Origin of the sequence: Novosphingobium sp. GV079, from assembly GCF_003058045.1 — a bacterium.
Classification (GTDB): domain Bacteria; phylum Pseudomonadota; class Alphaproteobacteria; order Sphingomonadales; family Sphingomonadaceae; genus Novosphingobium; species Novosphingobium capsulatum.
In genome coordinates this window covers 1-57,671 of record NZ_QBUE01000001.1, presented here as the reverse complement: position 1 = coordinate 57,671, position 57,671 = coordinate 1, and the positions used below count along the sequence as shown (strand labels likewise).

The window sequence follows — 57,671 nt, the reverse complement described above, 5'->3', positions numbered from 1 at the left end:
GGCCTGCTGTGTCTATGGCCTGACGTTCACCTCGCACTTTTACGGCGCGCGGCGGACGGTGGGCTATGTCCCGTTCAATTCCGAAACGCTCGTCACCGGCAAGCTGTTCGAGGATATCAAGGACGCGGTGGAAGGGCTGGCCGATCCGGCGCTCTATGATGCCATCGTGGTGACCAACCTGTGCGTGCCCACGGCCAGCGGTGTGCCGCTCCGCCTGCTGAAAAAGCAGATCAACGGCGTGCGCATCATCGGCATCGACGTGCCCGGCTTTGGCATTCCCACCCATGCCGAGGCGAAGGACGTGCTCGCCGGCGCGATGCTCGCCTATGCCCGGGCAGAGGCCGAGCAAGGCCCGGTGGCGGCGCCGCGCGTCAAGCCCGATCGCCCGACGGTAACTTTGCTGGGCGAGATGTTCCCGGCCGATCCGGTGGGCATCGGCATGATGCTGGAACCGCTGGGCCTGGCCGCCGGGCCGGTGGTGCCCACGCGCGAATGGCGCGAGCTGTATGCCGCGCTCGATTGCGCGGCAGTGGCGGCGATCCATCCGTTCTACACCGCCAGCATGCGCGAATTTTCCGCCGCCGGGCGCGGCATCGTCGGCTCTGCCCCGGTCGGGGTGGAAGGCACGGCCAGTTGGCTCGATGCCATCGGCGCGGCCTGCGGCGTGGCGCAGGATCGCATCGATGCGGCCAAGAACCGTTTCCTGCCCGCGATCGGCGGCGCGCTGGCGGCCAATCCGATCAAGGGGCGTATCACCGTGACCGGCTATGAAGGCTCGGAACTGCTGGTGGCGCGGCTGTTGATCGAAAGCGGCGCCGATGTGCCCTATGTCGGCACGGCCTGCCCGGCGACGCAGGCGGGTGAGGCTGACCGCGCCTGGCTGGAGGCGCGCGGCGTGCGCGTGAACTATCGCGCCAGTCTTGAGCAGGATATTGCCGCGGTCGAGGAATTTGGCCCCGACCTGGCGATCGGCACCACGCCGGTGGTGCAGCATGCCAAGCAGCGCGCGATCCCCGCGCTCTATTTCACCAACCTGATTTCCGCCCGCCCGCTGATGGGCGTGGCCGGCGCGGGCAGCCTGGCGCAGGTGGTCAACGCGGCGATGGCCAACAAGCCACGGTTCGATCGCATGCGCGCCTTTTTCGATGGGGTGGGCAGCGGGCCGGGCGCGGGCGTGTGGGAAGATACCCCGCAGGACCGGCCGCAGTTCAAGAAGAAATATGCCGCCCTGAACGAAGCTGCGCGCAAGGCGGCCGAGGCGGTGGGGTCATGACTCTGGTTCTCGATCACGATCGCGCCGGCGGCTATTGGGGGGCGGTCTATGTCTTTACCGCGGTCAAGGGCCTGCAGGTGATCATCGACGGTCCGGTGGGATGCGAAAACCTGCCGGTGACATCGGTGCTGCACTATACCGATGGCCTGCCGCCGCACGAACTGCCGATCGTGGTGACCGGCCTGGGCGAAGAGGAGCTGGGCAAGACCGGCACCGAAGGCGCGATGAAGCGGGCGTGGAAGACGCTCGATCCCGATCTGCCGGCCGTGGTTGTCACCGGCTCCATCGCCGAGATGATCGGCGGCGGGGTGACGCCCGAAGGCACCAATATCAAGCGCTTCCTCCCGCGCACCATCGACGAGGACCAGTGGCAGAGCGCCGATCGCGCGCTGGGCTGGCTGTGGAAGGAATTTGGCCCCAAGGGTATGCCCGCCGCGCGGCCGCTGCGCGAGGGGGAAAAGCCCCGCGTCAACATCATCGGCCCGTCTTACGGCATGTTCAACATGGCGAGCGACCTGCACGAGGTGCGCCGCCTGATCGAAGGGATCGGCGCGCAGGTCAACGTGGTGTTCCCGCTGGGGTGCCATCTGGCCGATATTCGCAAGCTGGCCGACGCGCAGGCCAACGTGTGCCTCTATCGCGAATTTGGCCGGGGCCTGTGCGAAACGCTGGAGCGGCCCTATTTCCAGGCGCCGATCGGGCTGGACAGCACCACCTTGTTCCTGCGCGCGCTTGGTGCGGAACTGGGGCTTGATCCCGAACCGTTCATCGAGCGGGAAAAGCATACCACGATCAAGCCGCTGTGGGATCTGTGGCGCTCGGTAACGCAGGATTTCTTTGCCACCGCCAGCTTTGGCATCGTGGCCAACGAAACCTATGCCCGTGGCATCCGGCGGTTCCTGGAAGACGACATGGGCCTGCCGTGCAACTTTGCCTTTGCGCGCAGTGCCGGGGTCAAGCCGCGCAACGAGGACGTGCGCGCGGCGATCCATGCCAATCCGCCGCTGGTGCTTTTCGGTAGCTATAACGAGCGCATGTACAACGCCGAGCGCGGTGGGCGCGGGATCTATATCCCGGCCAGTTTCCCCGGCGCGGCGATCCGGCGCCACACCGGCACGCCGTTCATGGGCTATTCCGGCGCGACCTATCTGGTGCAGGAAGTGTGCAACGCGCTGTTCGACGCGCTTTTCCACATCCTGCCGCTGGCGACCGAAATGGACAAGGTAGAGCCCACGCCCGCGCGCGGGGTCGGCGAAGCGGCGTGGCGCGAATTGCCGTGGGATGACGATGCCAAGACGCGGCTGGACGAGGTGGTGGCAGCACAGCCCGTGCTGATCCGCATTTCGGCGGCCAAGCGGCTGCGCGATGGCGCCGAGCGCGCCGCCCGCCGCCATGGCGAAGATCGCGTATCGGCCGATCGGCTGGCCGATGCCCTGCTTGAGGCGCAGGTCGCATGACCCGCGCCCGTTCCATCCGCCCGGAAGCCTGCCGCGCGCAGCCCGGCCCAGCCATTCTCACGGTGCATTCGGGCGCCGCGAGGATACCCGAAGAGGTCGTTTCGCCTCTCGCACACCACCAACGAAAGGAGATTGGGCTATGAGTGATCGTGACGATCGCTTTGGGCTGAGAACGTATCTCACGCCCGAGGAAGCCAAGGAGTTCCACAAGCTGTTCATGAGCAGCTTCCTGGGCTTCACCGGCGTGGCCGTGGTTGCACACGTCCTGGTCTGGATGTGGAAGCCCTGGCTGTAAGCCGCCCACTCCCTCGCGATATCGGGCCAAGGGGGCCTGATGAGGCGAGGGCCAACACTCTTGCACAAGGATAAAACCCATGTGGAGACTTTGGCTGATTTTCGATCCGCGCAGGACATTGGTTGCCCTGTTCGGCTTTCTGCTCGTGCTGGCGCTGATCATTCACTTCATCCTGCTCAGCACCGACACCTACAACTGGCTCGACGGCCCCAACTCGGCGCAGGGCGCCGCGCATGCCGCCGCAGCCGCAAAACCGGCCAGCTGACGCAAGCCCGTGCGAGAGGCGGCGGCGATCCCGACCGCCGCCTCATGGGCGCTGACGCCTGAAAAAACTGGCATCTGAACACAACAGCCGCCGCATCCAGGCGGAGAGGGGGATGGCCATGGCACTCCTGAGTTTCGAACGAAAATATCGCGTGCGCGGTGGCACCTTAATTGGTGGCGACCTGTTCGATTTCTGGGTGGGCCCGTTCTACGTCGGCTTTTTCGGCGTGGTAACGGCGATCTTCGCCTCGCTGGGCACGGCACTTATTTTCTATTCCGCATCGCAAGGCCCGACCTGGAATCCCTGGTTGATTTCGATCGCGCCGCCCGATCTCAAATATGGCCTGGCGCTGGCGCCGCTCAAGGAAGGCGGCTTCTGGCAGATCATCACGGTCTGCGCGCTGGTCTCGTTCGTGTCATGGGCGCTGCGCGAGGTGGAAATCTGCCGCAAGCTGGGCATGGGCTATCATGTGCCGGTGGCCTTTGGCATGGCGATCTTTGCCTATTTCACGCTGGTGGTGATCCGTCCGGTCCTGCTCGGTGCGTGGCACTGGGGCTTTCCCTACGGCATTTTCAGCCACCTCGATTGGGTGTCGAACACCGGGTACCAGTACCTGCACTTCCATTATAACCCGGCGCATATGCTCGCGGTGTCGTTCTTCTTCACCACCACCCTGGCGCTGGCCCTGCATGGCGCGCTGGTGCTGTCGGCGGTGAACCCGCCCAAGGGTGGTGAGGTCAAGTCACCGGAATACGAAGACACCTTCTTCCGCGATCTTATCGGCTATTCGATCGGCACGCTGGGCATTCACCGCCTGGGCCTGTTGCTGGCGCTGAACGCCGGGTTCTGGAGCGCGGTGTGCATAGTCATCAGCGGCCCATTGTGGACGCGCGGTTGGCCCGAGTGGTGGACCTGGTGGCTCAACCTGCCGATCTGGTCGTGAAGGAGCACCGTGCGATGACGACCTACCAGAACATATTCACCCAAGTGCAATTGCGCGGCGAACCGGAAATGGGCGTGGCCCTGCCACCGGGCAGCGAAGAGCGCATCGGGCAGGGCAGCTTCGTCCACCTGCTTGGCCTGGTTGGCCAGGCGCAGATCGGCCCGATCTATCTGGGCTGGACCGGCATTTTCGCGCTGATCTTCGGGTTTACCGCGTTCGAGATCATCGGTCTCAACATGCTGGCCTCGGTCAACTGGAACCCGATCCAGTTCGTGCGCCTGCTGCCGTGGCTGTCGCTGGAACCGCCTGGCCCGCAATACGGCTTTACCCCGTTCGTGCCGCTGGCCAAGGGCGGGTGGTGGATCATCGCCGGTTTTTGCCTGACCACCTCGGTCATGCTGTGGTGGGTGCGCACCTATACCCGCGCCCGCGCGCTCGGCATGGGTACGCATGTCGCCTGGGCCTTCCTCAGCGCGATCTGGCTGTTCCTGGTGCTGGGCTTTATCCGCCCGTTCTTTATGGGCAGCTGGGCCGAAAGCGTGCCGTTCGGCATCTTTCCGCACCTCGATTGGACCGCTGCGTTCTCGATCCGCTATGGAAACCTGTTCTACAACCCGTTCCACTGCTTCTCGATCGCGTTCCTCTATGGCTCCACCCTGCTGTTTGCCATGCACGGCGCGACGATCCTGGCTGTCGGCCGCTATGGTGGCGAGCGCGAGATCGAGCAGATCACCGATCGCGGCACCGCATCGGAACGCGCCGCGCTGTTCTGGCGCTGGACCATGGGTTTCAACGCCACGATGGAATCGATCCATCGCTGGGCCTGGTGGTTTGCCGTGCTGACCACGCTGACCGGGGGCATCGGCATCCTGCTGACCGGCACCGTGGTGGACAACTGGTATCTGTGGGCCCAGCAGCACGGCTATGCGCCGCACTATCCCGCAACCGGGGTGATTGACCCCGCCACCTTGGGGAGCACGGGGAAATGAGACGGATCACCGCTATTGCCCTGGCGGCGCTTGCCGCGCTGTCCCTGGGGGGCTGCGAACTTTCCCACAAGGTTTCGGGCCAGAACGGCTATCGCGGCACCGGCATGGACCAGGTCACGGTCAAGAAAGTGGCCATGGCCAAGGACGAGGTGCCGCCGCCGCCCTATGACCCGCCATCCACCGACGGGCCGCGCGCCAAGGAGCAGTTCCAGAACCTGCAGGTGCTGGGCGATGAATCCGCCGAGCAGCTGAGCTATACCATGGCCGCGATGACCGCCTGGGTGGCGCCCAAGGAAGGCTGCAACTATTGCCACAATCCCAACAACATGGCCTCTGACGAACTCTATACCAAGGTGGTCGCGCGGCGCATGCTGCAGATGACGCGCAACATCAACCACAACTGGCAATCGCACGTGGCCCAGACCGGGGTGACCTGCTGGACCTGCCACCGTGGCCAGGCCGTGCCGACCAACCACTGGACCATGCCGCCCGCGCCGCCCAGCGGCATCATCGGCAACCGCCATGGCCAGGACGACCCGATCGCCGCCACGGGATTTTCGTCGCTGCCCGATGCCTCGCTGGCGCTCTATCTGACCGGCGACCCGAAAAAGGACCAGAATATCCGCGTCCAAGCCACGGCCGCGCATCCTTCGCCGGCTGACAAGACCAGCGTGATGCAGACCGAAAATTCCTATGCCGTGATGATCCACGTGTCCAAGGCGCTGGGGGTAAACTGCACGTTCTGCCACAATGCCCAGGCGTTTGGTGCCTGGCCGATCAGCACGCCCAAGCGGGCCAAGGCCTGGTACGGCATCCGCATGGTGCGCGAAACCAACGGGCAGTATATCGGCTCGCTCACCAGTGCCTTCCCGGCCTATCGCAAGGGGCCGATGGGCGATCCGTTCAAGGTCAGCTGCGCTACCTGCCACCAGGGCAAGAACAAGCCGATGGGTGGCTATCCCATGGCAAAGGATTACCACGCCCTGTGGGGTGCGCCGGGCAATGCAACGGTGCCCGCCACGTTCCCCACGCCGTTGCAGGCGCCAACGCCCACCCAGCCCGTCGCCTCGGCTGCTCCGGCGCGTGGGGCGGCCACACCGCAGGGGTAGGCGCGATGCCGCAAAACAGCCATCCGCCGTAATGCGCAACGCGATGGAGCATTCGGGAACGGTTCGGGGGGTCAGCCGTTACCGCGCCAGGGAAGTATTGGAAAATGCGGGACGATTGGCACGGACTGCCTGCTGTTGCCGCACCCTGGCTTAGGTATGTTTTCGCCCTAACGGCCGTATTGCGTGGCACTATCGGACACGTTCTAGTTTCCCGCCGTCCCGTGTGACGCGCAGCCTCATAAAACATAACGGAGGATGCAGATGATATCCAAGGTCCACACTCTTGCATTGGGCACCGCCACGCTTTTGCTTGCCGCGTGCGGCGGTGGTGGCAGCAAATCGGCGGCGGAACAGACGCCTGCCGCCAGCGAAACCACCACGGCGGCCGCAGCCACCGCCTCGATGACCCCGGCAGCCGCAGCCAGCACGCCCGCGCCGGCGGCTGATTCCACCGATACGCTCGATCATACCACGCTCGCCTCGTTCACGGCCGATCCCGTGCACGGCAAGCAGATCTTTGCGCAGTGCCAGGCCTGCCACTCGGCCGAACCGGGCAAGAACATGATCGGCCCCTCGCTCGCGGGCGTGGTGGGTCGCAAGGCTGGCTCGATCGCCGGGTTTGCCTATTCCAACGCCAACAAGAGCAGCGGCATCACCTGGACGGCAGAAAAGCTGTTCCAGTACCTGGAAAAGCCGCAGCGCGTGGTGCCGGGCACCAAGATGACGTTCCCCGGCCTGCCCAAGGGCCAGGACCGCGCCGACGTGATCGCCTATTTGAAGAACCCGACCTGATCACAGACGCTATTGCGATTTGTACAAAGGCGCGAAGGCACTGCGGTGTTCTTCGCGTCTTTGTGTGTGGGGAGGCCAGCATGCTACCCTGCACTGCAAGGTGCGGCACTGCGCCCCTCCGTCAGCCCTGCAGGCTGCCACCTCCCCGCTGGGCGGGGAGGATCGTGTTCAGGGCGCCGGGGTGGTGACCGGGGGGAGCAGCATGGTCATGCCCAGGCGCGCGATGCGCCAGGTGCCCTCGTGCCGGGCAAGGTCGAAGGCGTAGCGGGCCTTCACCTCGAGCAGGGTGCCATCGGTGCCCAGGCTGAAGGCGTGGCCATAGGCCGTGACCTGCGCGGTGCCGGCGGCGGCGTCATAGGCGCCGAGTGCCACGTTGCCGACAAAGTGGGCGTTGCTGGCCATGGTGGCAAAGGCGGCTTCGAAGAACCCCTGGATGCCTGCACGCCCGACGATCCGGTCCATGCCCAGGCTGGTCAGGTCATAGCAGCCATCGGGCGCGAACAGCGCGGCAACGCCGGCGGCATTGCCGATATCGTCCACCGCCATGGCATAGGCGGTGACCAGATCGGCAAGGGCCTGGCGCACGTCTGCGGGGCAGGGCGGCGGGGGATAGGTCATGCCGGCTGCACCGGGCCCTTGCCGGCCACGTAATCGTTGAGCAGTTCGTGGAAGCGCTGGATGCGCTTTTCCTGGCCGGGCAGGATGCAGCCCTTGAAGCCGCGTGAATTGAGGCCTTGTTGCTGCGTGGTGCCGATCGAGAGATCCTGATCGGCGACAAAGCCCAGCGACACGCCATCGCCATAGCGGCTGTGCCGTGCCACTGCATCGTGGCGCAACGGCACGGTGCCGATCGGGGTGACCACCTCTTTCATGCCCTTGACCGGGGGATAGAGGCACCAATGCTGGAACACGCATTTTTCCGGGTCGGTGGGATGCGGCTCGGTGCGCAGCACCTGCATCTGTTCGGGCGACATGGTGAGGGTGAGATTGGGAAACAGCGTGCAGTGGAAATAGTCCACCAGCTGCTGGTCGGTCATGTCTTCGTACATGGTATAGCCGCGCTCTGGCCCCAGCTTGCGCTTCGCGGCGATCACGGCGGCGCGGATTTCGCCGGTGCGGCCCTGGTAATCGGCCGGATCGATGCCCCAGGCGCGGGCGATATCATCCAGCGGGGCAGGCACTTCGGCGCTGTGATAGTCCACCCGCGTGGTGGCCTGGTGGCCGATCATCCACATCGCGTTGTGGCCGCTGGGATACATCTCGAACACCGTCGTGGGCAGGCCGTCGTTGATGAACGTGGCCAGTTCGGGATGGATCGTGGGGAGGTGGTAGCTTTCGTTGAAATTGTCGCGGATCACCTTCCAGTTGAATTCCGCGTCGCACGACAGCTTGAGCACGCGCACCCAGTTATCCAGGCCATAGTTGGCGAGGCGTTCCTGCAAGGGCGCCATCCACTGCGCCAGTGGCGGCACGTCATCATCCATGCACCAGAACACGAACGGGCCCCAGGTTTCGCAGCGCAATTCCGACAGGTGCACTTTGCCGCAGGGGTTGCCGCCGGCAAAATCATCCGGGTCCTGCACTTTGGCGAGCAGGCCATCGGGAGTGAACTGCCAGCCGTGATAGCCGCAGGTGATGCGCGGCAGCGAGCCGGCATCGCCCAGCACCAGGCGGTTTCCGCGATGCGGGCAGCTGTTGTAGAACGCGCGCACGCTGCCATCGGCCTGGGCGATCATCAGGATCGAATCCTTGCCGAAATCGTGGCGGATGAAGTCGCCTTCCTCCTCCAGTTCGGCCAGCATTCCGCCCAGGTGCCACACCTTGGGCCACAGATTCTGCCCTTCCTTGTCCATCCAGTCGCGCGAGATATAGCGATCGGCGGTGATCGTGTCGCCGCGCACCGGCATGTCGAAATCCGGCGAATAGCGCGATTTGTTGTCCTGGACTGTCATGCTCGCCGCCCTCTCACATCACCGGCTTGGGCAGGGTGGCATCATCCTGCAGATACCAGTTGAGCCATTCGTGGAAATACTGGTTGCCGCGTTCGTTGCGGCCGAACACCAGGTTGTCGTGCGCGCCGCTTTCCAGCCCTTTCTGGATTTCCAATCCGATCACATAGTCTTCCTGATAGGTCACATCGCGGAAGAAGTTGATCATCTGCTCCACCGCGGCGCGGTCGGCCTCGTCGCGGATCGGCTCGCGCCGCAGATAGTGCAGCACGGTGCGGTTGCGATCGGGCGTCGGCCCGGGGAACAGCTGTGCCACCTGGGTAATTTCGGGCGCGAGGAACGCCGAGACATTGGGGAACAGGATGCGCACGAAATCAAAGCCGTTGTTTTCCTGGTCGCCCCAATCCTCGCGTGGCACGTCTTTCAGCGCCTCGGCAATGCGGTGCTGGGGAAAGCCGATGCGCATCGAGGGGCCGAAGCCTTCGTAGAACATGCGGTTCGATGGCGTGCGCGGCTCGATCGTGGCGGGGTGCAGCGAGGCGAAGTGATAGCCTTCGAGATAGCCGTCGAACGCGATCTTCCAGTTGGCGCCCTCGATCGTGCGGCTGCCGAGATAGGCCCAATCGGCAAAGCCGACATTGTCGAAATCCTCGAGAAAGCCCTGGAAATAGTCATCGAGATCGAGCGGGGCATTGGGCGTGAGCGCCACGAAGATCATCCCCGCGCGCTCCTCGCACGGCAGCGCGCGCAGGGCGAGGCCCGCCTTGTCGACATCACCGAAATTGGCGCTTTCCGACACGCCCAGCAGCTTGCCGTCCTGACCATAGGTCCAGCCGTGGTACTTGCAGGTGAAGCGGGCGCACTTGCCGTGCCCTTCGGAAGCGACCGGCGCGCCGCGATGCGAGCAGACGTTGAGGAACGCACGCACCTCTCCCGCCTTGTCGCGCACGATCAGCACGGGCAGGCCCATCGCGTCCATCGCCTTGTAATTGCCTGGTTCGGGCAGCTCGGCAGTGAAGGCCAGCATCAGCGGCACGCGGCGGAACACCAGTTCCATCTCGGCCTTCCACTGATCGGGATCGGTATAGGTGGCCGTGCGCACACGCGCCACCTGCTGGGCCTGGTAGGTGCTGTTGTGCTCGACGTAATCCAGCATGATCTCGGCAATATCGCCGATCCGCTGGCGCCGCTCGGCCCGTTCATTGCTCATTTGCGGCCTCTCCTGCCTGTTTTGCTTGTGTCGCTAATGGCCAAAGCTGCCGCAGGCAGATCGCCTTGCCAAGCTGGGACAGGTGACAGGTTCCTCGCATTTTGGCCAAGTGGACAGGCGCCCGCTTTGCAGCGAACAAGCGGAAAACGGGCAAGGCGACGAGGATGATGAACGACAGCGGCGAATCAGCGCGTGAACCTGCCCAGCCTTGGCCTGTGGTTCCGGCCGCACACCAGGCGCCGTTCGTGCGCGAGGGGCTGTGGCCGCACCAGACGATTGCCGATCGCGCCGCCGATCTGGCGCGCATCCGGCCCGATGATCCCTGCATCATTGATGATGGCGGCGCGCTGACATTTGCCGCCTTGTGGGCCGATGCCCAGGCACTGGCCGCGTCGCTGCGCGCGCGCGGCTTGGTGCCGGGCGATGTCGTGGCGTTCCAGTTGCCCAACTGGCGCGAGGCGGCGGTGCTGAACCTCGCCTGCGTGATCGCCGGGCTGGTGGTCAACCCGATCGTGCCGATCTATCGCGACGCCGAAATGCGCATGATGCTGGGCGATGGCGCGGCCCGCGCGCTGTTCGTGCCCACGGTGTTCCGCAAGGTGGACCATGCCGCCATGGCCGCCCGGGTGCAGGCCGATCTGCCCGCGCTGACGCATGTGTTCACCGTGCGCGGCGATGGGCCTGATGATCTTGCCAGCCTGGTGGCGGCCGGGCGCGGCCTGCCCGATGCGCGGGTGCCGGTCGATCCCATGGCGGTGAAGATGGTGCTCTATACCTCGGGCACCACCGGGCGGCCCAAGGGCGTGCTGCACAGCCACGCCACGCTGGGCCGGGTAATCGGCCAGAGCGGGGCGTTCTGGGGGCTGAAACCGGGCGAGGCGGTGCTGATGCCATCGCCGGTCACGCATGTGTCGGGCTTTGCCAATGGCCTGGAAATGCCGCTGGTGATGGGCACCTGCACGGTGCTGATGGAAAGCTGGAACGCGCAGGAGGCGCTCGTCCTGATCGCGCGGCATGGCGTGGTTGGCACGGTGGCGGCCACGCCGTTCCTGGTGGAACTGGCCGCTGCCGCGCGCGCGGCGGGGGAAACCCTGCCAACGTTCCGTTTCTTTGCTTGTGGCGGCGCGGCCGTCGCGCCCGAGGTGATCCGTGAGGCGCGATCAGCCTTTGCCCGCTGCGCGCCGTTTCGCGTGTTCGGCAGTTCCGAAGTGCCGCTGGTCAGCTTTGGCTGGCCCGATGACCCTGCGCGTGCGGCGCAGACTGACGGGCGCATCGTCGACTATGCCGTGCGCATCGTCGATGAAGCCGGCCACGATCTGCCCGATGGGAGCGAGGGCGAAATCCTGGCGCGCGGGCCGGCGATGATGATCGGCTATACTGATCCTGCCGAAACCGCCAAGGCAATCGACGCACAGGGCTTTTTCCGCACCGGAGACCTGGGCGTGCGCGACGCCGCCGGCGCCATCACCGTTACCGGGCGCAAGAAAGACCTGATCATTCGCGGCGGCGAAAACATTTCCGCGACCGAGATCGAGCAGGTGCTGGCCACGCACCCGGCCGTGGCCGATTGCGCGGTGGTGGCCATGCCCCATGCCCGGCTGGGCGAGGGGGTCTGCGCGTTCATCGTGGCGCGGGGCGCTGTGGCGGCGGCCGATCTGGCCGCGCATGTGGCGGCCAGTGGCCTTGCCCGGCAGAAGATTCCCGAACGCTTTGAAACGATCGCGGCCCTGCCGCGCACGGCGGCGGGCAAGGTGCGCAAGGATCAGCTGCGCGCGCAGATCGCGCAGATCATTGCGGCAGAGACGCTTCCGGCGCCGGGTTGAGCGGGCCCTGGTGCGCGCCCACCCATTCGCGCCACAGCAGCATCAGCACGGCAACCAGCGCCGGCCCGATCACCAGCCCGATCAGGCCCCAGGTTTCGATCCCGCCCAGGATGGCGAGGAGCACCCACAGGAACGGCAGCCGCGTGGCCCCGCCGATGAACACCGGGCGCACGAAGTGATCGGCCACGAAGATCACCACGCTGCCAAAGACCAGCACGATTACCGCCGCCGCCGCCTTGCCGGCCGCGGCGAGCAGGGCAGCGGCTAGGACGACCGCCGCCACCGCGCCCAGGGGAATGGCCGACAGCAGCGCGGTGAGCAGGCCGAGCAGCGCGGCATGGTCCACCCCGGCAAAGCCATAGGCCAGGCCCATCAATACGCCCTCGCCAAAGCCGATGATGATCAGGCCATTGACCGTGCCGCGCACCGCCAGCACCGCCTGATCGGCCACGCGCAGGCCCAGTTCGCCAAAGGCGCGGCGCGTGCCGATGCGCAAGGCATGGGCCACCCGCGCGCCATCGCGCATCAGGAAGAACAGCGTCAGCAGCATGAAGCTGACCAGCAGCACGCGATGCGCGATCAGGCCGAGGATCTTTTCGCCTGAGGTGAAGTGCAGCTTGTGCGCCTGCATCGACAGCCGGTCGATCGCCTCGGGCGTGGCCAGGGTCTGCTGCCACCAGGCGACCAGATGATCGCCATAGGGCAGGTGCGCCACGAAATCGGGCACCGGCACGCCCTGGGCATGGGCCTGCGCCAGCCACTGCGTCACGGCCATGCTGTCGTGCGCCACGGCGGCGGCGACCATGACCAGCGGGATGACAAACACCAGCAGCACCAGCAGGGTGAACACCGCAGGCAAGACCAGCTTCTGCCCGCGTGGCCAGCGCTGCGCCGCGGCCACATGCAGCGGCCAGAGCGAAACTGCCAGGATGACGCCCCAGCCCAGCGCGGGCAGAAACATCCGCAAGGTCCACAGGCCAGCCAGCGCCAGCAGCACGATGGCAACGACACCGGTTATCCGTTGCGCCCGCGTGGCGTGGTTGCTGCCTTGCGCGGTCCAGGTTCCCGGCGCGTCGTCATCATGGCTTGCTTGCATGCCGCCTGCCTAGCGCAGCACACCGAGCGAAACCAGATGGCAGCGGGCGGTCTTTTTCAGCCGCCCTTGGCCATGGCCGCGGCCATTTCCGCGCGGGTGGGGTTGCGCCGCAAGGTAAGGCCGCCGTTTACCTGGAGGTTTTCCCCGGTCATGAAGCATTCGTCGCTGGCCAGGAACACGGCGGCGGCGGCAATATCGTCGCTCGTGCCGATGCGGCCCAGCGGATAGCCCGCCAGGAAGCTGTCGAACAGGCCGGGCACGGCCTTGGCCTGCGCGGTCATCGGCGTTTCGGTGAGGCCCGGCGAGATCGAATTGGCACGGATGCCTTCCTCGCCAAATTCGTGTGCCACGCAGCGCACCACATGGTCGGTGCCGGCCTTGGTGCCCATGTAGGCGGCGTGATCGTTGAGCATGATCGTGGCTGTGGCGCTGCTGATCTGGATCAGGCTGCCGCCGGTGCCGCCCATGCTGCGCGCCATCTTGCGGATCATCGCCTGGTAGAACTGGAACGGGCCGATGTATTGCAGCGCGGTGATGGTATCGAGTTCATCGCGCGTAGTATCGAGGAACGGCTTGAGCAGGCCCCAGCCGGTGGCGTTGACGGCAATATCCACCCCGCCCATCGCGCCAACCGCCGCATCGGCCATCGCGGCAAGGCTTTCCGGGCTGGTGATGTCGCACGCCGCCCAGTGGCACGCATGGGCACTGGCAAAATCGGCGAGCACGCTTTCCTTGCGCCCGGCGACCAGAACCTGTGCGCCTTCGTCCAGAAAACGGCGCGCGATGTGCTGGCCCATGTTGCCTTCGCTGCTCGCGCCCAGAACCACGGCGCGCTTGCCGTCCAACCTGCCCATCGCTCTCTCCCGCATGACGTTTGCCCGCTTGCTAACACAGGCACGCGCAGGCCATTCCTCTCCAAAAGGGCAGTGGAGCGCGGCCAGGGCGATGCGCCAGTCTGATCCTGCTATCATGGCGCGGCGTGCGCGTCCGAAAGGAACGAGAACATGGATCTGGGACTCAAGGGGAAAAAGGTGATCCTCACCGGCGGCAGCCGGGGCATCGGACGCGCCACGGTAGAGCTGTTCGCCGCCGAAGGCGCCGATGTCGCGTTCTGTTCGCGCAATGCCGAACAGGTGGCCGAAACCGCCGCCGCGCTGGCCGTGCATGGCGGCAAGGTATTTGGCAGCGCATTCGACATGGAAAGCGGCCACGATGCCTATCGCGCTTGGCTGGCGCAGGCGCGCGACGCGCTGGGCGGATGCGATATCTTCGTGCCGATGATCTCCACCAGCGGCGCGGGCGCGACGGGCGATTGGCAGAAAAGCCTGGATTACGACATTATGGGCCTGGTCATCGGGGTGGAGGTGCTGGAAGAGGCGCTGGCCGCCTCGGGCGAGGGCAGCATCGTGGTCACGGCCAGCACGGCCGGCGTGGAAACCTTCATCGTGCCGCAGGGCTATAACGCGCTCAAGGGCGCGCTGCTGGTGCATGCCGGGCAGTTGAGCCAGGCGCTGGGCGCCAAGGGCATTCGCGTCAACAGCGTGTCACCGGGCCCGATCCGTTTTCCCGGCGGCAACTGGGAAGCGATCGAGGGCGTCATGCCCGAACTCTATGCCGCAACGCAGGCGCAGTTCGTGCTGGGCCGCTGGGGCGGGCCCGAAGAAGTGGCGCGCACCGTGGTGTTCCTGGCTAGCCCGGCATCGTCTTTCACCACGGGAACCAATGTGGTGATCGATGGCGGCTATACCAAGCGCGTGCAGTTCTGAGGTTTTGGGGATTGTGCATTTGGGGGGTGAAGCGATTTCTCCCCTCCTCTTCAGAGGAGGGGTCGGGGGTGGTGCGAAGCCTTGCACTACCTTTCCACCACCCCCCGACCCCCTCCTCTGAAGAGGAGGGGGAGAGAGTTTACGCCCCTCACTCCACCGCCAGCACCAGCTTGCCGGTATTGGCGCCAGTGAACAGGCGCATGAATGCGTCATAGGCGTTTTCCAGGCCGTGCTGGATATCCTCGTCCACGCGCAGGCGCCCTTCGCCGATCCATTGCGCCACGGCCGCGCCGCCTTCGGCAAAGCGGGGGACATAGCCGGCAATCAGGAAGCCCTTGATCGTCGCCTGTTTCACGATCACCTGCCACAGGTTGCGAATGCCGATCTTTTCCGGGGCGTTGTATTCGCTGATCAACCCGCACAGCACCACGCGGGCGTGCAGCGCCAGGTTCATCAGCACCGCATCCATCACATCGCCGCCGACGTTTTCGAACAGAATATCCACCCCCTGAGGCGCGGCAGCGGCGATTTCGGCTGAGAGGGCGTCGACCGGCTTGGCCCCGTGCGCGTCCTTGTAGTCGATTGCCATGTCAAAGCCGTAGTCCTGCACCAGGCGGCGGCACTTTTCCGCGCCGCCGGCAATGCCGATGACCCTAAGGCCCAGGATCTTGCCGATCTGGCCCACCATCGATCCCACTGCTCCAGCTGCACCGGTAACCAGAAGGGTTTCTCCAGCGCGCGGGGACGCTGCATCGGTCAGGCCGAAGTAGGCAGTCAGGCCCACCGCGCCCACGGCCGAGAGATAGCGCGAGGGGCTATCGACGATCGACACGTCGATCTTGCTGGTAAAGCCGCCGGGGGTGACCACCGAGTAATCCTCGATCGCGTTAAGGCCCAGCACCCAGTCGCCCACCGCGAAATCGGGATTGCGCGACTCGTGCACCCGACCCACCGTGGTGGCGCGCACGGCATCGCCCAGCGCGATCGGCGGCATATAGCTGGGCGCATCGTCCATCCATCCGCGCTGCGCCGGATCGAGCGAGATGAAATGGTTGCGCACTACCATGCCGCCTTGCGGGGCAGCTGGCACGGCGCCGGTTTCCAGGTGGAAGTCATCGCGCTGTGGTGTGCCGTGTGGGCGCCGTTGCAACAGGAAACGGCGATTTTCCAGGGGGTTCATCATTGCTCTCCCAATCCGGCGGGGCTGCCTTGGCCAGCCCCGATCATGTGCTTGCAGCTTGGCCCAAACCCCGGGGCAAGCACCTATGATTTGTTGCAGTAGGTGTGCGTGCCCTCCCCGGCATAGGTTCCCATCATCAAGGGGCAAGAACCCTGCGGGATAAAGATACTGGGGGAGTGAGAGGATGAAAGGCTGCTTTGCCAATCGTGCTGCGTGCGTGCTTCTGGCCGGGGTCAGCGTGCCGCTGTTCCCTGGGCTGGCCCTGGCCGAAGGGGCGCCTGCGCCGCAAGCGCCGGCGGCCGATGCTGCCCCGCAGGCCGATAGCGCCGTCTCGCAAGACACCAACGCCATCATCGTGACCGCCCGCCGCCGCGCGGAATCGCTGCAGACCACGCCAGTGGCGATCACCGCGGTCAATGCCGCGATGCTGGAAAACAAGGCCGCGGTGAATATCGGCGATCTGCAGGGCGCGGCGCCCGGCTTGCTCATCACCCAGCAGAATTCCGGTGCCCAGGCAGCCAACCTGTCGATCCGCGGGCTGACCTATGCCGATATCGAAAAGAGCCAGACACCAACGGTCGGCGTGGTCGTCGATGGCGTGACCATCGGCACCAATACCGGCCAGTTGCAGGACGCGTTCGATATTGCCCAGATCGAAGTGCTGCGCGGGCCGCAGGGCACGCTGTTTGGCGCCAATACCATCGGCGGCGTGGTCAATATCACGCGCAGCAAGCCGACCATGACCGCCGGCATGAAGGCCGAGTTCACCTATGGCCGCTGGAATACCTGGTCGGGCAAGGCGATCGGCAATTTCGGCAATGGCGAAACCCTGGGCCTCAAGCTGTGGTACTTCCACAACCAGAGCGATGGTTTCTATCACAACGCCACCTACAACCGTTCTGACGGCGCGGCCAAGGGTGACAGCTTTGGCGGCACGATCCTGTTCAAGCCGGCCGATTCCGATTTTACCGCGCAGTTCACTATCGAGAACGTGATCCAGTCGTTCGTGCCGGTGGTGAGCAACCTGGCCAAGACCGGCGAAGTGTTCTGCGCGTTCGAGCCGGCGCAAGAATGCAACCGCAACACCACCACCGATCTCTATACCACGTTCGGCCAGCCGGCGCTCAGCACCTATCACGCCCCCGATGCCACGCTGGAAATGAACTATAACCTGGGCAGCGTTAAGTTGACCTCGATCACCGGCTGGCGCCACAGCGCCGAGCGGCAGACCCAGGATTTCGACGGTTCGTCCACCGATCTCTATTACGTCGATCGCATCCAGAACTACACGCAGTGGAGCCAGGAACTGCGCGCCGCCGGCAACCTGATCCAGGGTTTGGACTATGTGATCGGCGGGTTCTATTTCAACAGCAAGTACGATTTCAAGCAGTGCTCGCGCGTGTTCGGCTTTTCGCCCAACACCCCGCCGTGCACGTTTGACGCCGCGCCGCAGATCGAAAACGCCAAGTCGGAAAGCTATGCCGCCTTTGCCGATTTCAACTGGGCGATCATCGACAAGGTACGCCTGTCGTTCGGCGGGCGCTGGTCGCACGATTACAAGTACCTGGCCAATGGCTTCCTGGGGGCGCCATTCCCGCCCGGTTCGGCCAACTTCTCCAAGTTCACACCCAAGGTCGGCATCGACTATCGCCCCAATTCCGATGCGATGTTCTATGCCAGCTGGTCGCGCGGGTATCGTTCCGGCGGGTTCAGCCCGCGCGCGGGCGACGCGAACTATGCCACCCGGCCGTTCCAGCCCGAAACGCTGGATTCCTATGAAGTGGGCGCCAAGCTCGATCTGTTCGATCACCGCCTGAACATCAACCTGGCCGGCTATATCTCTGATTACAAGAACATGCAGCAGAACACGACGATCCCGTGCGCCTGCTCCACCGGCAACCAGACGATCACCAGCAACGTGCCGGGTGGCGCGCTGATCAAGGGGATCGAGTTCGACGGCTCGCTGCGCGTCAGCTCCAACTTCAAGATCACGGCCTCGGCCGCGCTGATGCAGTCGCACTTCCGCCGCTTCGTGGTGGGCGGCCTGGTCGGTACCACGATCACGCCGTTCGATTATACCGCCAACCGCCTGATCTATGCGCCCACGTTCTCGGGCTCGATCAGCGGCGACTATACCGTCCCCACCGATTTCGGCAGCGTGGTCAGCTCGCTGTCGTGGCGGCACATCAGCCCCTATGACGAGCAGATCTCGATCGCATCGAGCGCGGCGGGCACCACGGCGCTCGGCACGCCCGGCCAGATCGTGAGCGGCAACGATGCGCGCGTGCGTACGGTGACCCAGGATCTGGTCGATGCCAGCCTGACGCTCAATTTCAAGATCAACAAGACTGATGCCTATCTGCGCGTGTTCGGGCGCAACCTTGCCGATATCCGCACCACCACCCATGCCTTTACCGTGGCGGGGCTGTGGTCATTCGGCATGGCGCTCGAACCGCGCACCTATGGCGGCACGATCGGTTTCAAGTTCTGATGGCCGGTCGGGATCGGGCCGCGCCTGGTCCCGGCCCCCGCCAGGGTCGCACAAGAAAGGAAACAGCATGAAGCGCTTGGAAGGCAAGATCGCCCTCGTTACCGGCGGGGCATCGGTGCCCGGGCTGGGCAGTGCCACGGCCATCCGCTTTGCCCAGGAAGGTGCGCGGGTCTATGTCACTGATCGCGATCTGACCGGCGCGGAACAGGTGGCGCAATCGATCTGCGATGCCGGCGGGGTGGCCACCGCGCTCGCGCATGACGTGACCTCGGAAGCCGATTGGGACCGGGTGATCGCCGCGATCGATGCCGCCGATGGGGCGCTCGACATTATCGTCAACAATGCCGGCATCGCCGTGCTGGGCGAATTCGACAAGGTGACCACGGCCGATTGGCTGCGGCAGAACGACGTGAACCTCAACAGCGTGTTCCAGGGCACGCAGCGCGCGTTCGTGATGATGCGCCGTCCGGGCGCCGATGGCCGCGCGCGCGGCGGATCGATCATCAACATTTCGTCGGTGGCCGGGCTGATCGGCGTGCCGGGCTGCGCCGCCTATGCCGCCAGCAAGGGCGGGGTGCGGCTGTTTTCCAAGGTTGTCGCACTGGAAGGGGCCACCGACGGCATCCGCTGCAACACGGTGCATCCGGGCATGATCGCCACCAATATCCAGGGCGTGGCGCTGGAAGACAATGCCGCCAACTATGACGCGGTGATGGGCCTGGTGCCGATGGGCTATATGGGCGCGCCCGAAGATATCGCTAACATGAACCTGTTCCTCGCGTCGGACGAGGCACGCTATATCACCGGCGCAGAGTTCGTGGTGGACGGCGGGATGACCGCGCGCTGAGGGCATACGGGGCAGCAGCTGAGGCTCTTTCTCACCACTGTCCCCCCGGGCCAAGTCCGGGGTGACGTAGTATATTGGCTTAACGCAGGTCTTGGTGCGCCACCCAGCGCATCGCGTTTTCCAGCAAGGCGCGATAGGGCGCGCTGTTCCATGCGCCGGGGCCATCGCCGGGCTGGAGATAGACCAGCCGGCTGGCCAGCGCCTGCTTGGCCCAGCCGATCAGCGGTGGCGCGAGCGGATGGTCCCAGCCGTGGTTGGCAAACATCGCGCCGCGCACCGCAAGGTCTGCCGACCAGAAGTGATCGCGCGTGAACGGCGCATCGCAGGTGAGCAGCGGCACCACCTCATCGGCAAAGACCTGCGCCAGGTAAAGCTCGTCCACCACAGGAAATTCCGTGGGGATTCCGTGGGTAACGGGATGAGCATGGGTCTGGGCGGTATAGGCCACATCGTGGCGATAGCCGCTGTCGGGCGCAAGTTGGCCGCGCACCATGGCCGGCCGGTACAGGAACTGACCGCCCAGCCATTCATGATAGTCGGCCCAGGTGGGCCAGGCCGCCAGCGCATGGTGCAGCGCCACCACGCCCTTGCCCTGTTCCAGCAGCGCGCGAAAGCCGGCCTGCAACTGCGGCGAGGGTGCTAGCATGGCGGGCGGCTCGGCCGCTTCGAAATCGAGGCCGGGCATGTCGTAGAGCACGAGCACGTCGAATTCGGCCATGCCGTCGGGGTTCATCAGCAGGGCGGCGGCGGGCTGGTCCACCATCGTCGCGCTGACGCCGTCCATCGCCTGGAACATGGCATCAAAGCCGGTGCGATCAAACGGATGGCCACGCACCGCCACCAGCGCACGCAGCCCGGCATGATGGCGAATGATAGGCATTACAACCCCTTGGGCGCGATCTGCCGGTGGATGTTGCGGAACGTGCGCGCCTTGAAATACCAGCGGCCATCGATGCGGATGCATTCATCGTCATACTGCCCGCGATCGCGGTGCACGCCATCGGGCCAGTCATAGACCTCGGCGGTGTAGGACCGCAGCGTGGCGCGATCGCCATCGACCACGATGCTGCCGGGCCAGGCTTCGAACATGATGCTGGGATAATGCTTCATCGCTTCCACCCACATCGCCACGATCGCGGCGCGGCCACAGGTGGTGCCGATTTCGGGATAATCGGGCAGCGACCATTGCGCATCCTCGGCCCAGGTTTCCCCCCAGGCCTGCGCATCGCAGCGCGTCACCGCATCGGCATAGGTTTCAAGCAGTTCGCGCAAGGCCAGGCGATCTTCGGCGGGGCCGGCAAAGGGCATGGGGGTCTCTCCCGTTATGGCTTTGGCCCCGACCATAGCCGTGGGGCAGGGCCACGGCGCCTAGCCGATTGCACAGGCGGTGCACGGCCGGTGAGCGCGCGGCAATCGATTTTGTCAAACACAGGCATTGTCAGCAGGGGCAATGATAGCGTAACCATTGCCGAGAATACGGGGGTTCGAGCCCGATTGGCAGCAGCCCTGGCATTGGCCCTGGCGGCCTGATCTGGTGCAGTGATCCGCACACTTTCGCGCCAGAACACAACCAAGCCAGAACACTATCAAGGAAGAGGACAGCATGAGCAGAATCAGTCGTCGCGATCTGGGCCGTGGGTTGGGCGTGGCCGCCCTGGGCGCATCGATCGGCGGGACGCACCCCGTGCTGGCACAAACCGCAACTGCGGCCGGCACCGCGGCTGGCGCGGGCGATGACCTGGCATTCCCGGCCGATTTTGCCTGGGGCTGCGCCACCGCAGCCTATCAGATCGAAGGCGCGGTGAAGGAAGACGGCCGAGGGCCCACCAACTGGGACATCTTTTCCCACACTCCGGGCAAGGTTGCCCACGGCGATACCGGCGATGTGGCGTGTGACAGCTATCACCGCTATCCCGAGGATATTGCCCTGCTCAAGGCACTGGGCGTCAAGGCCTATCGCTTTTCGGTGGCATGGTCGCGCATCTTCCCGGAAGGGAAGGGCAAGCCCAATGCCAAGGGGCTGGATTACTACAACCGCCTGGTCGATGGCCTGCTGGCCGCCGGCATCACCCCGCATGTCACGCTGTTTCACTGGGATCTGCCCGCCGCGCTGCCCGGCGGCTGGCAGAACCGCGATACTGCGCTGGCCTTTGCCGACTATGCCGGGTTCATGGCCGGCAAGCTGACCGACCGCGTCAAGCATGTCATGACGGTCAACGAACTGCGCTGCTTTACCGACCTGAGCTATATGACCGGGGGCAAGGCGCCCGGCCTCAAGCTGCCGATGGGCGAGGTTAACCAGGTGCGCCACCATGGCGTGCTGGCCCATGGCCTGGGCGTGCAGGCGATCCGCGCCCATGCCCGCCCCGGCACGCAGGTGGGCCTGGCGGACAACGCGACGATCTTTGTGCCTGCGCTGGAAACGCCCGAGCATATCGACGCGGTCAAGCGCGCGGTGCGCGAGGAAAACGCCATGTTCCTCACCGCCATCATGGAAGGCCGCTATATCGACAGCTACCTGGCCGCGCAGGGCAAGGACGCGCCCAAGGTGCAGGCCGGCGACATGGCCGCGATCGGCAGCCCGCTCGATTTCGTCTCGGTCAACATCTACACCGGCAACACCGTGCGCGCCGATGCCAGCAAGCCTGGCGGCTATGAGATCCTGCCGCACCTGCCGCAGTCGCCGCGCATGGCCTCGCCCTGGCTCTATGTCACGCCCGAGGTGATGTATTGGGGGCTGCGCACCATCAACGAGCTGTGGAAGCCCAAGGCGCTGTACATTTCCGAAAACGGCTGTTCGGCCGATGATGCCGTGGCGGCCGATGGCAAGGTCTATGACGCCGATCGCGTGATGTACCTGCGCAACTACCTCACCCACCTGCAGCGCGCCACGCGCGAGGGGCTGCCGGTGAAGGGCTATTTCCTGTGGAGCCTGATGGACAATTTCGAATGGGAGGATGGCTATACCAAGCTGTTCGGCATCCACCACGTCGATTTTGCCACGCAGAAGCGCACCCCCAAGATGAGCGCGGACTGGTATCGCGAAGTCATCCGCACCAATCGTCTGGTCTGAGCGAAAGGACCGACCGATGACGACCACGATCGCGCCCTCGCGCCGCGCCCTGCTGGGTGGCCTCGCCACGCTCGGCGCCCTCGCCGCCGCCAGCCCCAAGGCGAGCGCCGGTCCCACGGCGATCCACTATGGCGGCCCCTCAATTCCGCTGTGGCCCGGTGCCGCGCCGGGCGCGCCGGCTACCTTGCCCAAGCGCCGGATCGAGCAGCGCAGCCAGAGCGCAGCGTTCGACGATCGCTGGCTCTATGGCGTGGCCACGCCCACGATCGAGGTGCGCCGGCCGGCCTATCAGGATGGCTCGGCCGTGATCCTGGTGCCGGGCGGCGGCTATGGCTTCCTGTCGATCGACAACGAGGGGGAAGAGCAGGCCAACTGGCTGACCCAGCGCGGGGTGACCTGCTTTATCCTCTATTACCGCCTGCCGGGCGAAGGCTGGGGCGATCGTGGCCTGGTGCCCTTGCAGGATATGCAGCGCGCCATCCGCCTGGTGCGCCATCGCGCCGGCGAATTCGGCATCGATCCGGCGCGGGTGGCAGTGCTGGGCTTTTCGGCCGGCGGGCACCTGGCCGGCAGCCTGGCGACGCGCTTTGCCGAGAAGACCTATGCCCCGCGCGACGCGGCCGACGCGCTTTCGGCGCGGCCTGACCTCGCCGGGCTGATCTATCCGGTGATCACCTTGAGCGAGACGTTCGTCCACGCCGGTTCGCGCGACAACCTGCTGGGCCCCGGCGCCACGACGGCGGCGGCGCGGGCAGGCTCGGTGGAACAGCGGGTGGGCGCAGACACGCCGCCCACGTTCCTGACCGCCGCCTCCGACGATGGCCTGGTGCCGATCCAGAACAGCCTGGCGATGTATCAGGCGCTGCTGGCCAAAGCGCGGCCCTGCGAATTCCACGGCTTCGACCAAGGCGGCCACGGCTTTGGCGCGCGCCTGCCGCAAACCGTGCCGGCCCATGGCTGGCCCGATCTGTTCCACGCCTTTGGCCGGCGGCACGGGGTGTTCAAGGGCTGATCGCGAGGGCTTAGGGTTTCGGCGACCAGCCGAAGCCCTCAATGATCGACCGGCATTTCATCCATGCCGGGCGGGGTGGCGGGCACGGCGACTTCCACCACGCCATCGCTTTCGCGCACCGGGAAGCGGCGCAGGGATGGATAGGCGCCGCCGATGCAGTGGCCGTCAGCCAGGTCGAAGCGCGCGCCGTGGAGCGGGCACATCAGCGCGCCGCGGCGGATGCGGCCGGTGGAAAGGCGCGCGGCGGCATGGGTGCAGCGGTCGTTGACCGCCACGATCGTGTCTTCATGGCGCGTCAGCAGCACCTGCCAGCCGCCGACTGCGTGCACGCTGGCTTGGCCTTCGGCAATATGGTCTGCGCTGCCGATCGGGTGCCAGACTTGCTCTTCCACGGCGCGTTGCTCCTTGTCGGTGGTCGGTTGGTCAGATTTCCACCAGCGTCTTGCCGGTGGTTTGCCCCTGCATCAAGGCGATGAATGCGTCCGGCAGGCTTTCGAAGCCGTGGTGGACGTTTTCGAGCGGCACCAGTTCGCCCCGGCCGTGCAGATCATCGAGCATGGCCTGCGCCTCGGCCAGGCGATCGGCGTGGTCATAGGTCAGGAAACCGCGCAAGGTCAGCCGCTTGACCACCAGTTGCCATAGCTGCGTCACGCCGTGGGGATGATCGGCATCATTGTATTGCGCGATCATGCCGCACAGCGCGATGCGCCCGCCTTCGCGCATGCGCGGCAGGACCAGATCGAGCAGCGGGCCGCCGACATTGTCGAAATAGACATCGATGCCCTGCGGCGCGGCGGCATCGAGCGCGGCGGCCAGCGCATCTGGCGCCACGCGGTGGTCGATCGCTGCGTCTGCGCCCAGGCGCCCCACCAGCGCGGCCTTGTCTGCCCCGCCAGCCAGGCCCACTACGCGGCAGCCCATCGCGCGCGCCAGTTGCACCACCGTGCTGCCGGTGGCGCCGGCTGCGGCGCTGACCAGCACGGTATCGCCCGGCCGCGCCTGGCCCACCGCGACAAGGCCCACCCAGGCCGTCAGCCCCACTGGCCCCAGCGCGCCCATATAGGCACGCAGCGGCACGCCCGGTTGCGGTGTAACGCGTTCCAGCCCCAGCGCATCGGGCGTGATGACATAGTGTTCCGACCAGGTGCCGAGCACGCGCACCAGCGTGCCCACCGGCCAATCGAGATGGCGGCTGGCGACAACCTCGCCCAGCGACATACCGGTGACCGGCGCATCGATCGCCACCGGCGGCAGGTAGGATGGACGATCATCGAGGAAGCCGCGGATCGCCGGATCGACCGAGCCGACGCGCATGCGCACCAGCATCTGGCCATCGTCCAGCACCGGCATGGGGGTTTCCACCAGGGCAAAGCAATCGGGCGTGGGCACGCCCACCGGCCGGCGGCGCAAGACGATGTGGCGCACGGTGGCGGGCAGGGCAGCAGCGGTGGGCGCAGCAGGGGGCGTCTGATCGGGCATCCGTCTTCCAGCGTTGTGTTCTTGTCTATCCATGCCTGATAGGCGCTTGGCCCGCCGTGGCGCTCTAGCTTTTTCGCTAGGTGGCGTGGCGCTGGGGCGGGGCGATGATGGCGCAATACCCAGCGGGAAGAGGAACGCCGGCCATGACGCCAGCCGAAATGATCGCCTTTGTCGATGAACTGTATGACCTGACTGCCACCGGGCAATGGGATGCCGTGGCCGCGCGGCTGACCGACGATTTCGTGGTGGTGGAGGCCGATGGCCTGCCCATGGCTGGCACCTATCGCGGGGTGCAGGGCCTGCAGGACCTGTTCACCAAAGTGATGGGATTGATGGATGTGGTGGCGATGGACCGGGTGGAAACCACCGCCGGCGCCAATCACGCGGTGACGATCCTGTCGCTGCGCTTTGCCGATCCCGCCCTGGCGCCGGCCGAGCTGTGCGAGCTGTTCCGTTTTCGCGATGGCAAGGCCTGCGCGATCATTCCCTATTACTTCGATCCGGCGCCAGTGCTGGCCGCCACTGCTGCCAAGCGCGCCGCGCTGGCCTGACCTCCAAGGACCATCACGACCATGACCAACAAGCCCGACGACATCATGATCCTTGGCCCGGTGCGCACCGCTATCGGGGATTTCGGCGGCGCGCTGAAAAGCTTTGCCGCGGCCGAGCTGGGCGCGCGCGTGATGGCCGAGGCTGTGCGCCGCGCCGGGCTGACGCCGCAGCACATGGAGCACGTGGTGATGGGGCAGGTGATCCCGTCGAGCGGCAGGGACGCTTATCTGGCGCGCGCTGCTGCGCTCAAGGCCGGGGTGCCGGTGGAGGTGCCGGCCTTGACGGTCAACCGCCTGTGCGGATCGGGGCTGCAGGCCGTGATCTCGGCCGCGCAGATGATGCAACTGGGCGAGGCGGACATCACCCTGGCGGGTGGCGCGGAAAGCATGTCGAACACGCCCTATCACGATCACGGCCAGCGTTGGGGCCGCAAGATGGGCGATGCCACGCTGATCGATGCGCTGGTGGAAACGCTGTCCGATCCGCTCGATGGCTGCCACATGGGGATCACGGCGGAAAATATTGCCGCGCGCCACGATATTTCGCGCGCCGATCAGGATGCGCTGGCAGCGCAAGGCCATGCCCGCGCCCTGCGCGCGATTGCCGAAGGGCGCTTTGCCGAGCAGATTCTGCCGATCGAGCTGGTCACGCGCAAGGGCACCACGGTGTTCGATACCGACGAGCACCCGCGCGCCGGAACCACGGCCGAGGCGCTGGCTGGCATGAAGCCGGCATTCCGCAAGGATGGTACCGTCACCGCGGCCAATGCCAGCGGCATCAACGACGGCGCGGCGGCCATGGTCCTGGCGCGGCGTAGCGTGGCGGAGCAGCGCAGCCTGGCGCCGATCGCGCGCATCGTCAGCTGGGGCCACGCCGGGGTGGAGCCGGCCTATATGGGCATGGGCCCGGTCAAGGCCGTGCCGATTGCCCTGGCCCGCGCCGGGCTGACCCTGGCCGATATCGACGTGATCGAGGCGAATGAGGCCTTTGCCGCGCAGGCGCTGGCGGTCTCGCGCACGCTCGGGTTCGATAGCGAGCGCGTCAATCCCAACGGCAGCGGTATTGCCCTGGGCCATCCGGTGGGGGCAACCGGCGCGATCCTGGTGGTCAAGGCTGCGCACGAATTGCGCCGCACGGGCGGCCGGCGTGCGCTGGTCACGATGTGCATCGGTGGCGGACAGGGTATCGCCATGGTCATCGAAGCGGCCTGATCATATGCAAGATTATTGAAAACGCCTTATTGCGTATGCGGTGGTGCGATTAAATGCGGTAGTGTATATCTCAGGGCCGGATATCGGCCTTGGGAGAATCACGCGCCATGCCGCTCGACCGATCGCGCCTTGCCCGCGACATTCTCGAAAGCCTGTTTCAACGCTGGCGCCGGCCGGCCGCCACCAAGGGTGCGCCGGACGTGGCTGCGGTGCCAGCCGATGCGCCGCTCATCGATCGTGCCGCGGCACTGCTGGAAGAGCGCAGCCAGTCTTCGGGCGTGCATCTGGCGGCTGGCATCCTTGCCGATTATGCCGCGTGCGACGATGCCGGGCGCCACGCGTTCCTGCGCGCCCTCGCCACGCGCTTTGCCCCCGATCCGCAGGCCATTCGTGCGGCGCTCGATGCGCATGATGCCGATCCCGGCCCGGCGCGCCTGTCGGCAGTGACCCGGGCGGCAGAGGCGCCGCGCCAGGAGGTCTTGCGCCGGCTGAACCAGGCGCCGGCCGGCACGGCGGCGCTGGTGGCGATGCGGGCCGATCTGCTGCGCCACTTGCCGCAAGACCCGATGCTGGCGCCGCTGGAAGACGATCTCGTGCATCTGTTGCGCTCGTGGTTCAACCGCGGATTCCTGGTGCTGCGGCGCATCGACTGGAGCAGCCCGGCCGATCTGCTGGAGCGGATCATCCGCTATGAGGCGGTGCATTCCATCGCCACCTGGGACGATCTGCGCGCCCGCCTGCTGCCGGCTGATCGGCGCTGCTATGGCTTTTTTCATCCCGCGCTTGGCGACGAGCCGCTGATCTTCGTGGAGGTGGCGCTGTGCGCGCAAGTGCCGGATTCGATTGGCGCGCTGTTGGCGCAAGACCGCGCCGTGCTCGATCCGCAAGCGGCGCGCGTGGCGGTGTTCTATTCGATATCCAACTGCCAGGCGGGCCTGGCCGGGATCAGCTTTGGCCAGTTCCTGATCAAGCAGGTGGTCGAGGATCTCGGCGCCGAATTTCCTGGTCTGGAAACCTATGTGACGCTTTCGCCGATCCCCGGCTTTGCCCGCTGGCTGCGGGATGCGGCGGCCAAGGGCGATGCGGCGGCCGGGCAGGCCCTGGCACAAGGCGCGCCCGATGCCGGCTGGGCAGGGGATGATCCCCGCCGCCACGCGCTGATGCGGCTGGGCGCGCGCTATCTGCTGGCCGAGCGCGATGGGCGCGGGCGGCTGCGCGATCCGGTGGCGCGTTTCCATGTCGGCAATGGCGCGCGGGTAGAGCGGCTGTGCTGGCTGGCCGACACCAGCCCGCGCGGGATGAAGCAATCGCTGGGGCTGATGGTCAACTACCTCTACGATCTTGCCAGCGTGGAGGCCAACCACAACGCCTATGCCCGCCACCGCGTGGTCAATGCCAGCGGCGCGATGCACGCACTCTTGGCGCTGGAGCGACACACGCATGCCAAATTGGTATTGCCAGCTGCCTGACCTGTTTTGCTGCTCTGTTAAGCCAGATGGTGGGCGCAACACGGCGTCTTGCCCGATCGCGCGCGGCATATGCTGCATTCTCGCCACATATTCGGCTTTGACTGCGGCGTGGCAACGCCGACTTTGACGCCTTTGCATGCATGAAACAGATGAATAACGATAAAATGAATTGATTTCCGTTCTTTCTAAAACCAAGCCAAGGATATTGGTAAGGCCAAAATGTGTGGCCAAATGAATGAGGGAGGAACCTGTGCGCACACTTACCATCGCGGCTTTGCTGTCGGCATCGATGCTGGCCGCACCAGCTGCCCTGGCCCAGGCCGCGGGCGCTGCCGACGCAGGTGGCGATGCCGTGCAGAACGGCGAGATCATCGTTACCGCGCAGCGCCGCAGCGAAAGCCTGCAGCGCGTGCCGGTCAGCGTTATGGCGCTGACCAAGGATGCGCTGGCGTCGCAGAACCTCAACGATCTGACCCAGATTGCCCGCGCCGCGCCCTCGCTGCAGGTGGGCGTGGACAATTCGTTTGCCGTGCGCGGCATCGGCACGCTGGCCTTTGCCGGTACGATCGACAGCAGCGTGGCTATCGCCATCGACGACGTGAACCTGGGCCGCCCCGTGCTCAACAGCCCGCTGCTCAACGATCTGGCGCGCGTCGAAGTGCTCAACGGGCCGCAAGGCCTGCTGTTCGGCAAGAATGCCTCGGCCGGCCTGCTCAACATCGTCACCGCGCGGCCCAAGCTGGGTGACTATTCCAGCTCGGCCAACCTCGAACTGCTCAGCCGCGACAAGCCCTCTGAATCGGGCAATGCCTTTGGCGTTATCGCGCGCGAGACGCTGAACATCCCGGTGACCGCCAATTCGGCGCTGCGGTTGAGCGGCCTTTATTCCTATCAGGAGCCGGCCACCACCCATGTCGGCGCCTATGCGCCCGGCTCGCGGCACGATCTCAATGCCACCAGCTTTTCCTTCAAGGGCAAATACCTGGCCGAGCTGACCGACCAGCTCTCGTTCTATGCCATTGGCGATTACAACGAAAACCACGGCATCGCCGGGATCTTCGACAACACTTATCGCCAGGTCGACGTAGCCAGCGTCAACCTGCCGTCGCTCAACTCTGTCGGGATCACGCCGGGCAGCCGCAATTTCCTGTTCGGGGGCGAAGCCAGCCAGTTCCGCGACATCAAGACCGGCGGCGCGCAGGGCCAGCTGTCTTATCGCATGGCTTCGGGCATCGAGATCAGCAATCTGTTTGCCTGGCGGTTCTATACCCAGAACCAGGCGGTTGACGGCGATTACCTGCCTGGCAACGGCTTGAACACCAATGCCTCGCAATCGCGCTATGACCAATATTCCAACGAATTGCGCGTGGCGCTTCCGGCCGAGAACCGCTTGAGCGGCCAGGTCGGTCTCTATTGGTTCAAGTCGAAGCTCGATCTGGCGCGCCAACTGGCCGGCAACAGCTACCTGCCGGATGCTGCCGTGCGCGGCTATCCCTTCTGCGTGGGTGCGGTTGCCGTTCCCGGCGCCAACCCGCCGACGTGTTCGCGGTCCAACGTGGCGCAGCTGGGCAGCGATCGCAACTATGTGCAGAACACGCAAAGCTATGCCGGCTTCGGCCAGTTGACCTACAAGGTGGTCGATGGGCTGCAACTGATCGCCGGTGGCCGCGTCACGCACGACAAGATCGACCTGGTCCTGTCGCAGAACCAGCTGAACTATTTCCAGGCGCTGGGCGGCCCGCGTGGCGTATTCTCGTCCAGCTACGCCAACACCGATTTCAGCTGGAAGGCCGGGGCGCAGTTCCAGGCGACGCCCACGATCATGGTCTATGGTTTCTATGGTCGCGGCTACAAGGGGCCGGGCTTCAACGATACGTTCCCCACCGCGACCGCCAATGTGGTGGTGCGCCCGGAAACCTCGCGCACGGCCGAAATCGGTGTGAAATCCAGCTTCTTCAACCGCAAGCTGACAGTCAACCTGTCGGCGTTCCACACCAAGTTCGACGATTTCCAGGTGCAGTCGTTCGACGCCACCCTGGCGACCTTCCAGGTGCAGAACGCCGCCAGCGTCACCTCGAAGGGGATCGAGGCCATGGTCATCGTGGCGCCGTTCACCGGCTTCACGCTGACGAGTTCGGCCTCGCTGCTGTCTTCCAAGTTCGACAGCTTTCCCGGGGCGCAATGCTATCCCACGCAAACGACCTATGGGTGCTCTGCCACCCAATCCACCTTCAATGCATCAGGCCTGACCTTGCCGGCCGCGCCGCGCTTCACCTCCAGCATGCTGGCGCGCTATGAAGTGCCGCTGGAAGGAACGGTCAAGCCGTTCATCCAGGGCAACTGGTATCACCGCTCGTCGATCAACTACACCGTCAACCAGGCGCCCGGCGCCACGGTCGGCCCGATCGACGTGTTCGGTGCCAGCATCGGTGCGAAGCTGTCCAACCGCGTGGAAATCTCGGTGTTCTGCAAGAACTGCACGAACGCGATCAACCCGACCTCGATCGGCGTCGATTCGGGTGATTCCAACGCCCGCAACGCGCGCGGCCAGGCGACGCCGAAGCTGTCCTACACCCAGCAGTTCGGGCTGGATTCGGTGCGATCGTTCGGCCTCAACCTTGCCATGAACTTTTAAGCCATTATCCGGTAAAGGCCCCTGCAGCGCCATCGCGGCGCTGCAGGTTGGTATTATTCCCCCCAGATTTTCCGTTCCACGCCATCGGGATCGCTCACCAGGGCCGGCACCTGGTCCAGCACCATGGTGGCGTGTGCCCTGGCGTCATAGCCGTGCCAGGCGGGAAGCCCTGGACCGGCCGGTGCCTGTCCCTGCACAAAGCGCACCATCGCCCCGTGCATGCCATCGGCGAGCGGCTGCTCGGCGGCCGAAAGGCCAAAGAACTGCGCCATGCCCGGCGATGTCAGGTGATCGAACGTGAACGGCAGATCGAGCACGTGGGGGCTGTGGCCCTTGAACGGTCCACCCGGCGCCGGAAACGCCAGGCGATAGCGCCACACTGGCGCGCCGCTCTGGGCATGGGCCAGCGCCAGGCGCAGGCACGGCATGCCGTATTCCTCGGCCGTGATCAGGCGCCAGTGGCGCTCTGCCGTGGAAAGATCGGGAAAAGCCTGGGCATAGGCGGCGTCGCGCGCCACCATCTCTGCGACCGTGGCATTGGACAGCGCCTGGGGCTGGATCGGGCCGGCGGCCTGTTCGGCGTTGAGGAACAGGCGGCTTTCATCGGCATTGCTGCCGATCAGGAGCGGCACGCGCGGCGCCTTGCCGGCGCGCAGACGCGCGAGCGGCACCAGCGGCAGCGCTTGGCCATCGACCACCGGGCGGAACGGGAAATTCCGCGGCCAAGCCGATCGCGCCGCGGCCTGCGCGGCTAGCAACTGGTCGGTCGTGGCGGTCAGCAGGCGATCCGCGCCGCCGAGCTTGGCCACGAACAGGCGGGCAAATTCCTGCGCTTCGGCCAAGGTGTGCAGGGTCTGGCCGCCGCCGCTGAAGATCGCGGCGCGGGCATAGAGGCCATCGGCCATGGGCATGCCCATCAGCGTGCCGACGTTCTTGCCACCGGCGGATTCGCCCGCGATCGTCACGCGCGCCGGATCGCCGCCGAACGCGGCGATATTGGCTCTGATCCAGCGCAGCGCCAGCACCAGATCGCGCATGCCGTTGTTGCCGCTGCCGGCATAGGCATGGCCCAGGGCTTCCCCGGTTTCCAGGAAACCAAGCGCACCAACGCGATAGTTGACCGTCACCGCCACGACGCCATCGGCGGCAAAGCGATCACCTGCTGTCAACGCCTCGCCGCTCCAGCCGCCTTCGTTGCCGCCGCCGTGGATATAGACCAGCACGGGATGGCGCCCGGGCGTGGCCGGCGCCCAAATGTTGAGCGCCAGACAATCCTCGGTCATCGCGCCGGCAAACGGCGTCATGCCCGGCTTTTGCGGGCAGACCGGCGCGGGCGCGGTGGCATCGCGCACCCCGGCCCAGCGCGGCGCCGGGCGCGGCGCGGCAAAGCGGGCGGCCTGGCCATAGGGAATGCCGGTGAACACCCGCACGCCGCCGGCCAGCTTTCCGCGCACCAGGCCATTGCCGGTGGCGATGGTCAGCCCATCGTGGGCCAGGGGAGCGCGGGCGAGGGCGGGCGCAAAGGGCGGCGCGAGCAGCGCACCCGCGCCGATCAGGCCCAGCGCCTGGCGGCGATCGATCGTGGTGGCGCGCATGGTTCAGTTCACCTTGGCGGCAAAGAGGGTGGCATAGGTTTCGCGCAGGGCCTTTTTCTGGATCTTGCCCATGGTGTTGCGCGGCAGTTCGGGCACGAACACCACGCGGCGCGGCTGCTTGAAGCGGGCCAGCTGCCCCTGCAAGGCGCCCAGCACGGCGGCTTCGTCGAGCGCGGCATCGCGCGCCTGGACCACCGCCACCACGCCTTCGCCCATGTCGGGGTGGGGCACGCCGATCACCGCGCTTTCGGCGATGCCGGGGATGGCATCGATCAGCGCCTCCACTTCGGCCGGATAGACGTTGAACCCGCCGCAGATGATCAGATCCTTGGCCCGGCCGACGATCGCAACATAGCCAGCCGGATCGATCACGCCCATGTCGCCGGTGATGAAGAAGCCATCGGGGCGCAGTTCCTCGGCGGTCTTTTCGGGCATCTGCCAATAGCCCTTGAACACGTTGGGGCCGCGCACCTCGATCCCGCCGACCGCGCCCTGGGGCAGGACAGCGCCGGTTTCAGGATCGGTGATGCGCAGTTCCACGCCGGGCAGCGGCAGGCCGACACTGCCGGGAATGCGCGGCCCGTCATAGGGGTTGGACGTGTTCATATTGGTTTCGGTCATGCCATAGCGTTCGAGGATGGCATGGCCGGTGCGCGCAGAAAATTCCTTGTGCGTTTCGGCCGATAGCGGCGCCGAGCCGGACACGAACAGGCGCATGTGCGCCACCAGATCGTGGGTGAACGCCGGCTCTGCCAGCAGGCGCGAATAGAACGTGGGCACCCCCATCAGCACGCTGGCGCGCGGCATCAGGCGGATCAGTTCGGCCACGTCGAACCGGGGGCACAGGATCATCGCGCTGCCCGCCGCGATCGTGATGTTGGTGGCCACGAACAGGCCGTGGGTGTGGAAGATCGGCAGGGCATGCAGCAGCACGTCGCCTGCGCCAAAGCGCCAGTAATCCTTGAGCGTGAAGGCATTGGAGGCAAGGTTGGCGCGCGTGAGCATCGCCCCTTTCGAACGCCCGGTGGTGCCCGAGGTGTAGAGGATCGCGGCAAGATCGCCTGGGCTGGCGGCATATGGGGCCAGATCGGGCGCGTAATCATTGAGGCCAGCAGCCAGCGTGCCTTGCTCATCGGCGCCCAAGGTCAGCCGCGCGGGCACGCCGATGTCGGCGCACAGCGCGGCCATCGCGGCATCGTCCTGCGGGCGGTGGATGAACAGCGCCGGGCGCGCATCGGCCAGGAAATAGCGCACTTCTGCGGCGGTATAGGCGGTGTTGAGCGGCAGATAGACCGCGCCGATCGCCTGCGCGGCCAGATAGGTGAGCAGGGCCGTGGGGCTCTTTTCCACCTGCACGGCCAGCCGGTCACCCGGCTGCACCCCGGCGGCGCGGAACAGGCCCGCCATCTGTCCACAACGCGCCAGTGCGGCGCCATAGGTGATCGTCGAAAGATCGGGCAGGATCAGGAATGGCGTATCGGGGGCATCCAGCGCACGGGCCTGGAAAGTGGTGAAAAGGTCCTGCTCCATGCTCATCCCTTTGTGTGTCCGCGATATCGGCGCCGCGGCCGGTTCATATCCCGGCGGGGGCTCGGTGTGCTGTGTGGCACATACATGATGGTTGAATAGGCTTCTAGTGTATGCAAGATGTGTTGTGGAGAAAATTTGCGCATGCAGGATAATCCAATGAACCCCGTCGAGGAAGCGCCCGGCCTGCTCCTTTCCGAGCGGATCCGCATTGCCCTGGCTGACGAGATCACCGCTGGCAGCCTGGTGCCCGGCGCCACGCTGGATGAACAGCAGATCGGCGATCGCTTTGGCGCGTCGCGCACACCGGTGCGCGAGGCGATCCGCCAGCTGTCGGCCGTGGGCCTGGTGGAAATGCGGCCCCGGCGCGGCGCGGTGGTCTCGGGCTTTACCACGCAGCGCATCATCGACATGTTCGAGATGAGCGCCGAGATCGAGGCCATGTGCGTGCGCCTGGCGGCCTATCGCATGAACCCGATGGAGCGCAGCCGCCTGGCCCAGCTGCACGAGGATTCGCTGGCGATGGTGGAGGCGGGCGATCTCGATGCCTACGACCGCCTGAACTGGTCGTTCCACCAGGTGATCTATGAAGGCACGCACAATGCCTTCATCGCCGAACAGGCCATGGCCCTACGCGATCGCATGGCCGCGTTCCGCCGTACCCAGCTGCGCGAAACCGGCCGCCCGGTGCGCTCGCGCGCAGAGCATGGCGATGTGGTGGCCGCGATCATGCGCGGCGATGGCGAGGAAGCCGCGCGCTGCATGCGCGCGCACATGTTCAACGCTTCGATCGCGCTGGAGCGCTTTACCGCCAAGCGCGAGGAACTGGGCGGGGGCTGACGACACACAAGCCGCTGTTTTTCAAAAACGGTAATCGGGAGAGGGCAAGGCGATGGCAATTTATGGAACGGCGCTTCTGGCGCTGTGCACGCTCCTGGGGGCGGCGCTGGGGGAATTGCTGGGCCATGTCCTGCATGTGAAGGCCAATGTCGGCGGGGTGGGGCTGGCCATGTTGCTGCTGATCGCGGCCAAGGCCTGGCTGGCGCGCCGTGGCAAGTTGACGCCGGGCCTGCGCCTGGGCGTGGAATTCTGGGGCCTGATGTATATCCCCATCGTGGTGGCCATGGCCGCGCAGCAGAATGTGCTGGCGGCGCTGGAAGGCGGGCCGATGGTGGTGATCGCCGGGATCAGCGCGGTCACGCTGTGCTTTGCCCTGGTGGCCGTGCTGGGCCGGGTGATGGGCGGCCGCCATGGGTGATATCGTGCAAAAGATCCTGGCCGATCAGGGCTTGGTCTTGGCCTTTGCCGTGGTCGGCGGGCTGATGCTGGCCAGCGTGGCGGTGTCGCGCCATCTCACCGGCGGGCGCATCCACGCCAGTGCCATCGCCATCCTGGCCGCGCTGGCTCTGGCCTGGTGGGGCGGGGTCTTGACCGGCGGCAAGAAGGGCCTGGCCGATGTGCCGGGCCTGGCTGGGCTGGCGCTGATGGGCGGCGCGATGCTGCGCGATTTTGCCATCGTTGCCACCGCGTTCGAGGTTGACGTGATCGAGGCGCGCAAGGCCGGCTTGATGGGCGTGATCGCGTTGGCGCTGGGCACGATCGTGCCCTTTGCCGTGGGCGTAGGCGTGGCCTGGAGCTTTGGCTATCGCGATGCCGTGTCGCTCACCACGCTGGGCGCGGGTACGGTTACCTATATCGTCGGCCCGGTGACCGGCGCGGCGCTGGGCGCTTCGTCTCCGGTGATCGCCCTGTCGATCGCCACCGGCGTGCTCAAGGCCGTGTTGGTGATGACGTTCACGCCGATGGTCGCGCGCCTGATCGGGCTCGACAACCCGCGCAGTGCCATGGCCTTTGGCGGGCTGATGGGCACGGTCAGTGGCGTGGCGGGTGGCCTGGCCGCCACCGATGCGCGGCTGGTGCCCTATGGCGCGCTGACCGCCACGTTCCACACCGGCATCGGCTGCCTGGTGTGCCCCTCGATCTTTTTCCTGATCGTTCGCGCACTGGCCTAACTGCGTATACAGCGCGGCATGGCTGGGTCGCCCGCCAGGCGTTTGACGCGCCGGGCAGGGCATGGCGCGCGCACTGTGTGCACATAAATGCCACATCGCCCAAAACTGGCATACACTATGCCGATCAGGGTTTGACAACGCCGTCAGCGTGAAATACAAAATTACGAAATAGCCGTATTCGGTATGCCCAATCGTGCAGCGAGGCACGAATCAGCATACAGAGCTTGCGCGGTGAACCGGGTTGAGGGTGTGATGGGGGCAAAATCTGCCGGGGCCGAAGGCTGCCCGGCCGGCGCGTGCGCCTCCCTCATGCCAGACATAGAAAAATGCCTGATGGGAGCAGACGCATGACAACCACCTTCGCCATGCCCACCGTATGTGGGCCGAAAATTTCCTCAGCGATTTCGCTGGGCGCCTTGGCGCTGGCCTTGGCCATGCCGGGCGCGGCACTTGCTGCTGCCCCGGCCGCTGCGCCAGCCGCGCCGGCTGCCCCTGCGGCTGACACGCCGCCCGCCGGCGTGACCGATATCGTCGTCACCGCGCAAAAGCGCAGCGAGCGCCTGCAGGATGTTCCGGTGGCGGTCAGCTCGGTCAGCGGTGACATGCTCAAGGCGGCAAACCTTACCAATATCACCGATATCCGCTTCCTGGCCCCCAGCGTGCAGTTTGCCGAATCCAACAGCGTGCGCGGCGAAGGCTTTGCCATTCGTGGCGTGGGCACCTTTGCCTTTGCCGATGGCACGGAACAGAGCGTGAGCGTGGTGGTCGATGGCGTGGTGCTCGGCCGGCCGGGCATGGGCACGGGCGATCTTGCCGATGTGGCGCAGGTTGACGTGCTGCGTGGCCCGCAGGGCATGCTGTTCGGCAAGGGCGGTTCGGCCGGCGTGGTGTCGATCTCCACCCGAAATCCCACCCAGAATTTCGAAGGCAGCGCGCGCGCGTCTTACGGCACCGACAACGAGACCAAGCTGGAAGGCGTGCTCAACGTGCCGCTGACCGACAATCTCGCCTGGCGCACCACCGGTTATTTCAACCACCGCGATGGCTTCATCAACAATGTATACACGGGCCAGACGCTCGGCGGGCAGAGCGAGGGCGGTTTCCGCACCAAGCTGCTGTTCAAGCCTGACAGCGACCTGTCGGTGCTGGCCTCGTTCGATTGGGGCCACCATTCCTCGGCCTGCTGCCAATCGGTGATTGTCGGCACGGTGGGCGCGGCGCCCAACAACTATGTGGTGCAGCGCCTGGCCGCCTACAATATCGTGCCCAGCCTGGATAACCGCGAAACCAATGTCGGCGGTCCGGTCTATCTGAACATGACGCAGTGGGGCGGCTCGCTGCAGATCGACAAGTCGATCGGCGATTATACGCTCACCTCGATCACCGCGTTCCGCCGCTGGGTGCTGCATGACAACACCGACACCGGCTTTACCGACACGCCGTTCTTCCCGATCAACGGCGCGGATGAAGCGCAGCAGCAGTTGACCCAGGAACTGCGCCTGGCATCGCCCAAGCGCGGGCTGGTCGATTATGTCGTCGGGCTCTATTACTTCAACCAAAACCTCAAGGCCGCCTATCCGCAGCAGGGGCAACTGGGTCTGCCGGCGTCCACAGCGGTCTATAGCCGCAAGGCCCAGCCCGATATCCAGACGCTGAACTATGCCGTGTTCGGCCAGGGCAACATCAACCTGACGCCGCAGTGGAAGCTGATCGTGGGCGGGCGCTATACTCACGATGACCTGACCATGATCCGCTACAACCGCACGCTGGTCAGCCCCACCGACAATGCGTTCCCCGGCGCGCCGCCGCTGGCGTTTGACCAGACCACCTATCCCAGCAATCGCAAGGCCGACAATTTCAGCTACAAGCTGGGCACCGAATACAAGATCACCCCCGATGTGATGACCTATTTCACCTATTCGCGCGGCTACAAGGGGCCGGGCATCGGGCTGGTCAGTGGCTATCTGCTGGGCCAGCCGCTGTTTTCCAACCCGGAAATTCCCACCAACTATGAAATTGGCCTGAAAACCGCGTGGTTCAACCGCCGCCTGGTGTTCAACATTGATGCCTACACCACCGACATCAAGGATTTCCAGACGCAGATTTCCACGCCGTTCATCTTCAACGGCACCAACCTGGCGATCCTGCAGATTGCCAATGCCGGCAAGGTGCGCTCGCGCGGGATCGAAATGGACTTTTCCGCGCGGCCGACCGACCGGCTGACGATCAGCGGGAACGCCGCCTATATCGATGCCAAGTTTGCCTATTTCCCCAACGGCACCTGCAACTATCCCACGCAGCCCGGCTGCTTTGTCAGCACCACGATCCCCGGCACCACCACCACGGTTCCCGCCACGCGGTTCTTCAACAACACCGGCAACGTGCTGCCCAACAGCCCCAAGTTCACCTATTCGCTCAACGCCAATTACGACGTGCCGGTGACCAGCGAAATCACCGGCTTCATCAAGGCGAACTACAACTATCGCAGTTCGGTGAACTTCAGTGCCAATGGCGATCCGCTGACCTATCAGCGCGGCTATGGCATTGCCGGTGGCCAGATCGGCGTGCGCGATGCCGATGGGCGCTGGAACGTGGCGGTGTTTGCCCGCAACCTGTTCAACACCCGCTTCGTCACCGCGATCAGCAACAACGGCAGCTATCAGACCGCCTGGCTCACCACGCAGGCCATGCGCACCATCGGCGTGCTGGGCGACGTGAAGTTCTAAGCGGCCGGCCGCGCGCGGGTTCCGTGGAGCCGCGCGCGGCGGCCCTTGGCTCAGGCGGTGTGCTGGCCGGGCTGCACATCGCCGCTGGGCAGGATCGCGTCGGCCTCGCCGGCTTCCTCGTATTCGTGGGGGAAGCGCCGCTTGTGGCGGATCGAGGCATAGAGTGAGGCACCGATGATCACCGCGCCGATCAGGCCGGTGACGATCTCGGGCACGTGCACGCGGATGCTGATCAGCATGATCACCGCAAGCGCGACGATGGCATAGAACGCGCCGGGTTCGAGAAAGCGAAACTCGCTCAAGTGCCCGCCGCGCACCAGGGCCACGGTCATCGAGCGCACGAACATCGCGCCGATGCCCAGGCCCAGTGCGATCAGCAGGATATCGTTGGTGATGGCAAAGGCGCCGATCACGCCGTCGAACGAGAACGAGGCATCGAGAAATTCGAGATAGACGAACGCCGCCGCACCCGAGCGGACGATCTTGCCGGTGGTGGCATCTTCTTCGCCGCCCATCAGGTCACCGAATTTCTGCACCGCGAAATAGGTTGCCACGCCGGCGAGGCCCGCAATCAGGAACGTCTTCTGTTCGCCGGGGTGCAACCAGAACGAGATGGCGCCAACCACGATCGCGGTGACCAGATAGGGCGCCAGGGGCAGCCGCGCGAAAGCGGCCAGCGGGCGTTCGATCAGGCCGATCCAGTGATGCTCGCGGTCGGTATCGAAGAAGAACGACAGCCCCACCAGCATCAGGAACGCGCCGCCAAAGCCGGAAATGCCCACATGCGCGCCGGTCACGATCGCTTCGTAGCGGGCATGATCGGCAATCGCGATGCGCGCCGCTTCCCATGGAGAGACAAGCGCGGCGACCGAGACGATCAGGATCGGGAAGACGATGCGCATGCCGAACACGGCGATGATGATCCCCCAGGTCAGGAAGCGGCGTTGCCACAGCGGGTCCATGTCCTTGAGAATGGACGCGTTGACCACGGCGTTGTCGAGGCTGAGCGAGGTTTCCATCACGCCGAGCACGCCGGCAATGAACACCATCGAGAGCGCCGGGCCAATCAACCCGGTCTCGACATAGCCGAGCACGCCGGCGAGGATCAGGCAGACGACCGTGAAGATCATCGAGCCGCGAAAGGCTTGCATGGGAATGACGCTTTCTTGTTGCACTATTGGGTCCCGCGCCGGGCGGGCCGGCACGCGTGCTGCGTTAACGGATCGCCGGCGCGGCGCCAACCAACGCTTCACCATGAAAAAAGGCGCGGGTGCCGAATTGTCCGGCACCCGCGCCTCACGCGGTCCTGCTGATCGCGCGCGGTGCGCTGATCAGAAGTTCTTGGTCAGCGAAATCTGCACCGTTCGGGGCAGCGCGCCAAAGCCCATGAGATCGGCATGCAGCGCATTGGCCGTGCCGGTGCCGCTGCCGGTGAGCGGCGCATCGACACCGCCGTTGATATATTGCTTGTTGGTCAAGTTCTTGCCGATGATCGCCACCTGCCAGTTATCGTCGCTTGCGCCCAGGCGCACGCCCACGTCGAGCACGGCATAGGCGGGATTGCGCGAGAACTGTTCGCCAAAGCCCGAGACGAGATACGACGCGCTGTAGCGCGTATCGATGTTGAGCCCGGCCTTGAGGCCATTGCCAATCGGCGTTTCATAGTTCGCGCCCAGCGTGCCGGTCCAGTGCGGGGCCATGCCCAGCGGCTGGCCGGTCAGGTTCTGGCGCGCGCCGGTGCCACCTGCGGCGATCGGGGTGCCGGCGGTGGTCAGGTTGCAGCCTTCGGCAATGCTCTGCCCGCCAAAGCACGGCGCGACGGGGAAGTTGCTGTATTTGGCATCGTTGTAGTTCATGCTGCCATGCAGGTTGAGGCCCGACACGGCGCGCGGGGCAAATTCGAACTCCAGTTCGACCCCCTTGGTCGTGGCATCGGCCGTCAGCGTCTGGAACGCCACCTTGACCGAGTCGAAATAGTCGGTCTGCAGGTTCTTGTATTTATAGGAATATAGGTTGAGGTTGAGGCGCAGCTGGTGATCGGCCAGCGTGCTCTTGATGCCGCCTTCAAAGCCCTGCACGGTTTCGGGATTGAACACGAAATCCGCCGCCGGGTTGGTCGAGGCGAGCGAATAGATCCCGCCGTTGGAGAACCCGCCCGACTTGTAGCCCGTCTTGTACGAGGCATAGACCATCACGTCTTGCAGCGGCTTGTAGGTCAACGAGAAATCGGGCGACCAGTTGTTGAACACCTGATGCGCGGTAACCTGCGAGCCGGCCCCCATCGGCCACACGCCGATGAACGTGGGGCTGGTATAGGGCTGGATGAAGAAGCTGTCCTTGGTTTCGTGGGTATAGCGCACGCCGGCATCGAATTCGACCTGGGGCACGATCTTCCAGATCGCCTGGGCAAAGCCGGAAATGGTCTGCCCGCGGGTATAGCTCGATTTGGTGCCGTCCTGGTACTGGTTGATGCCCTGGCTCGGGATATTGTTGTAGCTGTAGCTGACGAACTGCGCGAAATCGCGGCGGGTCTTTTGATAGAGCACGCCGGCCATCAGGTTGACCGGGCTGTCATAATGCGTGAGCGCGCGCAGCTCGTTGGAAAAGGCCTGCCAGCTGGAATTTTCCGTGGCCCAGACCGAGCTGGCGCTGGAATTGAATTCGCACGCGCATAGCCACTGGTTGTTGTTCCAGTTGTAGTTGGTCACGTTGGTGATCGTGACCTTGTCGAGATCATAGTTGAAATTGTTGGTGACGGCTGCGGATTTGTAGCGGTTGTAGAGGCTGCCATCGCCGGCATAGGGAAAATTCTTGGCCACTTCGCTCGGCAGGTTGTTCTGGTGCGTCACGAAGTTGTAGCCGCAGGTATAGCCGTTGATCTGCGTCTTTCCGGTGGGGCAGTTATAGGCCACATAGTTATAGCTGGAATTGTTGGCCTTGTTGTAATCGAACGAGGCTTTGAGCGTGTCGGTCAAGGCGCTGCTGGGTTCGTATTTCAGCGTTACGCGGCCGAGGAATTCGCGGTTGCCCGGCTGGTTGCTGCTCGTGGGATACGAGGTGTAGGTCGGGCTGGGCGTGGGCGAGAGCGGATAGGTGATGGCAAAGGGCTGCGACACGTTGTCATAGTATCCGCCCCAGGCCTTGGTGCCGCGCACCGCCACGCGCAGGCCCAGGTCATCGGTCAGCGGGCCCGATGCCACGCCTTCGAGTTGTGCCTGCTTGGCCTTGAATTCATAGCTGGCCTTGGCGCGGAACTGCCAGGTGGGGGTGGGATCGGCGGTCTTGATCGAGATGACCCCGGCCGTGGCGTTCTTGCCGAAGAACAGCACTTGCGGGCCCTTGAGCACTTCCACGCCGGCCAGGTCGAAGAACCCTTCTTCCAGCACGCGGCCCTGGCCGTAATAGACCCCGTCGACCACGGTTGCCACCGATTGCTCGATTCCGATCGAGGTGGAGGACGAACCGATGCCGCGCAGCGCGATCTGCGCGGCCGATCCGTTGGAGGCGTGGCCCACGGTAAGGCTGGGCGTGGCGGCGGCGATCTTTTCGATGCTGGTAATGTCGCGCTGCACCAGGGTCTGCGCGGAAATGGCCGTGACGGCGACCGGCACCGACTGTGCGCTTTCCACCCGCTTGCGCGCGGTCACGATGATTTCGGCAAGGCCGCTTTCGTGTTCGGCGGCAGGCGGTGCATCGGCGGCTGCGGGCGGTGGTGCTTCGGCGGCGAGGGCGGCGGTGAACGGAGCAAGGGCCAGCGGGCCAAAGGCGGCCGCAGCCATCAGGCGATGGGCTTTGCGAGGCATGGTACTCTCCCTGGCGAGCGCTGTGGTGCGCGTCTGTTGTGCGTGGCTGGGGTATGGTTGAACTGTTCTGGTCCCAAGCCTTGAGGTTAAGCCACGAGCATCGCGCCGCCCCTGCCTCCGACAATGGATAGGCCTAATCCTTTGACTAGGTGGCGTGAGCCCGGCGCAGCGGGCAGCACATCGGCCAACGAACCGAGAGGATGATGGCTGGCCATGGCGCAGAACCGCTTCTGGAGATTGGATGCGCGCCCACAGGGGCACGATTTTGCCAGCGCCCTGTCGCTCTGCACCGAAACGCTGGCGCCGCTGGGCGATGGCGAAGTGCGGATCGCGGCCGAATACCTGTCGATGGATGCCGGCACGCGCATGTGGATGAGCCCGCGCACCGATGGCTATCAACCGCCCCTGCCGCTGGGCGCCAAGATGATGGGGGTGGTGCTGGGCCGGGTGAGCGAGAGCCGCGATCCGCGCTTTGCCAGCGGCACGCTGGTGCGCGGCTTTGGCCAGTGGGCGCAGTTCAGCACCGTCATGCCCGATCCCGCCGGCCTGGTAGCGGTGGACGATGACGTGGCCGATATCCGCCAGCATTTCGGCGCGCTGGGGATGAATGCCTGGACCGCTTATGTCGGCGTGGCCGAAGTGCTGGGCCTGGCCGCCGGGCAATGGCTGGTGGTGTCGGCCGCCGCCGGGGCCACGGGCAGCCTGGCCTGCCAGATCGGGTGCAACCTGGGGTTGCGCGTGATCGGCATTGCCGGCGGGCCGGACAAGTGCCGCTATCTGCTGGAAACCCTGGGGGTTGATCAGGCGATCGACTACAAGAACGAGGATGTCGCCGCCCGCCTCGCTGCAGTCGATGGCGGAGTGCACGGCTATTTCGACAATGTCGGCGGCCCGCTGCTCGATGCGGTGCTGCCCAACATGGCGCATTATGGCCGCGTTGCGGTATGCGGGCTGGTGGCAGGCTATGATGCCGACAAGCCGCTGCCCGGCCCGGCGCGGTTTGACCAGATCCTGATGCGTCGGCTGCGCGTCGAAGGCTTTTTCATTCCCGATTTCCTGCATCGGGGCGCCGAATTCATGCCGCGCCTGCGCGCCTGGTTCGACGCCGGCAAACTGGTGGCGACGATCGATGAAACCGTAGGCCTGGAAAACACCCTTATCGCCTATGATCGCATGCTGACCGGCAAGAGCCTGGGGAAAGTGGTGGTGAAGCTGTGACGCAGACAAGGCTGGCCACCCTGGCCGATCCCCTGGCCGATTACGTCGCGCGGCGCGACATCACCGATGCGCTGCACCGCTATATGCGCGGGCTGGACAGGCTGGACGAGGCACTGTTCCGCAGCGCGTTCCACCCCGATGCCCAAATCGATTGCGGCGTCTATGCCGGCGATCTCGATGGGTTCGTGACTTTTGCGTTTGGCTTTCTGGGGCAGATGCAGGCCAGCCATCACATGCTGGGGCAAAGCCGCATCGCGATCCACGATACCGCCCGCGCCAGCGGGGAAAGCTATTTCCAGGCGTGGCACGGTATCCGCGACGCCGATGGCGCTCCGCGCGATCTGTTCATCGCTGGCCGCTATATCGATGCCTATGCCTGCCGCGACGGGCAGTGGTGCATCGTGCGCCGTACCCTGATCAGCGAATGGGCGACCGATATGGCCGCCACCGGCCAGGCGCACATGAATGCACCGCAAACCCTGCGCAGTGCGCGCGGCGGCCACGATCTCTCGGACAGGCCCGCCTGGTAGGCCCGGTTTACGGGCGCAGCTTGTTCTGCGCCACGCTCACCGCGATAAAGGCCACGATCCCGATCGGAAACCACAGGCCGAACTTGTGGGTCAACAGACCGATCGCAGCACAGATCAGCAGCGCGCCAAAAGGTGTGAGGTTCTTCATGCGCGCTGTCGTAACGTATTGAAATGTGCTTTGGCCACCGTAATTTCCGCGTGCCGAGCCGAACGCAGGTCAGCCTTGTGGCGTCACGGCTTCCAGGGTGGCGATGCGGGCGCGCAGGCGGGCTATCTCATCCTGGAGCGGCTGGGTGATCTGCGCCAGGTCTGCCGCGCCGAACCGGGGCGTGATGTGTTGCGGGCAGTTCCAATCGAACCCGACGATGTCGATCACAAACGCGCGCTCGCCGATGGCGGCATAGTCTGCGGGCATCAGCGCCGCGACATCGTCGGGCTCGCTGGTGGTGCGGGCATGGCCGATCAGTTTCAACCGGCGCCGTGCGGGATAATCCATCAGGAACAGGCAGACGCGATCGTCGGCTGCGAGGTTGCCAGTCGAGAGGAACTGCCGGTTGCCCTGATAATCGGCAAAACCGATGCGGTTGCCGGAAATCCGGCGGAGAAAGCCCGCCGGCCCGCCGCGATGCTGCATATAGGGCCAGCCGTGTTCACTGATGCTGGCGATATAGAAGCTGTCACGCGCGGCGATGAAGTCGAGCTCACGCGCCGTGAGGATATCCGCGTCGCCCGCTTGCGCTTCCATGCGCGCATAGGCGGTGCGCGAGCCGTCCTGCTCTTGCAAGGCGCGGGAGTGGGGGCCGAACATGGTTCGCAGGAATGTCTGTGCCATCAGGTCTCGTCCTTGGTAACCGTGTCGGGCGCGGTCCCTGCGTGCGGGGAAGCGGCAAGGGCGGCCAGCAACGTGGCCTGGAGCCGCGCAACGATGCGTTGGAACGAGGCCGCCTCGTCCAGCGCCCGTGCCAGCACGATCGCGCCCTGGATGCCCGACACCGCTTCTTCGGCAAGCGCGAGCGCCAGGCCCTGTCGTACCCCGCCTTTTTCCAGGCATTGGGCCAGCGCCTTGATCCAGCGCGCAAAATACCCTGCCAACTTACCGGAAAAGGCCTGGCCGGCGCTGTTGAGGCCAAGGCACCCGACGATGCACACCCGCCTGCCCGATCGGAAGTAGGCGGTCACGTCAGCGAACATAACGATGATCGCCGCTTGCGGGTCGGGCCCATCCTCAAGCGGCTGGAAGATCGCGTCTACGAACCAGGCGTCGATGTTGTCGAGCACCGCCGCCATCATTTCCTCCTTCCCGCCGGGGAAGAAGTTGTAGAGGCTGCCTTTGCCCAGGCCCGTCGCCTTGGACAGCACGGCCAGGCTCGCGCCCTCGAAGCCGTGCTCGCGAAAGGCTTCGGCCAAGGCGGGCACCGCGCTCTGGCGATCGGTGAGCACGCGCCGGGTTTTCACAGGCCAAGCTGGCTCAACGAAGGATGATCGTCGGGGCGCCGGCCCAGCGGCCAGTGAAACTTGCGGTCGGCCTCGGCGATCGGCATTTCGTTGATGCTGGCATGGCGGTTGGACATCAGGCCATCTTCGGCAAACAGCCAGTTCTCGTTGCCATAGGCGCGGAACCACTGCCCGCCATCGTCGCGGTATTCATAGGCATAGCGCACGGCGATGCGGTTGCCGGTGAATGCCCACAGTTCCTTGATCAGGCGGTATTCGTGTTCCTTGTTCCACTTGCGCGTGAGAAAGGCCTGCGCCTCTTCGCGGTTGGTCGCGAACTCAACGCGGTTCCGCCAGCGCGTGTCGGGGGTATAGGCCAGCGCCACCTTGGCGGCATCGCGGGTGTTCCAGCCATCTTCGGCCAGGCGCACCTTTTCAGCCGCTGTTTCGGCGGTGAACGGGGGGAGGGGGGGACGGGACACGTCTGTTCCTTTCGGGAAGCCGGCAGCGGTTCCAGCAGCGAGAGCCGTGGATGCAAGACCAGCATTGCAATGATGACGATGGAGCGATCGATCGCTCGACTCAGCACGACTGTGCCTTGTACTGATCAGTACATCATTTGACCGAATGGTACAAACGGAATTTCGTGCTGCGTTCGCGTGGTGTCAGGCCTTGGCCATGATCTGGGCCTTGTGCTCGGCCTCGGCCGTCTCTTCCTGGCCGCGCTGCCGGGCGAAATGGCGGATGATCCATTCGCGGAACAGGTAGATCGCCGGGTCTGAAAGATCTTCGGCATGAAGCTTGAGGTAATAGCCATAGCCATCGCCGGCCACCGCATCGTAAGGCATGACCAGGTTTCCGGCGGCGATTTCGGGGCCGAACATGTCGATATCAGCCAGGACCACGCCCGAGGCGCCAATGGCATAGCGCACAGCGGAAAAGGCAGTGTCAAAGGCCAGGCCATCGGTGCAGTTGAGCGTGAGACGCTGCTGGTCTGCATAACTGCTCCACAGCAGGCCGCGAGGTTCGTTATCCAGCTTCACATGCAGCAGTTCTGCGGAATTGAGGAATTCCTCCAGAGACTTGCCCTTGTGTTGTTCCCATGTGGCGGGCGAGCACAGCGGCGCGACACGCACCATCCACAACAGGTCGGTGACCATGTCGCCCACGTTGGGCCGGTCGAACACGATCGCCATGTCGAGATTGCCCGGCGGCGCGCCCGTCGCGTTGGAGGTGGACACATCGATGCGGATTTCGGGATGCTCGCGGCGGAAACCGTGGATCAGCGGCAGCGCCGTCTGATAGAGCAGCGAGGGCGGGATATGCACGCGCAACGGGCGGCTTTCCATGTCCTGGTTGCGCACCACATTGAGCGTCTGCTCCATGCGGTCCAGACACTTGCTGACCACGGGCAGCAAGACTTCGCCCGCCGGGGTCAGCTTGAGGCCGGAAGCGCTGCGTTCGAACAGCGGCTTGCCGATCAGGTCTTCCAGGCTGCTGACATGGCGGCTCATCGCGCTTTGCGTCACCGTCAGCGCCTGCGCGCCGGCGGTAAAGCTCAGGTAGCGGCCCACCGCTTCGAACGCGCGCAAGGCGTTCAGCGGCAACCAGCGGCGATTGATGAGCCCGTTCGGTCCGATGGTGGTGGCTCCCGTTCTTGGCAGTCCGCCCGGCCGGAAAATGCCGGCACGGCCGAAAATGCGCGTTTCCTTGATCTGCGTCAATTCCATCGGATTTTTGTTGCGCGCCGGCCACGGCGAAAATCGCATGCGGGCATGACTTAATCGGATTCGCGAGAGCCGCGCTGCCCGTGCCAAGACCCATGGTGCCATTTTGAAAGGACGCACAAGGGTGAACCTGGTCGACATCAAGGCCAAGCTTGACGAACGCCGCCCCGGGCACAGCCTGCCCCAGGCGCTGTACAACGATCCGGCCATGTTCGATTTCGACATGACCGCGATCTATGGCCGTTCGTGGCTGATGGCCGGTTTTACCTGCGAACTGCCCGAGGCGGGATCGTGGTCCTCGCTCAAGGTCGGGCGCTGGCCGATCCTGATCGTGCGCGACAAGGGCGGCGCGATCCGCGCGTTCCACAATTCCTGCCGCCACCGCGGCGCGATGCTGTGCAAGGAAGGCACCGGCCGCTCGCCGCGCCTGGTGTGCCCCTATCATCGCTGGACCTACAACCTCGATGGCTCGCTGCTCAGCGCGGCGCGCATGCCGGCCGATTTCGACAATGCCGATCACGGCCTGCGCGAAGTGAAGATCGAGATCGTCGCTGGCGTCATCTATATCTGCCTGGCCGACGATGCGCCGCCGTTCGAAACCTTCCGGCGCGAGATGGAAGCCCTGCTGGCGCCGCATGATCTGGCCAATGCCAAGGTGGCCCATGTCGAAAGCCTGACCGAATACGCCAACTGGAAGCTGGTGCTGGAAAACGGGCGCGAGTGCTATCATTGCCAGGCCTCGCACCCCGAACTGGCGCGCACGTTCCCGGTCAGCGCATCGTCGTATTTCGAATTTGGCGAGGCCGATCACGCCGCGCAGTTCGAGGCGCGGATGCAGGATCTGGGCCTGGCCATGGGCCCGGTGGGCGAGGATTGGTGGCAGGCGATCCGCTTCCCGCTCAACCCCGGTATGCAGACCATGTCGATGGATGGGCAGCCGCTGGTGGCGCGGCCGATGGTGGCGGCGGGCGATGGCGACGTCGGCTCGCTGCGCTGGGCGTTGGAGCCGCATAGCTTTGCCCATGCCGTGGGCGATCACCTGTTCTTCTTCAGTGCCATGCCGGTCGGCCCGCGTGAAACCGTGGTGACGGCCAAGTGGCTGGTGCACAAGGATGCAGTGGAAGGCGTGGACTATGACCGCGCCAAGCTGGTGGAGCTGTGGAACACCACCAACCTGCAGGACAAGGAACTGGCCGAAAACAACCAGGAAGGCGTCGATAGTCCCGGCTACACGCCCGGTCCCTATTCGCCCGAGGCTGAAGTGCTGGTGGTGCGCTTCGTCGATTGGTATTGTGCCAAGGCGCGTGAATACCTGGATATGCAGCTGGGTGCGGCGCAACCCGATAGTGCACCGGTGGCGGCGTCCAAGGATCTTAGCCATGCGGCATGATGGGCCGGGCGTGCGGCCCGAAACCCTGGCCGTGGCGGCAGGCTATGATCCGGCCCAAGCGGGCGGCGCGGCAAAGCCGCCGGTCTATCTGACCAGCACGTTCGTTTACGAATCCGCCGCCCAGGCCAAGGCCATTCACGAGGCCTATTTCGATGGCACCGGACCGGAAGTGGGCCAGACGCACCATATCTATGCCCGCCTCGGCCATCCCAACCTCGACATGCTGGAAAGCCGGCTGGCGGCGGTGGACGGGGCAGAGGCGGCCGCAGTATTCGCCTCGGGCATGGCGACGCACAGCGCGATCGCCCTGGCGCACTTGCGGCCAGGTGACAGCGTGCTGCATTCCCGCCCGATCTATGGCGGCACCGATGGCCTGCTCAACCAGTTCATGCCGCAATGGGGCGTGACCACGGTGGACATCACCGATGGCTGCAACGCCGACCATGTACGCGCCCAGGCCGACCAGGCGCTGGCCGCCGGGCCGCTGGCGATGATCGTGATCGAAACCCCGGCCAATCCCACCGCCGCCATCACCGACCTGCCGATGATCGTGGCCCTGGCTGACGAGATCGGCGCGCGCACCGGGCGCCGCCCGGTGGTGGTGTGCGACAATACTCTGCTCGGCCCCTTTGCCCAGCGCCCGATCGCGCTGGGGGTGGACCTGTGCATGACCTCGCTTACCAAGTATTGCGGCGGGCATAGCGATCTTCTGGCCGGCGGTGTTTCGGGCAAGCTGGACCTGATCGCGCCGCTGCGGCTGTTGCGCACTACGCTGGGCAGCCACCTCGATCCGTTCACCAGTTGGCTGGTGCTGCGCTCGATGGAAAGCGTGCACGTGCGGTCGGAACGGGCGATGCACAATGCCCGCGTGATCGCCACGTTCCTGCGCGATCATCCCAAGGTGGCCGGCATCACCTATCTGGGCTTCCTGCCCGAAGGATCGCCGCAGCGCGCGGTGTTCGATCGCCAGTGCAGCGGCGCGGGATCGACTTTTTCCTTCCATCTCAAGGGTGGCGAGGCCGAGGCGTTCCGCCTGCTCGATGCGCTGCGCCTGATGAAAGTGGCGGTCAGCCTGGGCGGGTCGGAAACCCTGGTGTGCCATTCGGCCAGCACCACGCACTATGCCGTGGCGGCGGACAAGCGCCTGGCCGGGGGAATTACCGATGGCACCATTCGCATGTCGGTGGGGATCGAGCATGAGGACGACCTGATCGCCGACCTGGCGCAGGCGCTGGAGGTGGTGTGAGCGTGGTGGACAGCAACAACGAGGGTTTCACCGGAACCGATGCCCACGCCGTCAATGGCAAGCTGCCCGGCGCCGATGCGCATTACGACCTGGTCGTGGTCGGCGCCGGGCCGGCAGGCCTTGACGCTGCGCTGGAAGCGGCCGCGAACGGCGCCAGCGTGCTGCTCGTGGACGAGCACCCGGTTAGCGCCGCGCAGATGGGCAATGACGTGCCCTATTGGTTTGGCGGGCGGATGACCGGCGCGGTTTCGGCCAAGGCGCGCATGATCGAACAGGTGTTCATGGCCGAGCCGCTGTTCGAGCAGGCGTTCGAGGCCGGCATCGATGTGCAGCTGGGTGTCTATGCCTGGGGCCTGTGGCGCAACCGCGCCAATCTGGGCGCGCTGCCCGAGGCGATGCTGGGTCTGGCCGATGAAGAGCGTTCCTGGACCGTCGGGTTCAAGGCCATTGTTCTGGCCACCGGCGCGCGCGATCTGGCGCTGGCGTTCGATGGCTGGGCGCAGCCTGGCGTGATGGGCGCGCAGGGGCTGCATGCCCTGCTCACGCGCTATGACGCCTTTGCCGGGCGGCGGCTGGTGGTGCTGGGCTCGGGCGATCTCGCGCTCGATACTGCGCAACTGGCATTGGACAAGGGGCTGGAAGTTGCTGCCCTGGTCGAAGTGGCAGACGCGCCGCAAGGTGACGCGGCCAAGGTCGCGGCGCTGCAGGCGGCGGGTGTGCCGATCCGCTGCGCCAGCGTGATCCGGGGGGCGCCTAGCGGCATCGATGGCGTGCGTGCGGCGGTGATCGGGCCGGTATCGGGCGAGGGCGCCGCAGAAACGCTGGAATGTGACACGATCTGCATGGCGGTGGACGTAGTGCCGGCGATCGAGCTGCTCGACGTGGCCGGTGGCCGCATCGTGACCGACAGCGCGCGCGGCGGCCATGTGCCCCAGGCGCTGGCCGGTATGGCGCTGCCCGATGTGTTCATCGCCGGTGATTGCGCCGGGCTGGGCCATGGCCGCGAGGCTGCCGCCGCGCAGGGCCGCGCCGCGGCGCGGCAGGCGCTGGGGCTGGCTGCGCCGGCGCCCGATCACGCGGCGCCCGCAACCGATCGGCTGGCCTATCGCCAGGCATGGCTGCGCGCGCTGGTCGCTGCCACGCCCGATACCGTGCACGTGTGCCAGTGCGAGGAAGTGAGCCGCGCCGATCTGTTGGGGGTGCAGCCGCCGCAGTATCTCGCCCGGCCCGATAAGCTCGGCTGCCGCAGCCTGGAAACGCTGCTGCACGATGGACCGCCCGACCAGGAGCAGATCAAGCGCCTGACGCGTGCCTGCATGGGCGCCTGCCAGGCGCGGCGTTGTCGCGAGCAGGTAGGCATGCTCTTGGCGATGGGCGCCAACCTGCCGATCGACCAGGCGCCCCGCGCCGGCTGGCGCGCACCGGTGCGGCCCCTGGCGCTCAAGGTTCTGGCGGACTGGGACGAGGCCGAGGCGATGCGCGAAGGCTGGGACGTGTGGTTCGGCATTCCCACGCAATGGACGCCCTATCGCGACATCGGCACCGAGCGGGAGGCAATGCACCGCGAGGCGCTGGGCGGCAACATGCACCTTTGATGACGACGGGACGCGACATGACGAAATCGGCAAATGGCGCCTCGGTCATCGTGATCGGCGCAGGGGTGACGGGGCTTTCGGCCGCATGGTGGCTGGCCCGCTCTGGCGTGGACGTGATCGTGCTCGACAAGGGCGTGGTCGGCTGGGAAGCCTCGAGCCGCAACGGCGGCGGCGCTTCGCACTATCAAAGCCCGCTGTTCGATGAAGAACAGCGCCTGTGGCCGATGATGGACGAAATGCTCGGCTATCCTACCGAATACCAGCGCGAGCGGGTGATCATTGCTGTCAGCGAGCGGCAACTGCATCACTATCACTATATCGCCGGCATGTGTGGCGACATGGGCTATCAGGTGGACAAGATCGACGCGCAGCAGGCGCGCGAGATGGTGCCACTGGCGGGTGACAATTGCCTGGGCGGCATCCACCTGCGCTTTGGCGGGCATGCCAACCCGCAGCGCACGGTGCAGGCCTATGCCTGGGCCACGCAGGATCTGGGCGGGCGCATCATCCAGCATTGCCCGGCGCTGCGCATCGAAACCAGCGGGGGCCGCGCCACCGGCGTGGTGACGCCGCAGGGCACCTTTTCGTGCGACGCGCTGGTGGTGGCGGCCGGGCCGCAGATCGCCGGGCTGATGGCGCCGCTGGGCGTTGACGTGCCGCTGGCGGCCGCGCGCGCGGAAATGATCGTGACCGAACCGGCGCCGCTGATGCGCTGGGGCGGGGTGGATGGCAACGGGCTCTATGGCCGGCAGACCCTGCGTGGCAACCTTGCCTATGGCGGCGGGCCGCACGAATGGCTCGATACCGATCCCGCCGGCCCCACCGCGCGCCCATCGACGCCGCTGGCGCGCAACCTGGCGCGGCGCGTGGCCGAATTGCTGCCGGGCGCCGCAAATCTCAACGTGATCCGCTCGTGGTCGGGCATCATCGAGAACACGCCCGATGGGCGCCCGATCATCGACCGGCTGACTCACCCCGAAAACGTCACGATCGCCACGATGTCGGGCGTGGGCTTTGGCCTGTCGCCGGCTTCGGGCCATGCCATCCGCGATCTGGTGATCGATGGGCAGGTCAGCTTTGCCGAGATCGACAAGCTCGCCCTGTCGCGCTTTTCCGACCTGGCGCCCGATTGGCGCAGCCAGCGTGGGTGGGAGGCCCTGGCCAACGCGGCATGAGGCGCTGGCCAATGTCCGTTTGTCTTTGCGCGATCGCGCGGTAGTAAGGTTTCCCGCGCAACCACCCTGCGCGCCTTCCTGCTGTTCGAAAGTTGCACCCCCATGCGCGCATTCCTGTCATTGGCAACGGCTTCCCTGTTTTCGCTCGCCATCGCCGGCCCTGCCCTGGCGCAAGGCGCCGCCCCGGCGGCCGATGCCCCGGTTACGCCGATGACGCCCGATGTGATCGCGCATTTTGACCAGGTGCTGCCCTCGGCCGATTTCATCCGGCGCGAGGCGATGGTGCCGATGCGCGATGGCACCAAGCTCTATACCGTGATCGTGATGAAGAAGGGCACGCGCGGCGGCCCGATCCTGCTCTCGCGCACGCCCTATGACGCCTGGGGATCGACGCACCGCGTGGCGAGCCAGCGCATCGTCGATATCCTGGAAACGATGGACGCCGAATTTGCCGAAGACGGCTATATCCGCGTCTATCAGGACATTCGCGGCATGCACCGCTCTGAAGGCACCTATATCATGAACCGGCCGATCGCCGGGCCGCTCAATTCGACCGGCATCGATGAATCGACCGATGCCTATGACACGATCGACTGGCTGGTGAAGAACGTGCCGGAAACCAACGGCAAGGTGGGCGTGATCGGCTCGTCCTACCTGGGTTTCACCACGCTGATGGCCGAAATCAATCCGCATCCCGCATTGAAGGCTGCCGTGCCGGAAAGCCCGATGGTCGATGGCTGGATGGGGGATGACTGGTTCCACAATGGCGCGTTCCGCGTCACCTCGTTGAGCTATGCCACCACGCAGGTGGTCAACAAGGGCGATGGCGGCGGCGATTTCGCGCTGGGCAAGGGGGATGATTACACCCGCTGGCTGGAAGCGGGATCGGTGGGTGATTTTGCCGCCAAGCTGGGCATCAGCCAGGTTCCCGGCGTGCGCAAGTGGCTGGAAAACCCGGCCTATACGCGCTTCTGGTCGGAACAGGCGGTGGACAAGTGGCTGGCCGCCCGCCCTTTGACCGTGCCGACCATGCTCGAAGTGGGGCAGTGGGACCAGGAAGACAGTTATGGCGCGCCCGCGGTCTATCGCGCGCTGGAGCCCAAGGACAAGAACAACGACATGGTCACCCTGGTGATCGGCCCGTGGCGCCATTCGGGCGCCAACCACGGCGGATCGAGCCTGGGCGCGCTCGATTTCACGGGTGACACCGCGCACGAATGGCGCGTGAAGTATCTGAAGCCGTTCTTCGATCACTGGCTCAAGGATGCGGCCGATCCGCACACCCCGCCGGTGCTGACTTATGCCACCGGCATCAACCAGTGGCAGGAAAGCCCGCGCTGGCCGATGGGTACGGGCCAGGCGCTCTACCTGGGTGCCAATGGCAGTGCCGGCTTTGCCAAGCCGGCGGCGGCCGGGCATGACGATTATGTCAGCGATCCGGCCCATCCCGTGCCGTTCATCCCGCGCCCGGTCGACATGGACGATGGCGCGCAGTGGAAGCCCTGGCTGGTGCACGACCAGCGCTTTGTCTCCGGCCGGCCCGACGTGGCCGAATGGCAGACCGCCACGCTCGACAAGCCGGTGCACATCATGGGCGCGCCCGAGGTGGACCTCTATGCCGCCACCACCGGCACCGACAGCGACTGGGTGGTCAAGCTGATCGACGTCTATCCCAACGACGTGCCCGAGGCCGCCGACCAGGGCGGGCGCCCGTCGATGGCGGGATACGAGCTGCCGATCGGCATCGAGATTTTCCGCGGCCGCTATGCGCAAAGCTTTGCCAAGCCCGCGGCGCTCAAGCCGGGGCAGGTGGTGCACTATCATTGGGCGCTGCCCAACGTGAACCACGTGTTCCTGCCGGGCCACAAGCTCAAGGTGCAGGTGCAGTCCACGCTGTTCCCGCTCTATGACCGCAACCCGCAAACCTTCGTGCCCAATATCATGTTTGCCAAGCCCGGCGACTATCGCAAGGCCACGCAGAGCGTGTGGTTCGGCGGCGACAAGGCCAGCGCGGTGGTGCTGCCGGTGGTCGCCGAATAGCGGTCTCCTGCGCTGGCGGTGGCCTTTTTGGGATCCCCGATGCTGTGTCGGCTGGGGGCAAGGGGCGTGTGCGCGGTAGCGTGCCAGCGCTTTCGCGCCCAGGGCCGATATGGCACAGTGACGCGCAATCCCAAGCCTGTGGCAGACGCGAGGCGTTCAACCCGCTTCGCCTGCTGCGGCGCCGAAGGGAAGGTACGAAGGACTGGCTAACTTGCGCATCGATAAACCCAGGGGGGACAGGGGCCGTAGCCCGGCCGAGACCCCGGAGCCCCCGGTTCATCGCCTCAACCTCAACCTGCTTTATCCGCTCGACGCGATTCTTCATGCGCCGACGCTGACCGAGGCGGGGCGACGGGTAAGGCTCAGCCAGTCTGCCATGAGCCATGCGCTGCGCCGCCTGCGCGACCATTTCGGCGATGACCTCGTCATTCATCATGCGGGTGGGGACCAGCAATTGACTTCCCTCGGCATGGCGCTGCGTAGCGAGGTTCGCCGCGTGTTGCGCGATGTGGACGGGACACTCAACTTCGCATTGTCGTTTGATCCGTCGACCAGCACGGGTACGATCACCGTTGCCGCATCCGACGTGGTCGAGCAGATGTTGCTTGGCCCTGTGGTCCAGCGCCTGTTGGCGGCCGCTCCCGGCCTCGCGATCAACATCGTTCCGCTGGATATCGATGTGCCGCAACGCGCCCTGGATCGTGGCGCCGACTTGCTGTTGCTGCCGGCGGAACTGGCATTGCCCGACCTGGAAACGCTCCCCATCCTTACGGAATATATTTCCTGTCTGATATGGACGGGCCATTCCGAACTTGCCGACCGGTTCGACATAGACGAGGCCCAGTATCGCGGCGCGCGCCACGTCATCGCCGGCGACGAGCGGATGCTGACCATGACGGTCGATCGGAGCACGGCCGACCTGCTCAAAGCACGTCGCATTGCGATGCGCACCAGTTCGCAGGCTGCCCTGCCGGGGATCATCATCGGCAGCGATCTGTTGGCGACCGGCAGCAGTTGGCTGTTTCAGTACTTCGCTTCGATCATGCCGGTCAGGGCCGTCGCGGCGCCATTCGTGCAGGAAGGCGTCGTGACCGTGGCGCAATGGCCAGCCTATCGGCGACGGGATCCCATGCTCGCCTGGTTCGTGGCCCAGATCGAGGCCTACGTCGCACTGTTTTCAGCCAACGTCAGGGCCAGAGATGGCCATTGAACGTGTTCATGCCCGGCATGAACACTTCGAATTTGCGTGTAACCCAAGGGACGCATAGCTTCGGCTTCGACAGCAAAATCCCGCTGGTGCCAAGGGCGCCAAGACAGGGAATGCCGTCGCGCAGGAGGACGGCCGCGGTCGCACCCGATCGGGAAGCGACCGATCTTTCGCCGTAAGGCGAGTCCGTTTTTTGTCACAGGGTCTTGGGTTCACCGGACGGGCAACTGCGCCCGTCTGGGGATGGCGCTCGACCGTGGGGGGAGGGAGTTGCATCGTGCACATGACTGCTAAACGCCGTTGTCTTTTGAGCGCCGCAAGCCTGGGTATTCTCGCGCTGGGGGGCGCCGCAATGCCTTCGACTGCGTCGGCGCAAGGTGCGCTGGCCAGCACGGCCATCGACCTGCCAGCAATGCCGATGGCCGAAGCGCTTCAGGCGATTGCAGCGCGAACGGGTGAGCCGATCAATTACGATACCGATGCGGTCAAGGGCCTGACCTCGCGGCCGATACGCGGTGCGACGGATGCGCAACACGCGGTCCAGGCGGCGATCAAGGGCAGCCACCTTGTGGTCATGCCGGGGGCACAGGAAGGGCTGATTGTCGCCAACGACATCATCGTTACCGCCCGGCGTGACGAGGCGGAAACGAGCGTGCTCGTCCGCCAGGCGACCACGTCTGATCGCAACGGCCTGGGCCTGCGCAATCAACCGCGCAACACCCAGGTCATTACCGCCAAGACGATCGAGGAGCAGCAGGCCCTCAACATCACCGATATTCTGCGCAATGCCGGCAGTGTTTCGGTGCTGTCCAACAGCCCGAACAGCGGCGCCAGCTATACGATCCGCGGCTTTTCCGCTGCGGGCCTGGTCAATGGCCTATCGACGACATCGCAATACGGTGTCAGCGCGGGTGCGGATCAGCCGGTCGCCAATATCGAGCGGGTCGAAATCCTGAAAGGCCCTGATGCGCTGATGGCCGGCTTTGGGAACCTGGGCGGCAACGTCAACGTGGTGACGAAAAAGCCCAGCGCCGAGCAGCGCCTTGCCGTCAGCTTTGATACCGGGTCGTTCGGGCTGGTGCGCGGCGTGGTCGATGGCAATAATGCGATCACCGCCGACAAGAAGCTGTCGGCGCGCTTCATCGCCAGTGCGCAGACGATGGATCATAACTATGGCGGCTATACCGGTGACAAGAGTTGGCTGGTTGCGCCTTCGCTACGCTACAAGGACCGCCTGACCGACATCATCATTGGTGTCAGCATCAACGAGGCGACGAGCGGTATTGGCGCGTTCACGCTGTTCGACAACAAGACGCGGCAACTCATCGATCGCGACCCGTCCCGGCCGATCTACGCGGCTAACCAGGGCATCAAGATCAACACCAACCGCTATTACTTCGAGGCGACGCGGCAACTCGTGCCCGGCATCGACCTCGTCGCGCGTGGATCGCACGATGATACCCTGTTAACGACCCGGGCCGCCAGCGTCGGCTACAGCCGCCAGGGCGCGTTGATAGCTGACACCCAAGG

50 protein-coding genes (1 of these 50 running past the window's edge) are annotated in these 57,671 nt (G+C 65.3%); 31 read left to right on the top strand and 19 right to left on the bottom strand.

The features are described from left to right. The 8 genes from bchY to C8K14_RS00210 form a co-directional block, all read left to right on the top strand. On the top strand, nucleotides 1–1,273 hold the 3' portion of the coding sequence (gene bchY / locus C8K14_RS00245; protein WP_107715235.1) for a chlorophyllide a reductase subunit Y. 272 nt of this gene lie to the left of the window's left edge; the window shows 1,273 of its 1,545 coding nt (coding positions 273–1,545); the start codon falls outside the window, past its left edge; the stop codon is at nucleotides 1,271–1,273. Beyond that, the gene (gene bchZ / locus C8K14_RS00240) at nucleotides 1,270–2,730 is read left to right on the top strand and encodes a chlorophyllide a reductase subunit Z (protein WP_107715234.1); all 1,461 of its coding nucleotides are present in this window, start codon (nucleotides 1,270–1,272) and stop codon (nucleotides 2,728–2,730) included. The genes bchY and bchZ overlap by 4 nt, the downstream gene beginning before the upstream one ends. Nucleotides 2,731–2,869: 139 nt before the next feature. Next, nucleotides 2,870–3,025, top strand: coding sequence for a light-harvesting antenna LH1, beta subunit (gene pufB / locus C8K14_RS00235; protein WP_022677062.1), 156 nt, complete (start codon nucleotides 2,870–2,872; stop codon nucleotides 3,023–3,025). Nucleotides 3,026–3,104: 79 nt separating this feature from the next. Further along, nucleotides 3,105–3,290: a light-harvesting antenna LH1, alpha subunit gene (pufA, locus tag C8K14_RS00230; protein ID WP_022677061.1), complete on the top strand. Its 186-nt coding sequence runs from the start codon at nucleotides 3,105–3,107 to the stop codon at nucleotides 3,288–3,290. Between the two features lie 118 nt (nucleotides 3,291–3,408). Continuing rightward, complete coding sequence (gene pufL / locus C8K14_RS00225; RefSeq protein WP_054131572.1) at nucleotides 3,409–4,233, top strand: photosynthetic reaction center subunit L; 825 nt, start codon at nucleotides 3,409–3,411, stop codon at nucleotides 4,231–4,233. 14 nt (nucleotides 4,234–4,247) lie between these two features. Then, nucleotides 4,248–5,222 (top strand): photosynthetic reaction center subunit M, encoded by a 975-nt coding sequence (gene pufM, locus C8K14_RS00220; protein WP_107715448.1) that lies wholly within the window; start codon nucleotides 4,248–4,250, stop codon nucleotides 5,220–5,222. Next, the gene (gene pufC, locus C8K14_RS00215) at nucleotides 5,219–6,331 is read left to right on the top strand and encodes a photosynthetic reaction center cytochrome PufC (RefSeq protein WP_107715233.1); all 1,113 of its coding nucleotides are present in this window, start codon (nucleotides 5,219–5,221) and stop codon (nucleotides 6,329–6,331) included. The genes pufM and pufC overlap by 4 nt, the downstream gene beginning before the upstream one ends. Before the next feature lie 261 nt (nucleotides 6,332–6,592). Continuing rightward, nucleotides 6,593–7,123, top strand: a complete 531-nt coding sequence (locus tag C8K14_RS00210; RefSeq protein ID WP_107715447.1) for a cytochrome c family protein — start codon at nucleotides 6,593–6,595, stop codon at nucleotides 7,121–7,123. A 168-nt stretch (nucleotides 7,124–7,291) separates the two neighbouring features. Here the strand turns inward: C8K14_RS00210 and C8K14_RS00205 are convergent, their stop codons facing one another. The 3 genes from C8K14_RS00205 to C8K14_RS00195 are packed head-to-tail and all read right to left on the bottom strand — an operon-like array spanning nucleotide 7,292 to nucleotide 10,282. Continuing rightward, a complete protein-coding gene (locus C8K14_RS00205; RefSeq protein ID WP_107715232.1) occupies nucleotides 7,292–7,741 on the bottom strand; it encodes a nuclear transport factor 2 family protein in 450 nt (149 codons plus the stop codon). Continuing rightward, complete coding sequence (locus C8K14_RS00200) at nucleotides 7,738–9,075, bottom strand: SRPBCC family protein (protein ID WP_107715231.1); 1,338 nt, start codon at nucleotides 9,073–9,075, stop codon at nucleotides 7,738–7,740. The genes C8K14_RS00205 and C8K14_RS00200 overlap by 4 nt, the downstream gene beginning before the upstream one ends. 13 nt (nucleotides 9,076–9,088) lie before the next feature. Next, on the bottom strand, nucleotides 9,089–10,282 hold the full coding sequence (locus C8K14_RS00195) for an aromatic ring-hydroxylating dioxygenase subunit alpha (RefSeq protein WP_022677054.1): 1,194 nt from the start codon (nucleotides 10,280–10,282) through the stop codon (nucleotides 9,089–9,091). 164 nt (nucleotides 10,283–10,446) lie between these two features. Between C8K14_RS00195 and C8K14_RS00190 the strand changes: the two genes are divergently transcribed. After that, nucleotides 10,447–12,105: an AMP-binding protein gene (locus C8K14_RS00190; protein ID WP_233250820.1), complete on the top strand. Its 1,659-nt coding sequence runs from the start codon at nucleotides 10,447–10,449 to the stop codon at nucleotides 12,103–12,105. On the opposite strand, the gene C8K14_RS00185 is transcribed toward C8K14_RS00190, so the two are convergent. Next, nucleotides 12,071–13,201 (bottom strand): AI-2E family transporter, encoded by a 1,131-nt coding sequence (locus tag C8K14_RS00185; protein WP_107715230.1) that lies wholly within the window; start codon nucleotides 13,199–13,201, stop codon nucleotides 12,071–12,073. The two genes, C8K14_RS00190 and C8K14_RS00185, sit on opposite strands and share 35 nt — an antisense overlap. 56 nt (nucleotides 13,202–13,257) lie before the next feature. Then, nucleotides 13,258–14,055: an SDR family oxidoreductase gene (locus C8K14_RS00180; RefSeq protein WP_107715229.1), complete on the bottom strand. Its 798-nt coding sequence runs from the start codon at nucleotides 14,053–14,055 to the stop codon at nucleotides 13,258–13,260. A 150-nt stretch (nucleotides 14,056–14,205) separates the two neighbouring features. On the opposite strand from C8K14_RS00180, the gene C8K14_RS00175 reads away from it, so the two are divergent. Further along, entirely contained in the window at nucleotides 14,206–14,967 is a 762-nt protein-coding gene (locus C8K14_RS00175; RefSeq protein ID WP_107715228.1) for an SDR family NAD(P)-dependent oxidoreductase, read from the top strand. Nucleotides 14,968–15,115: 148 nt separating this feature from the next. On the opposite strand, the gene C8K14_RS00170 is transcribed toward C8K14_RS00175, so the two are convergent. After that, on the bottom strand, nucleotides 15,116–16,147 hold the full coding sequence (locus C8K14_RS00170) for an NADP-dependent oxidoreductase (RefSeq protein ID WP_107715445.1): 1,032 nt from the start codon (nucleotides 16,145–16,147) through the stop codon (nucleotides 15,116–15,118). Between the two features lie 217 nt (nucleotides 16,148–16,364). Between C8K14_RS00170 and C8K14_RS00165 the strand changes: the two genes are divergently transcribed. Further along, entirely contained in the window at nucleotides 16,365–18,638 is a 2,274-nt protein-coding gene (locus C8K14_RS00165) for a TonB-dependent receptor (RefSeq protein ID WP_233250819.1), read from the top strand. A 67-nt stretch (nucleotides 18,639–18,705) separates the two neighbouring features. Then, nucleotides 18,706–19,485: an SDR family NAD(P)-dependent oxidoreductase gene (locus C8K14_RS00160; protein ID WP_107715226.1), complete on the top strand. Its 780-nt coding sequence runs from the start codon at nucleotides 18,706–18,708 to the stop codon at nucleotides 19,483–19,485. 79 nt (nucleotides 19,486–19,564) lie between these two features. Here C8K14_RS00160 and C8K14_RS00155 read toward each other — a convergent pair whose 3' ends face one another. Both C8K14_RS00155 and C8K14_RS00150 read right to left on the bottom strand, forming a co-directional pair. Continuing rightward, nucleotides 19,565–20,365 (bottom strand): ThuA domain-containing protein, encoded by an 801-nt coding sequence (locus C8K14_RS00155; protein WP_369974020.1) that lies wholly within the window; start codon nucleotides 20,363–20,365, stop codon nucleotides 19,565–19,567. Then, nucleotides 20,365–20,793 (bottom strand): nuclear transport factor 2 family protein, encoded by a 429-nt coding sequence (locus C8K14_RS00150; RefSeq protein ID WP_107715224.1) that lies wholly within the window; start codon nucleotides 20,791–20,793, stop codon nucleotides 20,365–20,367. Before C8K14_RS00150 ends, C8K14_RS00155 begins: the two co-directional genes overlap by 1 nt. 295 nt (nucleotides 20,794–21,088) lie before the next feature. On the opposite strand from C8K14_RS00150, the gene C8K14_RS00145 reads away from it, so the two are divergent. Continuing rightward, complete coding sequence (locus C8K14_RS00145; RefSeq protein ID WP_107715223.1) at nucleotides 21,089–22,558, top strand: GH1 family beta-glucosidase; 1,470 nt, start codon at nucleotides 21,089–21,091, stop codon at nucleotides 22,556–22,558. A gap of 16 nt (nucleotides 22,559–22,574) precedes the next feature. Then, complete coding sequence (locus C8K14_RS00140) at nucleotides 22,575–23,570, top strand: alpha/beta hydrolase (RefSeq protein WP_107715222.1); 996 nt, start codon at nucleotides 22,575–22,577, stop codon at nucleotides 23,568–23,570. 38 nt (nucleotides 23,571–23,608) lie between these two features. Here the strand turns inward: C8K14_RS00140 and C8K14_RS00135 are convergent, their stop codons facing one another. Next, nucleotides 23,609–23,962, bottom strand: a complete 354-nt coding sequence (locus tag C8K14_RS00135; protein ID WP_107715221.1) for a Rieske (2Fe-2S) protein — start codon at nucleotides 23,960–23,962, stop codon at nucleotides 23,609–23,611. Nucleotides 23,963–23,993: 31 nt separating this feature from the next. After that, nucleotides 23,994–25,049: an NADP-dependent oxidoreductase gene (locus tag C8K14_RS00130; RefSeq protein ID WP_107715220.1), complete on the bottom strand. Its 1,056-nt coding sequence runs from the start codon at nucleotides 25,047–25,049 to the stop codon at nucleotides 23,994–23,996. 143 nt (nucleotides 25,050–25,192) lie between these two features. Here C8K14_RS00130 and C8K14_RS00125 point away from each other — a divergent pair, with 143 nt between their 5' ends. The 4 genes from C8K14_RS00125 to C8K14_RS00110 all read left to right on the top strand — a co-directional run bounded on the left by C8K14_RS00125 (nucleotide 25,193) and on the right by C8K14_RS00110 (nucleotide 30,916). Beyond that, complete coding sequence (locus C8K14_RS00125) at nucleotides 25,193–25,600, top strand: nuclear transport factor 2 family protein (RefSeq protein WP_107715219.1); 408 nt, start codon at nucleotides 25,193–25,195, stop codon at nucleotides 25,598–25,600. A 21-nt stretch (nucleotides 25,601–25,621) separates the two neighbouring features. Continuing rightward, nucleotides 25,622–26,812, top strand: a complete 1,191-nt coding sequence (bktB, locus tag C8K14_RS00120) for a beta-ketothiolase BktB (protein ID WP_107715218.1) — start codon at nucleotides 25,622–25,624, stop codon at nucleotides 26,810–26,812. Between the two features lie 107 nt (nucleotides 26,813–26,919). Further along, entirely contained in the window at nucleotides 26,920–28,281 is a 1,362-nt protein-coding gene (locus C8K14_RS00115; RefSeq protein ID WP_107715217.1) for a malonyl-CoA decarboxylase, read from the top strand. Nucleotides 28,282–28,531: 250 nt separating this feature from the next. Beyond that, on the top strand, nucleotides 28,532–30,916 hold the full coding sequence (locus tag C8K14_RS00110) for a TonB-dependent receptor (protein WP_107715216.1): 2,385 nt from the start codon (nucleotides 28,532–28,534) through the stop codon (nucleotides 30,914–30,916). Between the two features lie 53 nt (nucleotides 30,917–30,969). Here C8K14_RS00110 and C8K14_RS00105 read toward each other — a convergent pair whose 3' ends face one another. Both C8K14_RS00105 and C8K14_RS00100 read right to left on the bottom strand, forming a co-directional pair. Then, entirely contained in the window at nucleotides 30,970–32,511 is a 1,542-nt protein-coding gene (locus C8K14_RS00105) for a carboxylesterase/lipase family protein (RefSeq protein WP_107715215.1), read from the bottom strand. A 3-nt stretch (nucleotides 32,512–32,514) separates the two neighbouring features. Beyond that, nucleotides 32,515–34,041, bottom strand: coding sequence for a malonyl-CoA synthase (locus tag C8K14_RS00100; RefSeq protein WP_107715444.1), 1,527 nt, complete (start codon nucleotides 34,039–34,041; stop codon nucleotides 32,515–32,517). A gap of 156 nt (nucleotides 34,042–34,197) precedes the next feature. On the opposite strand from C8K14_RS00100, the gene C8K14_RS00095 reads away from it, so the two are divergent. The 4 genes from C8K14_RS00095 to C8K14_RS00080 all read left to right on the top strand — a co-directional run bounded on the left by C8K14_RS00095 (nucleotide 34,198) and on the right by C8K14_RS00080 (nucleotide 38,776). Further along, nucleotides 34,198–34,878 carry a GntR family transcriptional regulator gene (locus tag C8K14_RS00095; RefSeq protein ID WP_022674637.1) on the top strand — a complete coding sequence of 227 codons (681 nt, stop codon included), beginning with the start codon at nucleotides 34,198–34,200 and terminating at the stop codon, nucleotides 34,876–34,878. A 52-nt stretch (nucleotides 34,879–34,930) separates the two neighbouring features. After that, on the top strand, nucleotides 34,931–35,296 hold the full coding sequence (gene madL / locus C8K14_RS00090; protein ID WP_022674638.1) for a malonate transporter subunit MadL: 366 nt from the start codon (nucleotides 34,931–34,933) through the stop codon (nucleotides 35,294–35,296). Continuing rightward, entirely contained in the window at nucleotides 35,289–36,050 is a 762-nt protein-coding gene (gene madM / locus C8K14_RS00085) for a malonate transporter subunit MadM (protein WP_107715214.1), read from the top strand. Before madL ends, madM begins: the two co-directional genes overlap by 8 nt. A gap of 347 nt (nucleotides 36,051–36,397) precedes the next feature. After that, the gene (locus C8K14_RS00080) at nucleotides 36,398–38,776 is read left to right on the top strand and encodes a TonB-dependent receptor (RefSeq protein WP_158271837.1); all 2,379 of its coding nucleotides are present in this window, start codon (nucleotides 36,398–36,400) and stop codon (nucleotides 38,774–38,776) included. A 50-nt stretch (nucleotides 38,777–38,826) separates the two neighbouring features. On the opposite strand, the gene C8K14_RS00075 is transcribed toward C8K14_RS00080, so the two are convergent. Beyond that, nucleotides 38,827–39,927, bottom strand: a complete 1,101-nt coding sequence (locus C8K14_RS00075; protein WP_107715212.1) for a DUF475 domain-containing protein — start codon at nucleotides 39,925–39,927, stop codon at nucleotides 38,827–38,829. A gap of 180 nt (nucleotides 39,928–40,107) precedes the next feature. Then, nucleotides 40,108–42,579: a TonB-dependent receptor gene (locus C8K14_RS00070; RefSeq protein WP_233250818.1), complete on the bottom strand. Its 2,472-nt coding sequence runs from the start codon at nucleotides 42,577–42,579 to the stop codon at nucleotides 40,108–40,110. A gap of 213 nt (nucleotides 42,580–42,792) precedes the next feature. On the opposite strand from C8K14_RS00070, the gene C8K14_RS00065 reads away from it, so the two are divergent. Beyond that, entirely contained in the window at nucleotides 42,793–43,797 is a 1,005-nt protein-coding gene (locus tag C8K14_RS00065; RefSeq protein ID WP_107715210.1) for an NADP-dependent oxidoreductase, read from the top strand. Further along, on the top strand, nucleotides 43,794–44,327 hold the full coding sequence (locus C8K14_RS00060) for a nuclear transport factor 2 family protein (RefSeq protein ID WP_233250817.1): 534 nt from the start codon (nucleotides 43,794–43,796) through the stop codon (nucleotides 44,325–44,327). The genes C8K14_RS00065 and C8K14_RS00060 overlap by 4 nt, the downstream gene beginning before the upstream one ends. Before the next feature lie 7 nt (nucleotides 44,328–44,334). On the opposite strand, the gene C8K14_RS22825 is transcribed toward C8K14_RS00060, so the two are convergent. The 5 genes from C8K14_RS22825 to C8K14_RS00040 all read right to left on the bottom strand — a co-directional run bounded on the left by C8K14_RS22825 (nucleotide 44,335) and on the right by C8K14_RS00040 (nucleotide 47,353). Then, nucleotides 44,335–44,475, bottom strand: a complete 141-nt coding sequence (locus C8K14_RS22825; RefSeq protein ID WP_022674645.1) for a hypothetical protein — start codon at nucleotides 44,473–44,475, stop codon at nucleotides 44,335–44,337. A gap of 69 nt (nucleotides 44,476–44,544) precedes the next feature. Further along, nucleotides 44,545–45,159: a pyridoxamine 5'-phosphate oxidase family protein gene (locus tag C8K14_RS00055; protein WP_107715209.1), complete on the bottom strand. Its 615-nt coding sequence runs from the start codon at nucleotides 45,157–45,159 to the stop codon at nucleotides 44,545–44,547. Continuing rightward, nucleotides 45,159–45,743, bottom strand: a complete 585-nt coding sequence (locus tag C8K14_RS00050) for a TetR/AcrR family transcriptional regulator (RefSeq protein ID WP_233250851.1) — start codon at nucleotides 45,741–45,743, stop codon at nucleotides 45,159–45,161. Before C8K14_RS00050 ends, C8K14_RS00055 begins: the two co-directional genes overlap by 1 nt. 35 nt (nucleotides 45,744–45,778) lie before the next feature. Then, nucleotides 45,779–46,243, bottom strand: a complete 465-nt coding sequence (locus C8K14_RS00045; protein WP_107715207.1) for a DUF1348 family protein — start codon at nucleotides 46,241–46,243, stop codon at nucleotides 45,779–45,781. 183 nt (nucleotides 46,244–46,426) lie between these two features. Continuing rightward, nucleotides 46,427–47,353: a LysR family transcriptional regulator gene (locus tag C8K14_RS00040; RefSeq protein ID WP_051146213.1), complete on the bottom strand. Its 927-nt coding sequence runs from the start codon at nucleotides 47,351–47,353 to the stop codon at nucleotides 46,427–46,429. 259 nt (nucleotides 47,354–47,612) lie between these two features. Here C8K14_RS00040 and C8K14_RS00035 point away from each other — a divergent pair, with 259 nt between their 5' ends. The 7 genes from C8K14_RS00035 to C8K14_RS00005 form a co-directional block, all read left to right on the top strand. Then, on the top strand, nucleotides 47,613–48,878 hold the full coding sequence (locus C8K14_RS00035; RefSeq protein WP_107715206.1) for an aromatic ring-hydroxylating dioxygenase subunit alpha: 1,266 nt from the start codon (nucleotides 47,613–47,615) through the stop codon (nucleotides 48,876–48,878). After that, entirely contained in the window at nucleotides 48,868–50,124 is a 1,257-nt protein-coding gene (locus C8K14_RS00030) for a cystathionine gamma-synthase family protein (protein WP_107715205.1), read from the top strand. The genes C8K14_RS00035 and C8K14_RS00030 overlap by 11 nt, the downstream gene beginning before the upstream one ends. Then, nucleotides 50,121–51,719 (top strand): FAD-dependent oxidoreductase, encoded by a 1,599-nt coding sequence (locus tag C8K14_RS00025; protein ID WP_233250816.1) that lies wholly within the window; start codon nucleotides 50,121–50,123, stop codon nucleotides 51,717–51,719. Before C8K14_RS00030 ends, C8K14_RS00025 begins: the two co-directional genes overlap by 4 nt. 17 nt (nucleotides 51,720–51,736) lie before the next feature. Next, the gene (locus C8K14_RS00020; protein WP_107715442.1) at nucleotides 51,737–52,894 is read left to right on the top strand and encodes an FAD-binding oxidoreductase; all 1,158 of its coding nucleotides are present in this window, start codon (nucleotides 51,737–51,739) and stop codon (nucleotides 52,892–52,894) included. Nucleotides 52,895–52,996: 102 nt separating this feature from the next. Continuing rightward, a complete protein-coding gene (locus tag C8K14_RS00015) occupies nucleotides 52,997–54,934 on the top strand; it encodes a CocE/NonD family hydrolase (RefSeq protein ID WP_107715204.1) in 1,938 nt (645 codons plus the stop codon). 211 nt (nucleotides 54,935–55,145) lie between these two features. Beyond that, on the top strand, nucleotides 55,146–56,144 hold the full coding sequence (locus C8K14_RS00010; RefSeq protein ID WP_082209252.1) for a LysR family transcriptional regulator: 999 nt from the start codon (nucleotides 55,146–55,148) through the stop codon (nucleotides 56,142–56,144). Between the two features lie 349 nt (nucleotides 56,145–56,493). Next, nucleotides 56,494–57,671 (top strand): TonB-dependent siderophore receptor (locus C8K14_RS00005; RefSeq protein ID WP_158271836.1); only part of this gene is annotated, 1,178 nt, incomplete at its 3' end.

Bases quoted from the DNA above. Each gene is read 5' to 3' on its own strand.
- bchZ (WP_107715234.1), top strand. From the start codon at position 1,270: ATGACTCTGGTTCTCGATCACGATCGCGCCGGCGGCTATTGGGGGGCG.
- pufB (WP_022677062.1), top strand. From the start codon at position 2,870: ATGAGTGATCGTGACGATCGCTTTGGGCTGAGAACGTATCTCACGCCC.
- pufA (WP_022677061.1), top strand. From the start codon at position 3,105: ATGTGGAGACTTTGGCTGATTTTCGATCCGCGCAGGACATTGGTTGCC.
- pufL (WP_054131572.1), top strand. From the start codon at position 3,409: ATGGCACTCCTGAGTTTCGAACGAAAATATCGCGTGCGCGGTGGCACC.
- pufM (WP_107715448.1), top strand. From the start codon at position 4,248: ATGACGACCTACCAGAACATATTCACCCAAGTGCAATTGCGCGGCGAA.
- pufC (WP_107715233.1), top strand. From the start codon at position 5,219: ATGAGACGGATCACCGCTATTGCCCTGGCGGCGCTTGCCGCGCTGTCC.
- C8K14_RS00210 (WP_107715447.1), top strand. From the start codon at position 6,593: ATGATATCCAAGGTCCACACTCTTGCATTGGGCACCGCCACGCTTTTG.
- C8K14_RS00205 (WP_107715232.1), bottom strand. From the start codon at position 7,741: ATGACCTATCCCCCGCCGCCCTGCCCCGCAGACGTGCGCCAGGCCCTT.
- C8K14_RS00200 (WP_107715231.1), bottom strand. From the start codon at position 9,075: ATGACAGTCCAGGACAACAAATCGCGCTATTCGCCGGATTTCGACATG.
- C8K14_RS00195 (WP_022677054.1), bottom strand. From the start codon at position 10,282: ATGAGCAATGAACGGGCCGAGCGGCGCCAGCGGATCGGCGATATTGCC.
- C8K14_RS00190 (WP_233250820.1), top strand. From the start codon at position 10,447: ATGATGAACGACAGCGGCGAATCAGCGCGTGAACCTGCCCAGCCTTGG.
- C8K14_RS00185 (WP_107715230.1), bottom strand. From the start codon at position 13,201: ATGCAAGCAAGCCATGATGACGACGCGCCGGGAACCTGGACCGCGCAA.
- C8K14_RS00180 (WP_107715229.1), bottom strand. From the start codon at position 14,055: ATGGGCAGGTTGGACGGCAAGCGCGCCGTGGTTCTGGGCGCGAGCAGC.
- C8K14_RS00175 (WP_107715228.1), top strand. From the start codon at position 14,206: ATGGATCTGGGACTCAAGGGGAAAAAGGTGATCCTCACCGGCGGCAGC.
- C8K14_RS00170 (WP_107715445.1), bottom strand. From the start codon at position 16,147: ATGAACCCCCTGGAAAATCGCCGTTTCCTGTTGCAACGGCGCCCACAC.
- C8K14_RS00160 (WP_107715226.1), top strand. From the start codon at position 18,706: ATGAAGCGCTTGGAAGGCAAGATCGCCCTCGTTACCGGCGGGGCATCG.
- C8K14_RS00155 (WP_369974020.1), bottom strand. From the start codon at position 20,365: ATGCCTATCATTCGCCATCATGCCGGGCTGCGTGCGCTGGTGGCGGTG.
- C8K14_RS00150 (WP_107715224.1), bottom strand. From the start codon at position 20,793: ATGCCCTTTGCCGGCCCCGCCGAAGATCGCCTGGCCTTGCGCGAACTG.
- C8K14_RS00145 (WP_107715223.1), top strand. From the start codon at position 21,089: ATGAGCAGAATCAGTCGTCGCGATCTGGGCCGTGGGTTGGGCGTGGCC.
- C8K14_RS00140 (WP_107715222.1), top strand. From the start codon at position 22,575: ATGACGACCACGATCGCGCCCTCGCGCCGCGCCCTGCTGGGTGGCCTC.
- C8K14_RS00130 (WP_107715220.1), bottom strand. From the start codon at position 25,049: ATGCCCGATCAGACGCCCCCTGCTGCGCCCACCGCTGCTGCCCTGCCC.
- C8K14_RS00125 (WP_107715219.1), top strand. From the start codon at position 25,193: ATGACGCCAGCCGAAATGATCGCCTTTGTCGATGAACTGTATGACCTG.
- bktB (WP_107715218.1), top strand. From the start codon at position 25,622: ATGACCAACAAGCCCGACGACATCATGATCCTTGGCCCGGTGCGCACC.
- C8K14_RS00115 (WP_107715217.1), top strand. From the start codon at position 26,920: ATGCCGCTCGACCGATCGCGCCTTGCCCGCGACATTCTCGAAAGCCTG.
- C8K14_RS00105 (WP_107715215.1), bottom strand. From the start codon at position 32,511: ATGCGCGCCACCACGATCGATCGCCGCCAGGCGCTGGGCCTGATCGGC.
- C8K14_RS00100 (WP_107715444.1), bottom strand. From the start codon at position 34,041: ATGGAGCAGGACCTTTTCACCACTTTCCAGGCCCGTGCGCTGGATGCC.
- C8K14_RS00095 (WP_022674637.1), top strand. From the start codon at position 34,198: ATGAACCCCGTCGAGGAAGCGCCCGGCCTGCTCCTTTCCGAGCGGATC.
- madL (WP_022674638.1), top strand. From the start codon at position 34,931: ATGGCAATTTATGGAACGGCGCTTCTGGCGCTGTGCACGCTCCTGGGG.
- madM (WP_107715214.1), top strand. From the start codon at position 35,289: ATGGGTGATATCGTGCAAAAGATCCTGGCCGATCAGGGCTTGGTCTTG.
- C8K14_RS00080 (WP_158271837.1), top strand. From the start codon at position 36,398: ATGACAACCACCTTCGCCATGCCCACCGTATGTGGGCCGAAAATTTCC.
- C8K14_RS00075 (WP_107715212.1), bottom strand. From the start codon at position 39,927: ATGCAAGCCTTTCGCGGCTCGATGATCTTCACGGTCGTCTGCCTGATC.
- C8K14_RS00070 (WP_233250818.1), bottom strand. From the start codon at position 42,579: ATGCCTCGCAAAGCCCATCGCCTGATGGCTGCGGCCGCCTTTGGCCCG.
- C8K14_RS00065 (WP_107715210.1), top strand. From the start codon at position 42,793: ATGGCGCAGAACCGCTTCTGGAGATTGGATGCGCGCCCACAGGGGCAC.
- C8K14_RS22825 (WP_022674645.1), bottom strand. From the start codon at position 44,475: ATGAAGAACCTCACACCTTTTGGCGCGCTGCTGATCTGTGCTGCGATC.
- C8K14_RS00055 (WP_107715209.1), bottom strand. From the start codon at position 45,159: ATGGCACAGACATTCCTGCGAACCATGTTCGGCCCCCACTCCCGCGCC.
- C8K14_RS00030 (WP_107715205.1), top strand. From the start codon at position 48,868: ATGCGGCATGATGGGCCGGGCGTGCGGCCCGAAACCCTGGCCGTGGCG.
- C8K14_RS00020 (WP_107715442.1), top strand. From the start codon at position 51,737: ATGACGAAATCGGCAAATGGCGCCTCGGTCATCGTGATCGGCGCAGGG.
- C8K14_RS00015 (WP_107715204.1), top strand. From the start codon at position 52,997: ATGCGCGCATTCCTGTCATTGGCAACGGCTTCCCTGTTTTCGCTCGCC.